Raw genomic sequence first — 56,956 nt, 5'->3', positions numbered from 1 at the left:
TGCCCGACGAGCCACCGGAGAAGCGGCCGTCGGTGATCAGGGCGCAGACCTTGCCCAGCCCGGCGCCCTTGAGGAACGCCGTCGGGTGCAGCATCTCCTGCATGCCCGGCCCGCCCGAGGGGCCCTCGTAGCGGATGACCAGCACGTCGCCGGGCTTGATCTCCTTCTTGAGGATCGCCGAGACGGCGTCCTCCTGGCTCTCCAGCACGACGGCCGGGCCCTCGAACTCCCAGATGTCCTCCGGGATGCCCGCGGTCTTGATCACGGCGCCGTCGATCGAGAGGTTGCCGCGCAGCACGGCCAGGCCGCCGTCGGAGGAGTAGGCGTGCTCCAGGTCGCGGATGCAGCCGCCTGCGGCGTCGGTGTCCAGGCTCGACCAGCGGTTCTCCGTCGAGAACGCCTGCGTGGTCCGGACCCCGCCCGGCGCGGCGTGGTAGAGCTCGACCGCGGTCTCCGACGGTGCCCCGGAGCGGATGTCCCACTCGGTGAGCCACTGCTCCAGCGACGGCGAGTGCACCGTGTGCACCCCGGTGTTGAGCAGCCCGGCCCGCCACAGCTCGCCCAGCAGAGCGGGGATGCCACCGGCCCGGTGGACGTCCTCCATGTGGTAGTCCGAGTTCGGCGCGACCTTGCTCAGGCACGGCACCCGCCGGGAGACCGCGTCGATCGCGGCGAGGTCGAAGTCGATCTCGCCCTCCTGGGCCGCGGCCAGGATGTGCAGCACCGTGTTGGTGGAACCGCCCATCGCGACGTCGAGCGCCATCGCGTTCTCGAACGCCTCGCGGGTGGCGATGTTGCGGGGCAGCGCGGACGCGTCGTCGTCGCGGTACCAGCGGGTGGCCAGGTCCATCACGGTGCGCCCGGCGTTCAGGAACAGCTCGCGGCGCGCGGCGTGCGTGGCCAGGGTGGAGCCGTTGCCCGGCAGGGACAGCCCGAGCGCCTCGGTGAGGCAGTTCATCGAGTTCGCGGTGAACATCCCGGAGCACGACCCGCAGGTCGGGCAGGCCGAACGCTCGACCTCGGCGAGCCCCGCGTCGTCCACCTCGGACGACGCCGACGCCGAGATCGCGGTGATCAGGTCGGTGGGTGCCTGCGCGACCCCGCCGACGACGACCGCCTTGCCGGCCTCCATCGGCCCGCCGGAGACGAACACGGTCGGGATGTTGAGCCGCATCGCGGCGTTCAGCATGCCCGGGGTGATCTTGTCGCAGTTGGAGATGCAGACCAGGGCGTCGGCCGCGTGGCCGTTGACCATGTACTCGACCGAGTCGGCGATAATCTCGCGGCTGGGCAGCGAGTAGAGCATCCCGCCGTGGCCCATCGCGATGCCGTCGTCGACGGCGATCGTGTTGAACTCCTTGGCGACCCCGCCCGCCTCCTTGATCGCGCCCGCGACGAGGTCACCCATGTCCTTGAGGTGCACGTGGCCGGGGACGAACTGGGTGTAGGAGTTGGCGATCGCGACGATCGGCTTGCCGAAGTCGTCGTCGCCCATGCCGGTAGCGCGCCAGAGCGAACGCGCTCCGGCGGCGTTGCGGCCGTGGGTGGTGACGCGGGAACGCAGGGCGGGCATCGGTCTTCTCCAGCCGGGTCTTCCGTGGTGGTTCCTGAGGGACCCCGGTGGGCGCGTCGCGAAGCGTGGGCACGAGCCGCCGGGGGGTGCGGCGCGACGGCGGCGGGGCGGGTCGCGTCCCGCCGGCCGGCGGGCCGATCGCCCGCAACCGTACGCCCCGCGACGGGCGTCAGTGACCCTCGGCCGGGTCCTCCGGGTCGGTCACCGCGGCCGGGTCGGCGAACCGGCCGCCGCTGGCGACCGAGAGCGCGGGCAGGTCGCGCGCGTGCACCGCGGGCAGGACGAGGTCGTCGTCCTCGCCCAGCACCGCGCTGACCCGCGAGCGCGAGCCGATCCGCAGACCGCGCACGTCGGCCCAGTCCACGGTGCGGGAGGAGAACGCGCTGCGGACGGTCAGCGTGTCCGGGTCCACGGTGGTGCGGACCCGCAGGATCCAGGCGATCGCCGCGACCGGGGCCACCAGCACGACCCAGAACCACGGCAGGCTGAACACCAGCGGCGTCGACCCGACGACCGCGACCAGGATGGCGAAGATGGTCAGCCGGCTCGGCGTGAACACCAGCGCGCGCGAGCCCACGCGGAGCTTGCGGCCCTCGTCGCGGACCCGGGGGGTCCACGCCAGCTCGCCGTCCACCTGCTGGGACGCCCCCGGGGCCGACTGCGGCTCGGCAGAGGTGGGGTCGGCGGGGACGGCGCGGTCGTCGGTGCTGCTCACGACCCCAGTGTGACAAATCCGGACCGTGACCCCACGGCCCGGACGGGTGGGTCGTTTGACTCCGTCCGTGGGACGCGTGCTAGCGTCGATGCATGTTCGCCGTTCGAATTCTCGTACTTCTTGGGCGCGTCGTCGCCTGAGTTCGACCTTCTCGAACGACGACGCGCTCACCCTCGCAGCGCCCGGAGCACCGGGCGGCGGGGGTTTTTTCATGTCCAGCTCCGAGCTCAGCCCATGTCCGGCATCTGATCGACACGATCTCCAGCGAGGCAGACCCAGATGACCACCGTCCCCGCCAAGCCCGGCTCGTCCGGCCCGAAGCCGGGCCCGCCGCCCGGCCGGTCCGCGGCCTCCGGCACGTCCCGCAGTGCGGCCCCGGCACCCGGTGAGACCACCGTGCCCGGTCCGCGCATCGTGGACGAGCCCATGACCGGCGCCCAGTCCCTGGTGCGTTCGCTCGAGGAGATCGGCTGCGAGGTCGTCTTCGGGCTGCCCGGCGGGACGATCCTGCCCGCCTACGACCCGCTCCTGGACTCGACGAAGGTGCGCCACATCCTCGTCCGCCACGAGCAGGGCGCCGGACACGCGGCGACCGGCTACGCGCAGGCCACCGGCAGGGTCGGGGTCTGCATGGCGACGTCCGGGCCGGGGGCCACGAACCTGGTCACCCCGATCGCGGACGCCCACATGGACTCGGTGCCGCTGGTGGCCATCACGGGTCAGCAGACCCGGCCGCTGATCGGCACCGACGCCTTCCAGGAGGCCGACATCACCGGCATCACCATGCCGGTGACCAAGCACAACATGCTGGTGACCGACGCGACGGAGATCCCGCGCGCGATCGCCGAGGCCTTCCACCTGGCGTCCACCGGCCGGCCCGGCCCGGTCCTGGTGGACATCCCGAAGGACGTGCTGCAGGAGCAGACCACGTTCTCCTGGCCCCCGGAGCTGCAGCTGCCCGGCTACCGGCCGACGACCCGGCCGCACGGCAAGCAGATCCGCGAGGCCGCCCGGCTCATCCGCGAGTCGGCCAAGCCGGTGCTCTACGTCGGCGGCGGTGTCCTCAAGGCCGAGGCCGCCGAGGAGCTCAGGGAGCTGGCCGAGCTGACCGGGGCGCCCGTCGTCACCACCCTGATGGCGCGCGGTGTGTTCCCCGACAGCCACCCGCTGCACCTGGGCATGCCCGGGATGCACGGCACCGTCGCCGCGGTCGCGGCGATGCAGCGGTCCGACCTGCTCGTCGCACTCGGCTCCCGGTTCGACGACCGGGTCACCGGCAAGCTGGCGAGCTTCGCCCCCGGGGCGAAGATCATCCACGCCGACATCGACCCGGCCGAGATCTCCAAGAACCGGCGCGCCGACGTGCCGATCGTCGGGGACTGCAAGGAGGTCCTGGCCGACCTGGTCGAGGCCATCCGTGCGGACCGCGCCGAGCACGGTGAGCCGGACCTGTCGTCCTGGTGGAAGCAGGTCGGCGGCCTGCGCGACCGCTACCCGCTCGGCTACGACGAGCCGACCGACGGGGCGCTCTCGCCGCAGTACGTGATCGAGCGGATCGGCGCGATCGCAGGGCCGGACGCGATCTACACCGCGGGCGTCGGCCAGCACCAGATGTGGGCCGCGCAGTTCGTCAAGTACGAGAAGCCGCGGACCTGGCTGAACTCCGGCGGGCTCGGGACCATGGGCTACGCGGTCCCGGCCGCGATGGGCGCCAAGGTCGGCGAGCCGGATGCCGTCGTCTGGTGCATCGACGGCGACGGCTGCTTCCAGATGACCAACCAGGAGCTCGCCACCTGCGCGATCGAGGGTATCCCGATCAAGGTCGCCGTCATCAACAACGGCAACCTCGGCATGGTCCGCCAGTGGCAGAACCTGTTCTACGGCGAGCGGTACTCCAACACCGACCTCAACACCCACAAGCTGCGCATCCCGGACTTCCCGATGCTCGCGCAGGCGATGGGCTGCGAGGGGCTGCGGGTCGAGTCCAAGGAGGACGTCGACCGGGTCATCCACCAGGCCATGGAGATCAACGACCGGCCGGTCGTCGTGGAGTTCGTCGTCGGTGCCGACGCCCAGGTGTGGCCCATGGTCGCCGCGGGCACGAGCAACGACGAGATCAACGTCCGGCGCGACATCCGGCCGGAGTTCGAGCACGACGAGCTGGCCGCGTCGGTCGATGCGGTCGCCGACGTCACCGAGCAGGCCCTGGAGGGCGAGAAGTGAGCGAGCTCCACACCCTCTCGGTCCTGGTCGAGGACAAGCCGGGTGTCCTGGCCCGGGTCTCCGGGTTGTTCTCGCGGCGCGGGTTCAACATCAACTCGCTCGCGGTCGGCCCGACCGAGCACCCCGACGTCTCCCGGATGACGATCGTCGTCGAGGTGGACGAGCTCCCGATGGAGCAGGTCACCAAGCAGCTCAACAAGCTGGTGCACGTCATCAAGATCGTCGAGCTGGAGCCGGACGCCTCGGTGCAGCGCGAGCTGTTGCTGGTCAAGGTCCGGGCCGACGCCACGGTGCGCAGCCAGGTCGTCGAGACCGTGCAGCTGTTCCGCGCCAAGGTCGTCGACGTCTCCCCGGAGGCGGTCACGGTCGAGGCCACCGGGTCGGCCGACAAGCTCAACGCGCTCCTGCGCATGCTGGAGCCCTACGGGATCCGCGAGATGGTGAAGTCCGGGATGGTGGCCGTCGGCCGCGGCCCCCGGTCCATCACCGCCGCGGCCGTCCGCTAGACAGTCGTCGCTACACAACCTCCGAGAGGAACCGTCCCAGAGCCATGAGTGTCAACATCTACTACGACGCCGACGCCGACCTGTCGATCATCCAGGGCCGCAAGGTCGCCGTGATCGGCTACGGCTCCCAGGGGCACGCGCACTCGCTGTCCCTGCGTGACTCCGGGGTCGAGGTGAAGATCGGTCTGCCCGAGGGCTCCAAGTCCCGGCAGAAGGCCGCCGACGAGGGCCTCGAGGTCGGCACGCCGGCCGAGGTCTCCGCCTGGGCCGACGTGATCATGGTCCTGGCGCCCGACACCAAGCAGCGCTTCATCTACACCCAGGACATCGAGCCGAACCTCAAGGACGGCGACGCGCTGTTCTTCGGCCACGGCTTCAACATCCGCTACGAGCTGATCAAGCCCCCGGCGAACGTCGACGTGGCCATGGTCGCGCCGAAGGGCCCGGGCCACCTGGTCCGCCGCCAGTTCGTCGACGGGAAGGGCGTCCCCGCCCTGATCGCCGTCGAGCAGGACGCCTCGGGCAACGCCAAGGCGCTCGCGCTCTCCTACGCGGCCGGGATCGGCGGCGCCCGCGCGGGCGTCATCGAGACCACCTTCAAGGAGGAGACCGAGACCGACCTGTTCGGTGAGCAGGCCGTCCTCTGCGGCGGTGCCGCCGCGCTGGTCCAGACCGGCTTCGAGGTGCTGACCGAGGCGGGCTACGCCCCGGAGATCGCCTACTTCGAGTGCCTGCACGAGCTCAAGCTGATCGTCGACCTCATGTACGAGGGCGGCATCGCCAACGAGCGCTTCTCCATCTCCGACACCGCCGAGTACGGCGACCTCACCCGCGGCCCGCGCGTCATCACGCCCGCGGTCAAGGCCGAGATGCAGAAGATCCTGGGCGAGATCCAGGACGGCACCTTCGCCCGCGAGTGGGTGGCCGAGGACGAGGCGGGCCGCGGCAACTACACCAAGCTGCAGCAGCAGGGCGCCGAGCACCCGATCGAGCAGGTCGGCGAGAAGCTCCGCGGCCTGATGAGCTGGGTCGGCGAGAAGGCCAAGTGAACGTCCCGGCGATCTGCGAGGCGCACACCGCGTGATCGACCGCCGGACCCGTCCGGCAGACTGAGAACCCACGGACCCAGTCGGTCCGTGCCCGCCTGGCTGCCGAGCGCACCCACCCGGAGCAGGCATCGTGGAGCCCCCGCCCGTCACCATCGGGCGGGGGTTTTGCGTGTGCGGGGCCGGTCGGTCGGTGCCGTACGGTCAGGGCCGGGTGCGCCGCGGCTCCGGGCCTTCGACGCGGTCCCGGCCACGCTGCTTGGCCCGGTAGAGCGCCGCGTCCGCCTCCGCGAACAGGGTCTGCGTCGTCGCGACGTCGGGCGGTCGACCCACGGCGACCCCGACACTGACCGTCACGGTGCCGAGCGGGCTGCCCGGATGTGGCAGGGTGGCGGAGCAGACCTCGGTCCGGATCGTGTCGCCGACCGCCCGGGCCGCCGTCCCGTTGCTGGAGCCGAGCAGGACGACGAACTCCTCGCCGCCGAAGCGCGCCACCATCCCGCCGTGGCCGCGCGCGACGCCGGCGATCAGCCCGGCCACCCGCACGAGGCACTCGTCGCCCGCCTGGTGGCCGAGCGTGTCGTTGTAGGCCTTGAAGTGGTCCACGTCGACCATCAGGACGGCCAGCAGACCTTCGCGGGCCGACCGTGCCCAGGCCGCACGGGTCTCGTGCTCGAGCCGGCGCCGGTTGGCCAGCCCGGTCAGCGGGTCGGTGGTGGCCTGGCCGAGCAGCGTGGCGTTGCTCTGTTCCAACGCCTCCTGCCGCCGCATGAACGCGGTGACGTCGCGGGAGACGAGCACGGTCAGCCCGTCGCGCGGATCCGCTACCGCGGAGGTGGACCGCGCCCGGGTCTCGAACCAGCGCACGCCGCCGCCGTCGTCGGTCCGGGCCCGCCAGGTGCAGCGGGCCTCGCCCGTCCCCGAGCGGAGCGCGGCCAGCGCCTCGGAGATCGCAGGGCGGTCGTCCGGGTGCACCTCCTCGGTGCCCCAGTAGCCGCGGGGCCCGCCGTGTGCGGAACCGGTGCGGGCGGCGGGGGACACATACACGATCTCGCCCGCGGGGCCGGTCACCACGATCAGCTCAGGAGAGTCGTCGGCCATCATCCGGTAGACCCCCTCCCAGGCGGCGCGCTGACCGCCGAGCCGGGTCCGGTCCGACTGCAGCGCGGCCACCAGCAGGACGGTGAGCATCGCGATCGTCAGGAACAGCTGCGCGGACAGCTGCGCGGCGGCGAGGTCGCCACCGGCCGGGGGCTCGTCGCGGGCCGTGGCGAGGAACGGGCCGACCCCGAGCCGGGTGAGGGTCAGGGCGAGCAGCGTCACGACGGTGACCCCGGCAACGGTCCCGGACACCCCGTGGCGGATGAGCAGGATCAGCAGCACTGCGGGCAGCAGGCCGAGCAGGAGGGGATCCGGCTGCACCAGGACGACCGTGCTCACGGCCGTGCCCAGGGCCAGGGCAGGCAGCATCGTCGCGGGGCGCACCGGGTTGCCCTGTGCCCCGCACCGCAGACCGGGACGCAGCCGCAGGACGGCTGGGGTGACCAGCCAGAGCGCCACCGCGTCGTTGACGTACCAGATGCGGGCGGTGTCCAGCAGTAGATCGGGGGCGATCGTGCCCGCGAAGGAGGCTTGCACGAGCGGGGCGCCCAGCATGGCGCCCAGCGCCGGCGCCGCCACCACGACCGCGACGAACCGCAGCCAGTCCCGCGGGTGCTCGCTGTGCCCGTCGATCCACGCCCGACGCGCACCGAGCAGCCACACGGCGAGCGCCACCTCGGCGGCGTTGACCAGCGGTGACCCGACCCCGAGCAGCAGGGACGTCCCGCTGAGCGCGCCGACCACCATCCCGCCCAGGAGGAAGCCGACGCCGTAGCGCAGCCGCAGGCCTGCCGGGACGACCAGCAGCAGACCGAGCTGCAGACCGTTGGCCATCCACACCACCGGGACGCGCGCTCCGGGCAGGTACTCGGCCGAGACGTTGGTCAGGGCGATCAGCGCGGCGTGCGCGGCGACCGCGAACAGCAACGGGAGGGGGGCGGCCCAGGGTGAGCCCGCCGTCCTCGTGAGGGTCCCGCCCTCGGTGGCGGGCGGGGCGCAGCCCCCGCCGGACGTCCCCGGGGCGTCACGCATCGGGCGATCCTCCCCGACCCCCCATAGGGGCGCCGGGGTCGGGTCGTGCCTCGCCCGTTCGACCCGGATGTCGCCGGCGCGGTCGGCCTTAGGATGGGCCCGAGCCCGACACCCAGTACGACCACCACCCGATCCCGGGAGTACGTGCACACCGTGAGCACCGCAGCCACCGACCACCGTCCCGTCGTCCTGCTCGGGGAGACGCTCGCGCCCTCCGCCGTCGAGCTGCTCGGCGACGGCGTCGAGATCCGCCACGTCGACGGCACCGACCGCCCCGCCCTGCTGGCGGCGCTCGCCGACGCCGACGCGCTGCTGGTCCGGTCCGCCACCCGGGTCGACGCCGAGGCGCTGGCCGCGGCAGGCCGCCTCAAGGTCGTCGCACGCGCCGGGGTCGGCCTGGACAACGTCGACGTCCCCGCCGCCACCGCGCGCGGGGTGATGGTCGTCAACGCCCCGACCTCGAACATCGTCTCCGCCGCCGAGCACGCCATCGCGCTGCTGCTCGCGACCGCGCGCCACATCCCGCCGGCGGACGCCGCGCTGCGCTCCGGGGCGTGGAAGCGCTCGTCCTACGGCGGCGTCGAGCTCAGCGGCAAGACCGTCGGCATCGTCGGGCTCGGCAAGATCGGGCAGCTCGTCGCGCAGCGCCTCGCCGCGTTCGGCATGACGCTGGTCGCCTACGACCCCTACATCGCGCCGTCGCGCGCCGCACAGCTCGGCATCGAGCTGATGGGCCTCGACGACCTGCTCCGCACCGCGGACATGATCACCGTGCACCTGCCGAAGACCCCGGAGACCCTCGGCCTGATCGGCAAGGACCAGCTCGCGCTGACCAAGCCGGGGGTGCTCGTCGTCAACGCCGCCCGCGGCGGCCTGATCGACGAGGACGCCCTGGCCGAGGCGGTCCGCTCCGGGCACGTCGGCGGCGCCGGGATCGACGTCTACGTCACCGAGCCGACCACGTCGAGCCCGCTGTTCGAGCTGGAGAACGTCGTCGTCACCCCGCACCTGGGCGCCTCCACCGCCGAGGCGCAGGACCGGGCCGGGACCGACGTGGCCCGCTCGGTGCAGCTGGCCCTGGCCGGGGAGTTCGTGCCGGACGCGGTCAACGTGCAGATCCACGGCGCCGTCGGCGAGGAGGTCCGGCCCTGGCTGCCGCTGGTGCAGAAGCTCGGCACCACCCTGCACGCCGTCGCCGGGCGCACCCCGACCTCGGTCACCGTCGACGTCGCGGGCGAGCTGGCCACCGAGGACGTCCAGGTCCTCGGCCTGGCTGCGCTGCGCGGGGTGTTCACCCACGTCGTCGAGGACCAGGTGACGTTCGTGAACGTGCCGCAGCTCGCCGAGGAGCGCGGCGTCGCCGTGGAGATCACCACCAGCCCGGAGAGCGCCAACCACCGCAGCGTGGTGCAGCTGCGCGGCGCCATGCCCGACGGGGAGAAGGTCACCGTGTCCGGCACCCTGACCGGCCGCGCCGAGGTCGAGAAGCTCGTCGAGATCAACGGACGGCACTTCGACCTGCGTGCCGAGGGCGACGTCGTCCTGCTGGAGTACGCCGACCGGCCCGGCGTGATGGGCCGGGTCGGGTCGCTGCTGGGGGAGGCCGCGGTCAACATCGAGGCCGCCCAGATCTCGCAGACCACCGACGGCACCGACGCCGTCATGCTGCTGCGGGTGGACCGCCAGATCGACCCGGCGGTGCTGGAGCCGATCGGTGCCTCGGTCGGCGCCCGGACGATCCGGCTCATCTCCTTCGACGACTGAGCGACCGGGCCCGGTCCCGCACTGCGGGAAACGGCTGCGCGGACCCGGTCGGTCGTGGGATCGTGTCTGCTCGCCACGAGCGGAGGGGGGATCCGGTGAGCTGGCTGCGGGCACTGGTGCTGGCGGGCACGACGGTCGGCGTGGGGTGCCTGGTGCTGCTCGGCGTCGGCTTCGTCACCGGGCTGTCGCTGACCGTGCCCTACGTCGTGTCGGTGATGGCGATCGTGACCGGGCCGCCGTCGGCGACGATGACGATCGGCCCCGGCATGCTCGTGGTCCTCGCCGCGCTCGTCGCGATGATCGAGGCCCCGGGCCGGGTGCGGGCCCGCCGGGCGCTGCCCCGCGCCGGGCACTGAGCCCGGGGCGGCCGTGCCACGGCGGCCGGGTCAGCCGCGCGGCGACCAGCCCAGCGCGGGTCCGAGCGCCCCGGCGATGTCGGTGACGATCTGGACGTAGTCGTCGTGCGGGAAGCCGAACGGCAACGCGAACACCGCCTCGTCGACCTCGCGGAACCCGGCGTCGGCCCACAGCCGTTCGGCGATCTCGTCGGAGCTGCCGACCAGGTCGCGGGCGAACAGCAGCCCGGCCGGGCCCTGCGGGACGCCGACCCGGGCGTCGCGCTCGCGGGCGTAGGCGGCGTAGCGCCGGCGTTGATCGGGCGTCGCCGAGTCGGTCGGCACGACGACCAGCCCCTGCGACACGCGCCCGGCGGGGTTCGCCTCGCGGTACGCCCGGATCTGCCGGGACTGGATCGCGGCGAAGTCGGTCTCCCCGCCGGAGCGCACCACGTTGCTCGTCAGCAGGTTCAGCCCCTGCCCCGCGGCCCAGACGGCGGAGGAGTCGCTGCCCGCGCCGTACCACATGCGCCCGGCCAGACCGGGGGAGTGCGGCTGCACCCGTTCGGAGAACGACTCGATCCCGACCGTCCCGGAGAAGGTGCTCGCCCGCTCCCCGCGCACCAGGCGCAGCAGCCGCGACACCCGCTCGCGGCCGAAGTCCTCGACGTCGGCGGTGTCCGGGTAGAGCGCGTCCCGCACGTGCTCCCACTGCATCGGCGGCCCGACCGAGACGCCCGGGTTCAGCCGCCCGCCGGAGAGCACGTCGACCGTCGCGAGGTCCTCGGCGAGGCGCAGCGGGTTCTCCCAGCCCAGCGGGACCACGGCCGTCCCGAGCTCGATCCGCGTGGTCCGCTGGGTCGCGGCGGCGAGCACCGCGACCGGCGAGGAGATGCCGAACTGCAGGTGACGGTGCCGGACGAAGGCCGAGTCGAAGCCCAGACGCTCGCCGAGGGCGATCATCTCCAGGGTCGTCTCGTGCCCGGGGCGGGGGTCGTCGCCGTCGAACGAACCGATGGTGAGGAAGCCGAGTCGACGCAGCGGGCGGTCGGGCGTGGGCACGCCCTGGGCAACGACGCCGTCGTCGCGCTTCTTCCCCACCCACCACCCGGACGGGTGGCGGCCGCGGCGGCCGTCCCACCCCTCGGAACGGGCCGGAGTCCCCGGAACGGCCGCGTGTCGCGGGTACTCCGACCGCGTGCGGCGCACGCGTCACCCGGACGGGACCACCCCACCGGGTGGCCGAACGATGACCCTGCGTCGGCAGGCGGTAGCGTGCGGCCAGCAGTACGACGAGAGGACGAGGTCATGCGCCTTGCGGTCATCCCCGGTGACGGCATCGGCCCGGAAGTGATCAACGAGGCACTCAAGGTCCTGGGCGAGGTCGCCCGCGACGTGGAGACGACCGAGTACGACCTCGGTGCCGCCCGCTGGCACTCCACGGGCGAGCTGCTCCCGGAGACGGTGCTGACCGAGATCAAGCAGCACGACGCGATCCTGCTGGGCGCGGTCGGCGACCCGTCGGTGCCCAGCGGCATCCTCGAGCGCGGCCTGCTCCTGCGTCTGCGCTTCGAGCTGGACCACCACGTGAACCTGCGCCCCGCGCGGCTCTACCCGGGGGTGCGCGGCCCGCTGGCAGGCAATCCGGAGATCGACCTGGTGGTCGTGCGCGAGGGGACCGAGGGTCCGTACGTCGGCACCGGCGGCCTGCTCCGCAAGGACACCCCGCACGAGATCGCGACCGAGGTCAGCCAGAACACCGCCTTCGGCATCGACCGCGTCGTGCGCGACGCGTTCGCCCGCGCCCAGCGGCGGCCGAAGAAGCACCTGACGCTGGTCCACAAGACCAACGTCCTGGCCTTCGCCGGTGCGCTGTGGTCGCGGATCGTCGAGGAGGTGTCGCTGGAGTACCCCGAGGTCTCGGTGGCCTACCAGCACGTCGACTCGACCACGATCCACCTGGTCACCGACCCGGGCCGGTACGACGTGATCGTCACCGACAACCTGTTCGGCGACATCCTCACCGACCTCGCGGCGGCGGTCACCGGCGGCATCGGCCTGGCGGCCAGCGGCAACATCGACGCCAGCCGTACCAACCCCTCGATGTTCGAGCCGGTGCACGGCTCCGCCCCGGACATCGCGGGCCAGGGCATCGCCGACCCGACCGCCGCCGTGTTGTCGGTCGCGTTGCTGCTCGACCACATGGGCCATCGCGACTCGGCCCGGCGCATCGAGGCAGCGGTCGCGTTCGACCTGGCCACCCGGGACCACGCGGCGACGGGCAACACCTCGTCGATCGGGGACCGGCTCGCCGCGCTCGTGTCGAGCCGCGAGGTCGCCACCAACTGACCCACGCACACGCCGACGGGGTGGCACCGGATCTCCGGGGCCACCCCGTCGTCGTGTGCGGGCGGGTCAGACCTGGTTCGACGGACCGGTCAGCAGGGTCACCCCGGCGCCGGCGAAGTTGTCGAGGTCGGCCACGGCGGCCTGTCCCTCGGTGCCGCCCATCCCGGACTGGAACGCCGCCGCGTCGGGGAACTCCAGCACCGCCACGAGGTGGTACGGCGGCTGCGCCCCGTCCGGTCCCGGCGCGGGCCGGGAGACGGTGAACCGCTGCACGCCGGGGATCTTCTTCGCCAGCGGGGCGTGCACGGTGTCGTAGTGCCGGTCGAACGCGGCGGCGTCCTCGGGGTGGTTGTACAGAGCGGTCAGCTGGAACACGGGGTTCCTCCTCGCCTCGTCCCGCGACGCTCCGGTGCGTCGCGACTGCCGTCCACCATGGTCCATCCGGCGCCCGCGTGCACCACCCCTCCGTACGGGGTCGATACGCTGGACCGACCATGAGTACTCCAGCCCAGGTCCGGGTGCGGTTCTCCCCGTCGCCCACCGGTACCCCGCACGTCGGCCTCATCCGCACCGCCCTGTTCAACTGGGCCCACGCCCGCCACCACGGCGGGGCCCTGGTGTTCCGGATCGAGGACACCGACGCCTCCCGCGACTCCGACGAGTCCTACCGGGCCCTGCTCGACGCGCTGGAGTGGCTCGGCCTCGACTGGGACGAGGGCGTCGAGAAGGGCGGCCCGCACGGGCCGTACCGGCAGAGCGAACGCGGCGAGGTCTACGCCGACGCCCTGCGCCGGCTGATCGACGCCGGCGAGGTCTACGAGTCGTTCTCCAGCGCCGAGGAGATCGAGGCCCGGCACCGCGCCGCGGGCCGCGACCCCAAGCTCGGCTACGACAACGCCGACCGCGAACTCACCGAGGACCAGCGCGCCGCGTTCCGGGCCGAGGGTCGTGCCCCGGTCTACCGGCTGCGCATGCCCGACCACGACATCACCTTCACCGACCTCGTCCGCGGCGAGATCACGTTCCGGGCCGGGCAGGTGCCCGACTTCGTGCTGGCCCGCGGCGACGGCACCCCGCTCTACCCGCTGACCAACCCGGTCGACGACGCGCTGATGGAGATCACGCACGTCCTGCGCGGGGAGGACCTGCTGGCGTCCACACCGCGGCAGATCGCGCTGCTGGAGGCGCTGGCCCGGGTCGGCATCGGCCACGGCCCCTTCACCTACGCCCACCTCCCGCTGGTCACCGGTGAGGGCAACCGCAAGCTGTCCAAGCGGGACCCGCAGTCGAACCTGTTCCACTACCGTGAACGCGGATTCGTGCCGGAGGGACTGCTCAACTACCTCGCGCTGCTCGGCTGGTCGATCGCCGAGGACCGCGACGTGTTCTCCCTCGACGAGATGGTCGCCACCTTCGACGTCTCCCGGGTGTCGAGCAACGCCGCCCGCTTCGACCTGAAGAAGGCCGAGGCGATCAACGCCGCACACCTGCGCCTGCTCGCCCCCGACGACTTCGCCGAGCGCGTCGTGCCCCATCTCGCCGCCGAGGGGATCACCGACCCCGACCGCTCGGTGCTCGCCGCCGCCGCGCCGCTGGTGCAGGAGCGCAGCCAGGTGTTGTCCGACGCGGCCCGGATGCTGGCCTTCCTCTTCCGCGACGAGGACACCTTCACCCCCGACGACGACGCCGCCGCGAAGAACCTGGGCGCCGACGCGGCCCCGGTGCTGGAGGCCGCCGTCGCCGGGCTCACGGACCTGCCGGAGTGGTCGGCCGCCGCGATCGAGGAGTCGCTCAAGACTTCGCTCGTGGACGGTCTGGAGCTCAAGCCGCGGAAGGCGTTCGCGCCCGTCCGCGTCGCCATCAGCGGCCGCACGGTGTCCCCGCCGCTCTACGAGAGCATGGAGCTACTGGGCCGCGAGCGGTCGCTCGCCCGCCTGGGGGCCGGTGTCAGACGCTCCCAGGGCATGGGTTAGAGTACCTACATCAACGGAGAGCGGGCCTCGCTCCGGAACGGGGCCCGCTTTTCGATGGGGTATGGTGTAATTGGCAGCACGACTGATTCTGGTTCAGTTAGTCTAGGTTCGAGTCCTGGTACCCCAGCGGAAATCACGAGTTCCTCGGAATGATGATTTCTGACAATCGGCACGGTCTCGTCCAAGGTCCCGTCGTCTAGCGGCCTAGGACGCCGCCCTCTCAAGGCGGTAGCGCGGGTTCAAATCCCGTCGGGACTACCACGGACTCCCGCGCAGGGGGTCCGCAATCGAGATCGAGCCGAATGTCCTGGTCCCGTCGTCTAGCGGCCTAGGACGCCGCCCTCTCAAGGCGGTAGCGCGGGTTCAAATCCCGTCGGGACTACTCCACGAAGGCCCCGCTCCACGGAGCGGGGCCTTCGTCGTGTCCGGGCCTGGTCGCCGAGCAGCCCGGGGAGCCGGTCGGTCGTGGTGACCAGGGCCCCCACCGACGCCGACCAACACGGCGCCGGCCGGGTAGAGCGGGCGTGGCCCCTACCGCTCGACCAGGCGCCCGGTGACGGGCCGGCCGACCGCCGTCGCGAGGTAGAGGCCGGACACCAGCGCGACCGCGGTCAGCGACGAGTTCACCAGGTTCGGCACGGCCCCGCCGATCATGGGTACGAGCTGCCGATTCTTGGTCACTGGGCCGGAGGGACCGGCGGGTTCTGGCCGCCCTCGCCTCCGCCGGGATCGGGTTCCGGCGGCTTCGAGGACGAGGAGGATGACGAGGACGTCGAGCTCTGCGGCGGCGGGGCGGTCGTCGTCGTGGTCACGACCGGCGGCGGCACGGGGGCCGGGGCGTCGGTCGTCGTCGGGGCGACCTCGGTCAGCCGGTCCCGGGTCCGTTCCGGCTCGCGCACCGGCTCCTGCTCGACGGTCGTCGGGGGCGGGGCCTGGGTCGTCGTCGGGATCGCCGGCAGCTCGGGGGTCGCATTGCTGATCGTGCGGTCCTGCGGCCAGAAGAACACCGTGCCCAGCACGGCCAGCGCCGCGACGACCCCGCCGGCGCCGATCAGCACGGCGGGGGAGCGGCGGACGGGTGCGGGCCCGGGGGCGACGGTGGTCTCCCCGTCGTCGTAGCCGCCGTACCCGCCGTAGCCGTGCACGGCGGTCTGGTCGTAGCCCATCGGCGGCACGACGGGGATGCGGTCGGTGGGCGGGTCGGCGCGGGCGCCCTCGAGGTAGGCGGTGCGGTCGCCGTCGAGCTGGGTCGTGCCGCCGGTCGGCATCCGATCGGTGACCGGGTCCGGGTTCTCCCAGGGCAGCGGGCCGGGGTCGGGGGCGAGCGCGGGACCGCCGCTCGCCGCCACCGCGCCGAACCCGCCCGAGCCGGTGCCGGGAACCGGGTCGGCCGGCCCAAGCGCGACGACGGCGCCCTTCGCGATGGTGTTCTTCGGGTCCGCGTCGACCTGCACGGGACGCCCGAGCCCGGTGGAGACGAGCTCGGCGACCAGCGGGACCCGCGAGGACCCGCCCACGAGCAGCACCACCGACGGCCCGGACGCGGCCAGCCCGGCCGAGGCGATCGCCCGCTGCAGCGCCTCGACCGACTCCTCCAGCCGGGGCCGGATGCGCTCCTCGAAGTCGCTGCGGTGCAGGCGCACCGTCGTGCGGACCTCGCCGAGCCACACCGGGATCGAAACCTCGGTGTCCGCTGACAGGCCCTCCTTGGCCTCGCGGCAGTCGCGGCGCAGCCGGGCCATCGCGGACAGGACGTTCGGGTCGGTGTCGTCGAGCCCCTCGAAGGCGGCCGGGACGGCGTCGCGCACGTGGTCGACGACGGCCTGGTCGAAGTCGGCGCCACCGAGCTGCTCGACGCCCTCGGGCCTGCCGAGCAGCGTGAACCCGCCGCCGGCGGCCTCCTTGCGCACGACGGCGGCGTCGAAGGTCCCGCCGCCCAGGTCGTAGACGGCGACGGTCGCGCCGGGCTCGACCCGCTCGCTCGTCGCGTAGTGCAGCGCGGCGGCCTGCGGCTCGGTGAGGAAGGTGACGGTCAGGCCGCGCTCGGCGAGGGCCGCGGCGAACAGGTCGCACTTGTGCGTGCCCCAGGACGCCGGGTGGGTCACCGCGATGCGCTCGGGCGCGCCGCCCTCGGTGCGCGCGACGACGTCGACGACGTGCTCGGCCAGCAGCGCGGACAGCTGCTCGGGGGCGAAGGACTGCTCGCCCAGCGGGATCGGCGTGGGGTCGCCGATGCGCCGCTTGAACTCGCGGGCGACGCGGTCCGGCTCGGTCAGCGCGCGGCGCTCGGCGGCCTCGCCGAACAGCAGACCGCCGTCGGGCGCCACGTAGACCACGGACGGGATGTCGACCGAGTGGTCACCGAGGGTGACCATCTCGACGGTGCCGGAGCCGATGACCGCAGCCGCGGTGCGGGTGGTGCCGACGTCGATGCCCAGCAGGTAACCCATCGTCTCCCCGGTGTGCCGACCATGTCCGAAGGGTCCGGCCCGGTGCCGGACCTCCACACGGTAGTGGAGCCCGGAACCGTCACCTCAGTCGCGTCGGTACGGCAGGCAGGAGCTGATCAGGCGAGCCGGTGCTGCAACGCGTCCGCCGCGGCGAGCAGGTCGGCCGCCCAGCGGACCCCCGGACGGCGCCCGATCCGGTCCACCGGCCCGGACACCGAGACGGCGGCGACGACCTGGCCCGCCGCGTCGCGCACCGGGGCCGACACCGACGCCACCCCGGCCTCACGTTCGGCGACGCTCTGTGCCCAGCCGCGGCGGCGGACGTCGACGAGCACGCGCTCGGAGAAGCTCGCGTCGGCGAGGACGAGCCGCTGCGTGGCCGGGTCGCACCAGGCGGCGAGCACCTTCGCCCCGGAGCCCGCGGTCATCGGCAGCCGGGACCCGACGGGCACGGTGTCCCGCAGGCCGGACGGCGGCTCGGCGTGCGCGATGCAGATCCGGTGGATCCCGTCGCGCCGGTAGAGCTGGACGCTCTCGCCGGTGATGTCACGCAGCCGGGGCAGGACGGCTGCCGCGGCGTCGAGCAGCGGGTCCGGCCGCCCGCCCGCGAGCTGGCCGAGGGTCGGGCCCGGGTGCCAGCGCCCGTCCGGTGTGCGCAGCAGCATCCCGTGCGCCTCGAGCCCGACGGCGAGCCGGTGGGCCGTGGCCCGGGGCAGGCCGGTGCGCTCACAGAGCTCCGCCAGGCCGCACGGCCCCTCCGCCGTCGCCCGGAGAACCCCCACGGCCTTGTCGAGCACGCCGATCCCGCTAGACTGTCCCACGTTCCGATACTAACTTCCCACGATCTGGGAAGTCCACCGCGATCAGATCACAGAGGAGGCGGGCGTGACCACCGCAGAGAAGCCGCGCACGCTGGCCGAGAAGGTCTGGGACCGGCACCTCGTCCGCAAGGGCGAGGGCGACGAGCCCGACCTGCTCTACATCGACCTGCACCTGGTGCACGAGGTCACGAGCCCGCAGGCGTTCGACGGGCTCCGGCTCGCAGGCCGTCCGGTGCGCCGTCCGGACCTCACCATCGCCACCGAGGACCACAACGTCCCGACCCTCGACGTCCTCGCCCCGATCGCGGACGAGGTCTCGCGGACCCAGGTGGAGACCCTACGTCGCAACTGCGAGGAGTTCGGCGTCCGCCTGCACCCGATGAACGACCCCGAGCAGGGGATCGTGCACGTGGTCGGACCGCAGCTGGGGCTGACCCAGCCGGGCACCACGGTGGTCTGCGGGGACTCCCACACCTCCACCCACGGCGCGTTCGGCGCGATGGCGTTCGGCATCGGCACCTCCGAGGTCGAGCACGTGCTCGCCACCCAGACGCTGCCGCTCAAGCCGTTCCGGACGATGGCGATCGAGGTGACCAGCGCCGACGGCACGCTGCGCCCGGGCGTCACCTCCAAGGACGTCATCCTCGCCGTGATCGCGCGGATCGGGACCGGCGGCGGGCAGGGCCACGTGCTGGAGTACCGGGGCAACGTCATCGAGAACCTCTCGATGGAGGCCCGGATGACGATCTGCAACATGTCGATCGAGGCCGGTGCCCGTGCGGGCATGATCGCCCCGGACGAGACGACCTTCGCCTACCTCAAGGGCCGCGACCACGCCCCGGCCGGCGACGACTGGGACGCCGCCGTCGCCGACTGGCGGTCCCTGCGCACCGACGACGGCGCCGAGTTCGACCGGGTCGTGCGGATCGACGCCGACGAGCTCACCCCGTTCGTCACCTGGGGCACCAACCCCGGTCAGGGGCTGCCGCTGGGCGAGTCCGTGCCCGACCCGGCCGCCATCTCCGACGACGGCGAGCGCGCCGCCGTGGAGAAGGCGCTGTCCTACATGGGCCTCACCGGTGGGACCCCGCTGCGGGAGGTGCCCGTCGACGCGGTGTTCGTCGGCTCCTGCACCAACGGTCGGATCGAGGACCTGCGCTCGGTCGCGGAGGTGCTCGACGGGCGCTCGGTCGCGAAGGGCGTGCGGATGCTCGTCGTCCCGGGGTCGATGCGGGTGCGCTTCCAGGCCGAGGACGAGGGCCTGGACAAGGTCTTCACCTCCGCGGGCGCCGAGTGGCGCTCCGCGGGCTGTTCGATGTGCCTGGGGATGAACCCCGACCAGCTCGCGCCCGGTGAGCGCTGCGCGTCCACCTCGAACCGCAACTTCGAGGGGCGGCAGGGCAAGGGCGGCCGTACCCACCTGGTGTCGCCGCTGGTCGCCGCCGCGACCGCCGTGCGCGGCACGCTGAGCAGCCCGGAGGACCTGGACTGATGGAGAAGTTCGACACCCACACCGGGATCGGCGTCCCGCTGCGCTGGTCCAACGTGGACACCGACCAGATCATCCCGGCCGTCTACCTCAAGCGGGTCACCCGCACCGGCTTCGAGGACGGCCTGTTCTCCGCCTGGCGCGACGACCCGTCCTTCGTGCTCAACAACGAGCCCTTCGACCGGGGGTCGGTGCTCGTCGCGGGTCCGGACTTCGGCACCGGCTCCTCGCGTGAGCACGCGGTCTGGGCGCTGATGGACTACGGCTTCCGGGTCGTCATCTCGTCGCGGTTCGCCGACATCTTCCGTGGCAACTCGGCGAAGGCGGGGCTGGTGGCCGCCGAGGTCGCACAGCCCGACGTCGAGCTGATCTGGAAGAAGCTCGAGACCGAGCCCGGCACGGAGATCACCGTGGACCTGGGGGAGAAGACCGTGCAGGCCGGCGACCTGACCGTGCCGTTCGAGATCGACGACTACGCCCGGTGGCGGCTGCGGGAGGGTCTCGACGACATCGGACTCACCCTGCGGCACGAGGCCGACATCACCGCGTTCGAGGGAACCCGGCCCGCCCGGATGCCACGCACTCTGGCCTGATCCGAACACGGGTGGTCACCATGCTCCGACAGATGTCGTGGTGACCACCCGTTCGGACCTGTACTGATGGATGGTATGCGACCTGGACTCGCGTCGGGATCTGGTGCGCGGCAGGGGCGCAGCCTTACCTTTCGTGACCATGAACAAGGCTCAGCTCGTCGATGCGCTGACCGCCCGGCTCGGAGACCGTCGTGCCGCCACGTCGGCCGTCGACGCGATGGTCGAGGTGATCGTGGACGCCGTCGGCCGCGGTGAGACCGTCACCCTGACCGGGTTCGGGGTGTTCGAGCCGCGACGACGCGCCCCGCGCACCGCCCGCAATCCGCGGAGCGGGGAGACGGTGCCGGTCGGGGAGACCGTGGTGCCCTCGTTCCGGCCCGGCGCCGCCTTCAAGGAGCGGGTGGCCGCCAGCGAGGCCGCCGCCGCGAACGCGACCAGCGCCCCCCGCCGTACCGAGCGAGCCGCGACGAGCACCGGTCGCAGCACCGCGACCCGCACGACGATCCCGCCGGACACCGCGGCCGCTCCGGCCGCCGCGGCCGCTCCGGCGAAGAAGGCGGCTGCCCCGAAGAAGGGGGCCGCCTCGGCGAAGAAGCCGGCCCGACGGAAGGCCGCTGCGGAGAAGTAGCCGCGCCACCGCGCCGCCGTGGTCTGCCCTGCCCCGCGGTGCCGCGCGGCCCCGCGCCCGTGCCGCCCCGCGCTCCCTCCCTGCTACGCCGTCCTGTGCTCGCCGTCCACGAATGCGTCGATCAGTACATGACTGCTGTTCGACTGGAGGTGGACAGCGCTCATGTACTGATCGACGGTCCTCTTCCCGGTGTGCACCCTGGCTCGGTGCGGCCCGCCGAGCGCGGCGGGCGTAGGGCCGCGCCTCGCTGGACTGCCCGCTCTGCGCTGCCTCCCCCGGGGCGCGCCGCGCCGTCCGAGCCCCTCGCACGTCGATCAGTACGTGACTGCTGTCCGACCGGAACGCAGCGACGCTCACGTACTGATCGACGGGGGCCGTGGACGAGAGCGGGGGGCGGCGTCGAGCGGGGCCGGGGACGCCGCGCCGGTGCGCGTCAGGGCGAGGTGAGGTGGGTCCGCTGGGCGAGCAGGGCGCGGACCGTCCCGACGGTGCGGCGGGCGTTGCGGGTGAGGCCGTCGGCGGTGATCCGGAGGGTCTGCCATCCCAGCGCCGCGGTGCGGGTGTCGCGGATGCGGTCGAGCGGGTCGTCGTGGTGGGCGCCGTCGTACTCGATGGCGAGCAGGGCGTCGGGGTAGGCGAGGTCGAAACGCGCCCAGGGGCGGCCGCGGGCGTCGTACAACGGGAACTGGACCTGCGGGACCGGGAGCCCGGAGAGCACGAGCAACAGCCGTAGCCGGGTCTCGGGTGGGGACTCCGCCCGGGGGTCGGCGAGTGCGACGACCCGGTCCAGCCGGGCCGAGCCCCGCACGGGCGGGTACAGCGACCGCAGGACCAGGAGGTCGGCGGGGTCGAAGCCGGGGCACGGCGCCGTCATCCTGGACAGTCTCCGCTGCTCGGGTGCCGGTGTGCCCTGTACCGGTACGAACACCGGCCGATCCCGTCTCCGGGCGGCGAGTGCGTCGAGGGCGACGACGGCGTCGACGAGCTCGAGCCGCCGGCACAGCTCCCACGCCGTGGCGCGGGGTGAGGTGACCCGGACGCCGTCGCAGAGACCGGGTTGGAGCGGGACGCCCTGGTGGGCGAGCAGGTCCGGGCGGGGCCGGATCCGCCGTGGCGCGACGAGCTCGGCGGGCGCCGTCCACGGCCCGCAGGACGCGCGCAGGATCTCGGCCGCCGAGTAGGCCGATGCCGCGCCCCGGGGTCCGGCGTAGACCGATGCCGCCCGGGCCCGGAGCACCGGCGTCACGGGGGCCGCTGCGGACACGTACACGTCGGGGAACAGACGCACGAACCGTGGCCCGCGCAGCCGCGCCGGCGTGACGATCCCGCGCGCGACGGCCTCCGACCCCCGGAACGGCTCCTCCACCCGCGCACCCTGCACCCCGGTCCCTGCCTGGCGGGCCCGAACCGGTGCGTCCGTTCGCAGTCGCACACGCCGCCGCAGAGGAGGGCACACCGCCACGGCTCCGGTCGATCAGTGCACCAGTGCTGCCGACCCGGGGCTGAACAGCTCTCAGGTACTGATCGACGATCGGACCGGGACCGGGACCGGGACCGGGACCGGGACCGGGACCGGGGCCGGGGCCGGGGCCGGGGACGTCGGGTGCGGGGCGCGGGGAGTGGCTGCGCGCGAGAGCGACGAGTACCCGGAACGACAGGCCCGCGGAGTGGTGTGCGGACGGCGTCCGAGGTGCGGCGCGGGCGGGTCGGTAGGCGCGGCAGGGAGCGGGGAAGGGAGGTGCTGAGCGGGGAGGCGGGTCAGGAGGGCGGGCGGCGGTAGTAGTCGGCCGACAGCAGGGCGCCGTCGTCGCCGAAGCCCAGGACCCAGGTGCTGGCCTTGTGCGAGGGCAGGTCGGGGTCGGGGGACCGGCCCGCGGCGGCGAGCAGGTGCCCGACGACGTCCGGAATGACCCCGCCCTGGCTGCAGAGCAGCGTCACGCCGGGCTGCGCCGCGAGGATGCGGAAGCGGGCCAGGCCGTCGGCGGGGGAGACCCAGTAGCCGTGCTCGCCGAGCAGCGGCTCCACGTCCGGTTCGCCCGCGCCGGACGCGTGGGCGTAGGGCTCGATCGTCTGGCCGCAGCGCAGCGGTGGGGCGGTGGCGAGCCGGTCCGGGCCGAAGCGGTCGAGGAAGTCCGCGAGCCGGTCGGCCTGGGTGAACCCGGTACCGGACAGGGGGCGCAGGTCGTCGTCGCCCTCCCAGGCGGTCCGGCTCCCCGCCTTAGCGTGCCGCACGAGCACCACCGTCGACGACGGCGGCCCCACCCGGTCGAGCCGGTCCAGCAGGTCGGCGTCGGTCGGGCGGGTGAGGAGCGCGGCGGCCTCGTCGCGGGGCAGCCAGCGCAGGTCGTCGGTCTCGTCGGTGACGGAGAAGCCGTGGTCGCGGACGGCCTCGGCGGCCCAGTAGTGCACGACCTTGTGGCCCTTGCCGGGCACGGCGTACGCGGTGTGGCCGAGCCGGGCGCCGAGGCGGCACCCCAGGTGTGCCTCCTCGGCGGTCTCGCGCAGCGCGGTCAGGGTCAGCGCCTCGCCCGGGTCCTGGTGTCCCTTGGGCCAGGACCAGTCGTCGTAGCGGGGGCGGTGGACCAGGGCCACCTCGACGGTGCCGTCGTCCGCGCGGCGCCACGGCACCGTCCCGGCCGCGACGACGTCGGCGATCCCCGCCGGGTCGACCTCGGCGCCGTCGGTCCGGAGCTGTGCGGACAGCATCAGTCCTCGCTGCTGCCGCGGCGGGAGTTCATCATCTCGACCTGGTGGTCGCGGACCCGGATGTTCTCCGAGCCCGGCGCGGGCGACGGCGACCAGGTCCCGTCCGGCCCGAGCGTCCAGCAGCGCGTCGCCGGGTCCAGACAGGAGTCGAACATCGCGCCGAGCTGGTCGGCCAGCTTCGGGTCGGCGACCCGCAGCATGACCTCGACCCGGCGGTCCAGGTTGCGGTGCATCATGTCCGCCGAGCCGATCCAGTACTCGTCGGCCGAGCCGAAGTGCAGCACCCGGGAGTGCTCCAGGAACGGCCCGAGGATCGACCGGACGGTGATGTTCTCGCTCAGACCGGGTCGGCCGGGGACGATCGCGCAGATGCCGCGCACCACGATGTCGACCGGCACGCCCGCCTGCGACGCCCGGTAGCAGGCGTCGATGATGGCCTCGTCGACCAGCGAGTTCGCCTTGATCTGCACCCGCGCGCCGGACTCGCCGGACAGGTGCGCCTCGATCTCGTCGTCGATGCGGCGGACGATGCCGCGGCGGATCCCGTACGGCGCGACGAGCAGGCTCCGGTAGGAGGTCTGCCGCGAGTAGCCGGTGAGGGAGTTGAACAGGTCGGTGAGGTCCGCGCCGATGGTCGGGTCGGCGGTGAGCACGCCGACGTCCTCGTAGAGCCGCGCGGTCTTCGGGTTGTAGTTGCCGGTGCCGATGTGGCAGTAGCGGCGGATCTCCGACCCCTCCTGGCGCACGACCAGGCAGGTCTTGCAGTGCGTCTTGAGCCCCACCAGGCCGTAGACGACGTGCACGCCGGCCTTCTCCAGCTCGCGTGCCCAGCGGATGTTGGCCTGCTCGTCGAACCGGGCCTTGATCTCGACCAGGGCGACGACCTGCTTGCCCGCCTCGGCGGCGTCGATCAGGGCGTTGACGATCGGGGAGTCGCCGGAGGTGCGGTAGAGGGTCTGCTTGATCGCGAGCACGTTCGGGTCGGCCGCGGCCTGCTCGATGAAGCGCTGCACCGACGTCGAGAACGAGTCGTAGGGGTGGTGCACCAGCACGTCGCCCTCGCGCAGGGTCGCGAACACGCTGCGCGGGGTCTCCCGCTCCGCGAACGCGGGGTGCGTGGCGGGGCGGAACGGCTCGTCCTTCAGGTCGGGGCGGTTGACCCCGTGCACCTGCCACAGGCCGGTGAGGTCGAGCAGCCCGGGGACGGTGACGACGTCGTTCGGGTCGACGTCGAGCTCGCGCAGCAGCAGCTCCAGCACGTGCTCGGACATCGTGTCGAGCACCTCGAGGCGGACCGGCGGACCGAACCGGCGCCGGGCCAGCTCGCGCTCCAGGGCCTGCAGGAGGTCCTCGTCGCGGTCCTCCTCGACCTCGAGGTCGGCGTTGCGGGTGACGCGGAACGGGTGGACCTCGGTGACCTCCATGCCGTTGAACAGGTCCCCGAGGTGTGCGGAGATCAGGTCCTCGATCGGCAGGAACGTGCACTGCCGGTTCCCGGCGCGGGTGTCGGTGTCCGGCGGGTCGACCGACACCAGCCGCGGCACGTTGTTCGGTACCTTGACCCGGGCGAACCGCTCGGTCCGGCCCTCGGGGTCGCGGACGGTCACCGCGAGGTTGAGCGACAGCCCGGAGATGTAGGGGAACGGGTGCGCCGGGTCCACCGCGAGCGGGGTGAGCACCGGGAACACCGTCTCGGTGAAGTAGTCCGACAGCCGCAGGCGCTCGGCGTCGGTCAGGTCCTCCCAGCTGCGCAGGTGGACGCCGGCCGCGTCGAGCTCGGGGAGCAGCTCGTCCATGAACACCTCGGCGTGCGCCCGCGACAGCGCGCGGCTCCGCTCGGTGATCCGGGCCAGCTGCTGGCGGGGGGTCAGGCCGTCGGCGCTGCGCACGGACAGGCCGGTCTCGTCGCGGCGCTTCAGACCCGCGACCCGGACCATGTAGAACTCGTCGAGGTTGGAGGCGAAGATCGCGAGGAACTTCGCGCGCTCCAGCAGCGGCTGGCTGGAGTCCTCGGCCAGGGCCAGCACCCGGGCGTTGAAGTCGAGCCAGGACAGCTCACGGTTGAGGTAACGGTCCTCGGGGAGCAGCTCGGCCATCGTCGACGCCGGGGTGGTCGCCCCCGCGGGTGGCGCGATCGGGGCGGCTCCCTGCACCTGCGACGGCGCGGCGGCCGGCGGCGCGGGCGGCGCCGCGGGGCCCGGCGGCACGTGCTGCTGGGCCGGGATCTCCGCGGCCGGTGCGTGGTCGGCGACGCTGCGGCTCGCGGTGTGCAGCCGCCGCGATGCCGGACGCGGGGCACGGCGCGCCGCCGACCGGGGACGGCCCCCCGGGTGCGCGGAGGTGCCGTTCCGTCCGTCCGGGGTCGCCGAGTCGTCACTCACGTCGCGATTGTTTCGTACCGCTCCGCAACCGTCCACGTGGACACGGCCCCGTCCGGCGATGTCACGTACGTGGTGTGCCACACCGTCGGGCGACGGCGTCACCGGGCGGGGGACATCCGGGTGGGTGAGGTGTGGCGGGCGGCCCGTGCCGGGCGTCGACCACGGCCCGGGTCCACACCCCCACCCCGAGGGCGACGGCGTCGTCGAGGTCGGCGGCGGTGTCGACGTCGCGGCGCAGACCGGGACGGTCACCGGGCAGCGGGCGTGCCCCGGAGGCGCTGTGCCGGGCGGCCGACCCGCGGCCGAAGTGCGGGTCGAGGTCGTGGCCCGGCGCGACGAGCAGCAGCGTGGTGCCCTCGCCGGGGGCGTCGGGCTGGAAGGCTCGGGTCGCGCCGGCGGCGAACAGCACGGCGGCCGCGGCGACGGCGTCGTCGAGCTCGGCCGGGCGCAGCGCGGGCAGGTCGGCCTGCAGCGCCCCCAGCGCGGCGTGCGGGTCGCGCGATCGCAGCAGCGCGGCACCGTGGCGCAGCGCGCCGTTGAGCCGGCGGCCGGGGTCGGTGACGACCTCCGCGCCGAGCGCGCCGACCTCCATCGCCACCGCCGGGTCCGAGGAGATCACCAGCACGTGCCGGACCGCCGTCGCGGCGACGGCGGCGGCCACCGTGTCGCGGGCCAGGGCCAGCGCGAGCCGCTGGTGCGCGTCGAGATCACCCACCCCGCCGTCGGCGGCACCGCGCAGCCGGGTCTTGGCGCGGGGCAGCGGTTTCACCGGTACGACCAGGTCCACCCGCAGGGTCACGGCCCCAGTCTGGCACCCCGCGTGACACCGTGGGGCCTCTGTGGGGAGACTCCACGGACGAGATCCGGATCATCCCGATCCGCGACGACCCCACGACCCGCCACCGAGGCGGGCAGGAGGAGGCCGCCGGTGGCACGCGAGAAGGGCGGATTCTGGGTCGGTTTCGCCGTCCCGTTCTTCTACTCGATCGGCTGGCTCACCGGCCGGCCGCGCTACCAGGGCCGTGAGCACCTCCCGGCCCGGGGCGGCGCGCTGCTGGTCGGCAACCACATCTCGCACCTGGACCCGATCCACACCGGGACCTACGTGCACAGCGCGGGGCGGGTGCCCCGGTTCCTGGCCAAGAGCAGCCTGTGGCAGGTGCCGGTGCTCGGGCAGGTGCTGCGCGGCTCGGGGCAGATCCCGGTCTACCGCGACTCCGCCGACGCCCAGCAGAGCCTGGCCGCCGGGACGCAGGCCCTGGCCGACGGCAAGATCGTCATCATCTATCCGGAGGGCACCATCACCCGCGACCCCGACGGGTGGCCGATGCGCTCGCGCACCGGCGTCGCGCGGATGGCGCTGGCCTCGGACGTGCCGGTCATCCCGATGGTGCACTGGGGGACCCGCGAGGTCCTGAACGGCTACGAGAAGAAGTTCCGCCCGCTGCCGCGCACCGATGTCGTGCTGCGCGCGGGGGACCCGGTGGACCTGAGCGCGTACCGCGGGCGCCCGCTGGACGCCCACATCCTGCGCGAGGTCACCGACCTGATCATGGGACGGGTGCGGGAGCTGCTCGCCGAGGTCCGCGACGAGGACGCGCCGGAGGAGTTCTACCGCCGCCGCCCGGAGAGCGAGGCGGGCCGATGAGCGTCCCCCCGGCCCCGTCGTTCGGGGAGCGTCCGGTCAACGAACCCGTGCACTCGATCCACCGCGTCGCCGTGCTCGGCGCGGGCAGCTGGGGCACCGCGTTCGCGAAGGTCCTCGGCGACGCCGGCCGCGACGTGCGGCTGTGGGCCCGCCGGGCGGAGGTGGCCGAGGCGATCAACGCCGACCGGCGCAACCCCGACTACCTGTCCGACGTCGCGCTGCCGGACACGCTGCGGGCCACCCACGACGCGGCCGAGGCCCTCGACGGGGCCGACGCGGTGATCCTCGCGGTGCCGTCGCAGTCGCTGCGCGACAACCTGGAGCGCTGGCGCGACCTGGTCCCGGCCGGGGTCATCCTCACCAGCCTGGCCAAGGGCGTCGAGCTGGGGACGCTCAAGCGGATGACCGAGGTCATCGACGACGTCACCGGCGTCGGGGTGGATCGGCTCGCCGTGGTGTCCGGGCCGAACCTGGCCGCGGAGATCGCCCACGAGCAGCCGACGGCCACCGTCATCGCGTGCGAGGACCACGACCGTGCGGTGGCGCTGCAGACCGCCTGTGCGACCGGTTACTTCCGCGCCTACACCAACACCGACGTCGTCGGGGCGGAGCTGGGCGGGGCGGGCAAGAACGTCATCGCGCTGGCCGTCGGCGTCGCGTCCGGGATGGGGCTGGGCGACAACTCGCGGGCGTCGCTGATCACCCGCGGGCTGGCCGAGATGTCCCGGCTCGGGATGGCGCTCGGTGCCTCGCCGCTGACCTTCGCCGGCCTGGCCGGCATGGGCGACCTGGTGGCGACGTGCAGCTCCCCGCTGTCGCGCAACCGCACCTTCGGCGAGCAGCTCGGCCGCGGCGCGAGTCTCGCCGAGGCGGAGAAGGCCAACCACGGCCAGGTCGCCGAGGGCGTGAAGTCCTGCCTGTCGATCTGCGAGCTCGGTGAGCGCGCCGGGGTGGAGCTGCCCATCGCCGACGCGGTGCGCCGGGTCTGCCACGAGGGCATGACCGCCCACCAGATGGCCAAGGAACTGATCTCCCGGGCCCCGAAGCCGGAGTGAACCCCATGCTCGGAGACGGCACCCGCTGCGTGCGCGGCGGGGAGCACGACGTCCACGCCGTCGGCGATCCGGTGCACCGAGGGCCGGTGCTGACCAGCACCTACCACCTCGGCCGCCCGGAGGAGGCCGACCAGGGCGCGGACTTCTACGCCCGCGCGGACAACCCGACGTGGCGGGAGTTCGAGGCCGCCGTCGGCGAGCTCGACGGCGGGCCGTGCACGGTGTTCCCGTCCGGGATGGCCGCGATCGCCGCGGTCCTGCGTGCGTTCACCGGCGCCGGGCGCGGCGTGCTGCTGCCCAGCGACGGCTACTACGTCGCACGCCTGCTCGCCGACGAGGAGCTCGCCCCGCTCGGGGTGCCGGTCGCCTACTGCGCGACCGCGGGCGACTGGGCCTCGGCGATCGCCCGGCACCGGCCCGCACTGGTGATGCTGGAGACGCCGTCGAACCCCGGCCTGGAGGTCTGCGACGTCGCCGCGGTCGCCGCCGCCGCGCACGCGGCCGGGGCGGTCGTCGCCGTCGACAACACCACGTGCACCCCGCTCGGGCAGCAGCCGCTCGCGCTCGGCGCGGACCTCGTCGTCGCCAGCGACACCAAGGCGCTGTCCGGGCACGGGGACCTGCTGCTCGGGCACGTGTCCGCGGCCGACCCGGTGCACCACGAGCGGGTCCGCGCCTTCCGCACCCGCGGCGGCGCGATCGCCGGGCCGATGGAGACGTGGCTGGCGCTGCGCGGGCTCGGCACCCTGGACCTGCGGCTGGCCCGGCAGGCCGAGAACGCCCGCGCGCTCGCCGTCGCGCTGCGGGAGACCCCGGGCGTGCACGACGTGCGCTGGCCAGGGCTGGCCGACGACCCGTCGCACGTGCTCGCCCGGACCCAGATGCGGCGCTGGAACGGGATCCTGCGGTTCACCCTGGCCGACACCCACGCCGTCTCGGAGTTCCTGGCCCGCACGACGCTGGTCGACTCGGCGACGAGCTTCGGCGGGCTGCGCACCGCTGCGGACCGGCGGGCGCGCTGGGGCGACGCGGTGCCGGACGGTCTGGTGCGGCTGTCCTGCGGTGTCGAGGACACCGGCGACCTCCTCGCGGACGTGATCGGCGCACTCGGGGGCTGATCCGCGCCGCGGAACCGACGGGACACCCCGCGTCGGTCGCGCTATCACACTCGCGTAACCCGGGTTCCGTATGGTCGACTACATCCGGACCTCGAGCGTTCGCGGAGGTGGTCGCGTGCCGTACCGACAACCCGTCCCCCATGGTGCCGAGATGATCGTCCCTGGCGAACTGAGAGCGGTCGATCCGCTCCCCGACGATCCCGTCCCGGCACCGGGGGCCGAGCTGCCGACCACGGCTCGGATCCCATCGGGGTCCCGGGTCCTGCTCCTCAACGCCAGCTTCGAACCGCTGGCCGTGGTCACGTCCAAGCGCGCCATCTGCCTGCTGCTCGCCGGTAAGGCCGAGTGTCTCCAGGAGGCGCTCGAGGGCGCGGAGTTCCGTTCCGAGAGTCTCGCTCTCCCGGCACCGTCCGTCCTGCGGCTCTCCCGCTACGTCCGGGTGCCCTACCGCCGATCGGTGCCCATGACCCGGGCCGGTGTGCTCCGTCGTGACGCCCGACGCTGCGCGTACTGCAGCAGACGCGCCGACACCATCGACCACGTGATCCCCCGCAGCCGCGGCGGGGCGCACAGCTGGGAGAACTGCGTCGCGGCATGCAAGGCCTGCAACTCGAAGAAGGCGGACCGTCTCATCGAGGAACTGGGCTGGACCCTGCGGACGGCGCCGGCGCCGCCCGCGAGGAACGGGGCGGGGGTGCTCGTCCTGGCGGTGGAACCACTGCCCGCCTGGGAGCCCTGGCTGGGCGCCGCGGCCTGACGACGGACACGCGAACGCCCCCGCCTCACGGGAGGAGGCGGGGGCGTTCGCGGAACGTCTCCCGGCGGACCGTCCGGGGACGGAGCGCAGGGGTCAGCGGCGCCGCAGCAGGGCCGAGGTGAGACGGGCGGCGCGACCGGCCGAGCGGCCGGCGGCGGTGCGGGCGTGGAAGACGCGGCAGGCGGTGCCGCAGACCCCGCAGTCGGTGCCGGCGCGGTAGTGGTCGTGGGCGTCGCGCTCATGCCCGCAGCGGCACAGGTCGACCGCGACCGGGGTGGCCGCGACGGGCGGCAGCGCGCCGTTCTCCGCGGCGCCGCGCGGCGCCGGGATGGCGACCGGAGCGGTGCCGGTGCCGACGGTGGCGGGGGTCTCGGGCGTGACGCTCATGGGTTCCTCCTCGGTCCGCGACGGCCGTGCGGCCGTTCTGCCCCTGCATTCGCCTGGTCCGTCCGGACCATTAGCGAGAGGGCCGTCGGTTCCCCACATCTGATGACACAGCACCCCTCCGTTACTGCGCTGTGTACGCGCCGAGCCGCTGACCTGCGACGACCGGTGACGTTGTGCGGCACCGGGAGTGGGACCGTGCGGTAGCACGTAACGCCGGACGCCCGGTGGCGACGAACCGGACGACCGTCCACGGACATCCAGGAGACCCGATGCGCAACGCCGTCCCCCCGCCCCGGCACGACGCCGTCGCGCCCGGCCTGCGCGACGGACGGCCCCGGCGTCGCGGGCGGCGGGTGCTCGCCGTCCTTCTGGCGCTCGTCCTCGTGCTGCTCCTCGCGATCGGGGGTGTGGTCGCCTACCTGACCTCGAGCATCGGCGGTGGCATCGCCCGCATCCCGGACGCGTTCCGCGGGATCGACGCCGGCAGCCGTCCGGCGACGTTCGGCGGCACCACGTTCCTGCTCGTCGGCACCGACTCCCGCGCCGAGGCCCCCACCACCGGCACCGACGCCGCCCCGGGCGTCGACGCGGGCTCCCGGCGCTCCGACGTGATCATGCTCGGCACCCTCGCCCCCGACGGCGAGCACGCGAGCGTCGTGTCGATCCCGCGCGACTCCTGGGTCGACATCCCCGGCCGCGGCATGAACAAGATCAACGCCGCCTACGCGTTCGGTGGCGCCCCGCTGCTCATCCGGACCGTGGAGAAGCTGACCGGGGTGCGGGTGGACCACTTCGGCGTCGTCGACTTCGCCGGGTTCACCTCGCTCGTCGACTCCGTCGGCGGCATCGACGTGCAGGTGGCGCAGGCGACGAGCAATGCCGGCGTCGACTTCCGGGCGGGGGAGAACCACCTGGACGGCGCCCAGGCGCTGGCCTACGTGCGCCAGCGCTACGGCCTCCCGAACGGCGACATCGACCGCGCCGCCCGCCAGCAGAACGCCATCAAGGCACTGCTCGCGACGGTCCAGGAGAAGGCCACGACCGACCCGACCGCGCTCTACGCGTTCGCGACCAGCGTCGGCGACGCGGTGAGCGTGGACGACTCGCTGTCCGACACCGGGCTGGTGCAGCTGGCCCTGGAGAACCGCAACCTGCGCGGCTCGGGTGTGGCGTTCGTGACCGCGCCGGTGGCCGGACTGGGGCGCGAGGGGGAGCAGTCGGTCGTCTACCTCGACGAGCGGCGCAGCGCGCAGCTGTGGGGGGCGGTGCGCAACGGGTCGGTGGCGCAGTACGCGGACCTGAATCCGACGGAGGCGCTGAGCGCGACGCCGTCCTGAGTTTATCGTTCTTCGGTGTACTGTTCTTCGATGTATCGAAGAACGATGCATCCGGGGGGATGTCATGACAGTGGATTCGTGGATGCTGAGCGCCGTCCGGCTGGTCGCGCGGCTCTACTTCGTGCTGCTGGCGGTCGCGCTGGCGTTCCTGGCCGCGGCCGCGGTCGGGAAGATCGGGCAGGCGCTGGCCGGGGAGCCGACGTCGTACGTGTTCGAGCTGGGATACGACCACCCGCCGCTGGCGGACTCCGCGCGGATGATCGAGGGATCGCCCCTGGTGATGGGACAGGACTCGCCGCGCCTCGGCTCGGTGCTCGCCGAGCTGCCGCAGCTCCTGCCCGCCCTCTACGGGGCGGTGGTCATCGGCCTCGCGCTGCGGGCGCTGGACCTGGCGCGGGAGCGGGGCCTGTTCTGCGACGGTCTGCCGCGCCGGGTGGGTCTGCTGGGCTGGGCGCTGGTCGGGCAGCCGGTGTGGGCCCTGGTTGAGGCGGTGTAGCGGTGCCCGCGGAACCGGAATCGGCGATCGAGATCCATCTCGACACGCTGCTGGCCGAGCGGGGGATGACGCTCACCGAGCTCGCCCGCCGGGTCGGGGTCACGCACGCGAACCTGTCGGTGCTCAAGAACGGCCGGGCCCGCGCGATCCGGTTCTCGACGCTGTCGGCGATCTGCGAGGCGCTGGGCTGCCAGCCGGGGGACCTGATGAGCCACCGGGCCGGGGAGCCGTCGCTCCCCGATCCCCGGTGACGGCCGGTCAGGCCCAGATCTTCCAGGGCGCCTGGTCGCGCGCCCACAGGCTGTTGAGGTACTCGAAGTCCTTGAAGGTGTCCATCGCCGACCAGAAGTCCTCGTGGCGGTGCACGTTGAGCTGCCCGTCGCGGGCCAGGCGCTGCAGCGGCTCGTGCTCGAGCCACACGCCGTCGTCGTCGGGCTCGCCGAGGTAGGAGTCGAGGAACTCGCGGCGGAAGGCGAAGTACCCGCCGGAGACGAAGCCGGTCACCTGGGTGGGCTTCTCGTTGAACTCCACGACCCGCTCGCCCTCGACGTTCATCTCGCCGAACTTCGACGTCGGGTGCACCCCGGTGACGGTGCCGATCTTCCCGGACTGCTCGTGCTCCTTGGCCAGGGCGGTGATGTCGACGGTGCCGACGCCGTCGCCATAGGTGAGGAAGAAGTTCTCGGTGTCGACGTACTGGGCGATCTTCCGGATGCGCGAGCCGGTGGCGGCCTCCAGGCCGGTCTCGGCGAAGGTGATCTCCCAGTCCTCGTCGACGCCGTTGTGGAAGTCGATCCGGTGCCGGTCGGACATGGACAGGGTGAAGTCCGCGGAGCGGGCCCGGTAGTCGAGGAAGTACTCCTTGATCGCCCAGCTCTTGTACCCCAGGCACAGGACGAAGCGTCGGAAGCCGTGCTCCCGGTAGGTCTTCATGATGTGCCAGACGATCGGCCGGTCACCGATCTCGACCATCGCCTTGGGCAGGCTCTCCGATGCCTCGCGGATGCGGGTGCCCTTGCCTCCGCAGAGGATGACGACGGGGGTCTGAGGGTCCATGGGGGCCTTCCGTTCCTTCGTGGGGAGCGTGGTGGGGCGACGGCGTCGTAGTGGTGCAACCGAACACCACTACCGCACTGTTATCGCCGTCGGGCTGTCTCCCGCCTCACATCGGGCGAAACCGGACAGCGCGGGTCGCCCCGCCACGACCTGTCCGCAGGTCATCCAGGGCTCCGGTGCGGACGGGATGATCGGCCGGTCGTTTCCGTTTCGGAAACGACGGCCGCCCCGCCGGAGGTCAGGTGCGGGTGTCGACGAGGTCGAAGACCCGGATCCGGCCCGCCGGGCGGGCCGCACACGTCAGCGGCCGGTCCACCTCCACGAACCGTTCCCGCACCTCGACCACGCGGTCCGGGTGGTGGAACGTGACCCGCCAGGACGTGTGCCCGGGGGGCCGGCCGTCGGAGTCGACGTCCGCGACGCCCAGGTCGTCCACCCCGGTCGCGCCGGTGACGGCACGCGCGTGGTGCTGGGCGGCCTGCACGGCGGGCGGCAGCGCGGAGCGCCCCCGCAGCAGACCGGGGACGACGAGCCCGCGGCCGTACTCCCGCACGACGGCGGGCCCGTCGGCCGGGGTCACGCCGCCGTAGGTCAGGCCGTGGGGGAGCAGCACCAGGGCGGGGGCGAACCGGCAGCCGCCGATGTGGCTGCACTCCCAGGTGCCCTCGGGGTCGTCGGCGACGAGCGCGGCGGCGAGCGGCCGACCGCGGACGGCGCAGCAGGCGTCGTGCCGGCCGTGCGCGCAGACCAGCACCAGCGGGTCGGGGTGCGGGTCGCCGTCGGCGTGGACGGCGGCGGCCAGCTCGGCGGGGGAGGACCAGATGCCGGTGCGGACGTCCTCGTGCCCGGGCCGGGCGTCGACGCGGAACCAGCGCCGCCCCGGTGCGACGGCGTCGCGGTCCCGGCGCCCGGGCCGGCGCACGAGCACGACCCGCGCGCCCTCCTCCCCGGCCCAGGCCCCGAGTGCCGACGCGGCGGCGGGATCGAGCCCGGCCAGGGCCTGACGCGGCCACGGCCCGGGGTGCTCGACGAGGAACCAGTGCCGCGCGGGCGGCGCGGTGCCCTCCGCCGGGTCACCGGCCGTCTCGGCGAGCTCCGCGCAGTGCTGGTACTCCCGGGCCGCGGTCACGCCGTGGCCGGGACGAGCACGCCCTCGCGCAGCAGCCGCCGGACGAGGACGACCTGGTCGTCGGCGTCCAGCCCGGGCAGGTCCCCGACGGTGTGGGTGCCGCCGCCGAGCAGGGCCGCCAGCGCGGGTGCGACGACGGCGGGCAGGGTCAGCGTCTTCTCCGCCAGTTCCAGCACGACCCGATCATCGCCCGGGACGAGGCGGTGGTGCACCCCGAGGCGCCGGCGCACGGTGTCCCCGGGCGCGAGATCGCGGGCGAACGCGGCGGCGGCGACCGGCCGGACCGGCTCCGGGCGCCCGCCGGACCACACCCGGCCCCGGACCCGGCGCGACACGTCCTCGGCGGGGGCGGCGGCGAGGGCACCGGTCAGCGCGGCGCGCACCGCGTCCAGGTGCGGGGCGAGCTGTTCCGGGTCGGCCAGGTCGACCCCCAGCGGCAGGCTCGCGCGCAGCCGCTCGTCGGAGGCGACCAGCGCCAGCAGCGACTCGACCAGCGCGTACCGGGTCACCACGTGGACGCCGACGGTCAGGTGCGCCGAGACGTCGCCGAGCGCGGTGGCGGAGTGCAGCCAGCCGCGGGGGAGGTAGAGCACGTCACCGGGTTCGAGGACCCGGTCGATCACGGGCTCGTCGTCGCGGGCGCGGGCGGCGACGGCGTCGCCGTGGTCGCTCCAGGGCTGGCTGCGCAGCGGGTCGGTGTGGACCGGTGCGTGGACGCGCCAGTGCTTCTGCCCGGCCAGCTGCAGCACGAACACGTCGTGCACGTCGTAGTGGGCGGAGAAGCCCTGGGACTGGGGCGGGGTGATGTAGGCGTTCGCCTGCACCGGGTGGCCGAGGTCCTCGGCGAGCGCGGTGCAGAAGTCGATGACGCCGGGCCAGACGCGGTGCAGCGCCTGCAGGACGACGGTGCTGCCGTCGCCGAACAACGCGGCGACCTTGTCGTCGCGGACCTGGTCGCCGATCTCGGCGCCCACCCCGCCCGGGCCGGTGAAGTCACCCGAGCCGACGACGGACCCGTTGCGGGCCAGCCGCAGGAACGGGGTGCGCAGCCCGCGGCGGGACAGCAGCTCGTCGACGCCGTCGAGGTCGAGCAGGTCGCGGAACGCGCCGGTGTCCGCGCCGGTGCGCAGCAGCGCGGTGGTGCCCCAGTGCCGGGCGCCGAACGTGTCGGTGTCCGAGCCGACCAGCCGCGCGAGGGCGCAGTTCCCGGACGCCGCACGCGCGCCGGCCGGCGCCGGGGTGCCCGCGGGGGGCGATCCGGCACCGGCCGTCGGCTCGCTCAGCTCAGTTCGCACCGCTGTCGGCGCCACCGTCGGCGCCGCCGTCGTGCTGGCCCGGGGTGCCCTCGCCGGCACCGGAGTCCGCGGGGCCCTCGGCGCCGGAGTCCGCGCCGCCGTCGGCGCCGCCGTCGTGCTGGCCGGGGGTGCCCTGGCCGGCGCCGGAGTCGGCCGGGCCCTCGGCGCCGGAGTCCGCGCCGCCGTCGGCGCCGCCGTCGTGCTGGCCGGGGGTGCCCTGGCCCGCACCGGAGTCGGCCGGGCCCTCGGCGCCGGAGCCGCTCGAGGTGGTGATGTCGTCGTCGTTCAGAGCCATGGTGGTCTCCTGGTGTCGTCGGGACTGTCGCGAGCGGCTACCCCGGTCCGGGCCCGGCCATGCACGTTCCCCTCCGGAACGACGACGGCGGGGGCGGGCACCGGGTGGGTGTCCGCCCCCGCCGTCGCGGAGGACCGGGGACCGGGATCAGTAGGCGCCCCCGCCACGGGTGACGGCGCCGGCGGTGCGGGCGAGGATGGACAGGTCGAGCATGGGGGACCAGCGCTCGAGGATGCAGCCGACGTGGGTCTGGCGGAAGAACACCCCTGACCGCGGGCCCGCCGTCTCGTCACATCTGATGAACCGCCGAACGGCCGATAACGGGCTGGTCCGTGCGGAGCGATCCAGCGGAGCAGAGGGCCGCGTCGACGGCCCGCCGGACCAGGGGAGACCGCACGATGACGTCGCACCGCCGCCCACGCCGTTCCGTTTCCCGCGCCCTGCTGGCCGGGCTGGTGCCGGCGACGACGGCGGCCGCGCTCTGCGTCGCGTCCGTCGCCTCCGCCGATCCGGTCGTCGCGGTCGTGGCCCCGGCTCCCACGGGTCCCGGTGTGGTGGCGCGGGAGTTCCCGGCGCCGCTCGTGCCGGGGATCGTGCCGGCCGCGCCGCTCTCGTCGTTCGTCGAGGAGGAGCCGGAGCCGGTGCTCTATACCTGCGAGCCGACGGCGGACCCGGAGTTCGAGGACCCGGCCCACCCGCACTACATCACCAACAAGAACTGCCCCGACCTGATCGCGGCGAAGGAGCAGGCGCAGCGGGAGTACCTGGAGCAGTTGCAGGCAGAGGAGCACGAGGTGAGTGGGGACGGACTGGAGTCCGCCTGCTCGGACCCCACCAGCAGCTACTACGGGACCGCGGCCTGCGGGTCCGACCTGGACGGCGACGGGATCATGGACGGATTCACCGGCTGACCGCTCGTCGCGGGGTAGCGCCCGGCCACCTCAGCGCCCCTTCGTCGAACATATGTTCGAGTAGTGGTGTACGTGGACGACGTCTGGCAGGCCGGTGACGAGGAGCTCCTCGCCGCGGTCGCGGCCGTCCAGGAACGGATCAACCGCGAGTCGGCGTCGCTGGTGGCGCTGGTCGCGGAGATCGCGACCCGTGGGCTGGCCGAGGACACGGGGTTCCGCGACACCGCGGACCTGCTGCGCACCGTGCAGAACGTGGCGCTGTCCACCGCCCGCGCCCGGGTCGATGCCGCTCGGAGGCTGTCCCCGCTGTTCCTCATCACCGGCGAGCAGGTGGACCCGGAGCTGCCCGAGCTGGCGGCGGCGTTCGCCGCGGGCGCGGTCGGCCCCGAGCACGTGCGGGTGATCCTGCGCGTGCTGGCGATGCTGCCGCCGCACCTGCGCGAGCACCGTCCGGTGCTGGAGGCCGACCTGGTCCACCACGCCCGCACGCTGGATCCCGACGCCGTCGAGAAGCTCGGCCGGCGGGCGATCGCCCTGCTGGACCCCGACGGGCCGCGCCCGCGGGAGCCGAAGCCGTCGCGCAACCGGTTCGTACTGCGCCCGCAGGGCACCGGGTACGAGGCGCGGGGCTGGTTCGACACCGAGTCCGCGGCGATGCTGCGCACCGCACTGTCCCCGCTGACCGCGCCCGTCCCGGCGGACGGACCCACCGGGGCGCGGGACGAACGATCCACCGCCGAGCGCTCCGGCGACGGGCTGGTGGAGCTCGCGCGGCGGATGCTCGCGACGGGAGACCTGGGCGTGGAGAACGGGCAGCCCGTCACGCTGACCGTCACCGTCCCGCTCGACACCCTCACCACCGGCACCGGGTCCGGGCTGCTCGGCTTCGGGGCCGGTGGGCTGTCCGCCGCCGTCGCCGCCGGGGACGCGCTGCGCCTGGCCTGTGACGCGCGGATCGTCCCGGTCGTGCTCGGCACGGCCGGGGAGCCGCTGTTCGTCGGACGGGAGGCCCGGCTCGCGACCCGCGGGCAGCGCCGCGCCCTCGCCCAGCGCGACGGCGGGTGCGCCCACCCCGGGTGCGAGGCGCCGCCACAGTGGTGCGTCGCCCACCACATCCGGCACTGGGCCGACGGCGGCGCCACCGACCTGGACAATCTGGTCCTGCTCTGCGGGCACCACCACCGGTTGGTCCACCACGGGGACTGGAGCATCACGATGGACGGCGGGTTCCCGGTCTTCCACCCACCGCCCTGGGTGCCGGGCGGGCCGCGATGCAACCCGCTGCACCGGCCCGACCTGATCGGCTGCGGACGGGGCGACCCACCCGTGCCGCTGGACGCGGTCGTCGACGCGTCCGCGGGCCGGGTGCTGGTCCCGTGACGCGCCACATCCGCGGGATGCGGGCGGGCGCCCGGTCGGCGCGCGGGCCACGGTGCCGCGTGCGGCTGGGGGGTGCCGCCGAACCGGAGCCGGATCGGCGGGCCAGACCGTGCGCCGGGCGCTCCGCAGCCCGGAGGAACACCTCCGCCACCGCGCTGGCCGTCCAGATCGGGCACACGGGCGGGTGTGGTGATCCCCCCGAAGATCTCGGCTCCGCCGGGCGACCGTCACCGGATCCGGCGCGGGCACGGGGGCGACCCGGGTCACACCGTCTCTCAACCCTGGGGATGTCCGCCGCCCGCGGCCGTTCGGCGGAAATGGACAGGGGCTCCCGTGCGACTGAACGGACGACGGACCGTCGGGGGAGGGCCCATGACATCGCTGGACGAGCGTGCCGAGGCACACGAAGTGGTGCCCATGCCACTCCGCGCGTCCCACACTGCGTCCATGGCTCGCCGGCCGCAGGCCCCCACGCAGCCCGGACCGGACGACCGGTTCCGGGTCCTCGTGGTGTGCACCGGCAACATCTGCCGCTCGCCGCGGTCGTGAACGGCCCGTCCGGCACCGCTCCACCGTGCTCGAGCGCTACCCGCACCTGCTCGACCGCACCTTCGCGCTGCGCGAGTTCGCCCGGCTGACCGCGGCCGTCGACGACACCATGCTGCCGCCCGACCTGGTCAAGCGCGGTCGTGTGCTCGTCGAGGCCGCACGGGCGCGGCGCGGAACGATCCCCCCGGCCGACGACACCGTCCCCGACCCGATGGGCGGACCGGAACAGGCGCACCGTGAGGCGGTCCGCCTGATCTGGCAGGCCGTGCACGGGATCGTCGACGCGCTCGCCCCGCGGGTGGGTGTCCGTCGTTAGCGGAAGGTCGGTGAGGTTCGGGGGCTAACGCCCGATCCTCGGGTTGCGAGTGTCGTCACGACGTCGCAATCGCCCGATTGCGGCGCCTGTGTCCACGCCCCGGGAGACCGGTGCGACGGAGGAGGCCGCAGGTGCGGATCTGCCAGCTGTCCAGCGTCGAGTCCGCCTTCGCCTTCCTAGTCCCGCTGTTCCACGCGCTGGACGCGGACGGCCACGAGGTGGTCGCGGCCAGCACCATGGACCGCGACGGCGACACCCTGCGGCACCACCTCGGCAGCTCCTACGCCCTGCACCGGATCCGGGTGAGCCGCCGCATCACGGGGCGGGCGTTCAGCACCGAGATCCTGGCGCTCGTCCGCTACCTGCGCCGGGAGCGGTTCGACGTCGTCCACCTGCACGGGCCGCTGGCCTCGATCCAGGGGCGCATCGCGGCCCGGATCGCCCGGGTCCCCTGCGTCGTCAACCACGTGCACGGCTTCTACTTCCACGACGGTATGGCGCGGCGGACGTGGTTGGTGCACACCACCGCGGAGCGCCTGCTGAACCGCTACTTCGCCGACTACGTCGTGACCGTCAACTCCGAGGACCTCGACTTCGCACGCCGGACCGGTTTCGCCCGGGACCCCGATCGGGTCGTCGGCACACCGGGCGTCGGGGTCGACACCGCCCGGTTCGCCCCCGACCCGGAGCGCCGGGCCGCCGTTCGTCGTGAGCTCGGTATCCCGGTCGACGAGTTCGTCGTCGTCTTCGTCGGCAGGCTGGTGACGGAGAAGGGCGTCCTGGAACTGCTGACCGCGTTCTCCGACCTGCTCGCCGATCGGCCGGCCTGGTTGCTGCTGGTCGGCGACGCCGCACCCAGCGAGCGCGACCAGTCGGTGCGCGCACGGCTCGAGCAGGAGCACCGGCGGGACCCGGCGGCGGCCGCGCGCACCCTGCGGCTCGGGCTCCGTACCGACGTGCCCGACCTTCTGACGGCCGCCGACCTCGCCGTCCAGCCCTCGTACCGGGAGGGGATGCCGGTCGCGGTGCTGGAGGCCATGTCGGCCGGCGTTCCACTGGTGGCGACCGACATCCGCGGGAGCCGCGAGGCCCTCGACGGGGGCCGCGCGGGAGTGCTCGTGCCCCCACGGGACGCACCGAAGCTCAGCGCCGCCGTCCGTGCGCTGGCCGCCGACGACCGGGAGCGGACCCGGCTCGCGGCGGCCGGTCGGGCGCGGGTCGAGGACCACTTCGCGATCCCGCACGCCCTCGCGCCGCTGATGTCGCTCTACCGTCGGATCGAGGCGTCGACCCCCCGGCACCGGTTCAGCCTGCGGGCCCGGCTGCGCCCTCTGGTACGACGCGTCGTGCCGACGGCGCTGCGGGGACCCGCGACCGGGACCCCGCGGTGGCGGCTCGCTGTCGAGCACACGGCGGACCCGTTGTCCCCGGTCGGCCCGGTCCGACGACCGGTGTTCTCCGACGACGAGCTCGCCCGCCTCGGCATCACGATGGTCGCCGACCCGTTCGCGATCCAGCGGGACGGCATCTGGCACCTGTTCTTCGAGCAGGTGCGCCACGGCCAGGGACGCGGCGAGATCGGGCTCGCCACCAGCGACGACCTCGTCGACTGGCGCTACCACGGTGTCGTGCTCAGGGAGGACTTCCACCTCTCCTACCCCCAGGTGCTCGCCGACGGCGACGAGATCCTGATGGTCCCGGAGAGCTGCGCGGACGGGAACGGGACGGTGCGGCTGTACCGGGCGGTGGACTTCCCCCACACCTGGGAGCTCGACCGTGTTCTGCTCCGGGGCCGTCCCTTCAAGGACAGCACCGTCCTTCGGCACGAGGGCCTGTACTACCTGTTCACCGAGATCAGCGAGCGCCACACGCACGACCGGCTCGACCTGTTCGTCGCGCCGTCGATCCGTGGGCCCTGGGAACCGCACCCCTCGAACCCCATCGTGCTGGACGACGCGTCGATCTCCCGACCGGCGGGCCGGGTCATCGAGGTGGGCGGACGCCTGGTCCGGCTGGCGCAGGCGTGCCACCGGTCCTACGGCGACGGGGTGTGGGGCCGGCCGATCCGCACGCTGACCTCCGAGGAGTACCGGGAGACGCCCGAGGAGGTCCGGCTGTACCCGTCGCAGGGGGTCGGCGGGACGGGCCATCACATCGACAGCCATCGGGTCCCCGGTGGCTGGGTGCGGTTCGTCGACACCCATGAGTGAACCCGGTCGGGCCGGTACCGGCGGCGAGGGAACGGCGCGCCGGGTGTGGACGCCCGAGCTGGTGCTGCTCGCCGCCTACCTGTTCACCATGCCGATCCAGATCGAGGTCGGCGACTACCGGCAGATCGCGCCGGCCGACGCGTTCATCGCCTGTTACCTCGCGGTGCGGTCGACCCGGCTGCGGCACATGTCCGGGGCGTGGACGGTCTGGCACACGGCGCTGGTCCCGCTGCTCGGTCTCGGCTGCCTCGTCGCCGTCGTGCGGACCGGCGAGCTGACCTCCTACGCCCTGCTGCAGAAGTACGTCGGGCTGATCGCCCTGCTGGCGACGGGTGCCTGCTTCATCGACTACATGCGCGACGTCGAGCGGCTCCGCCGGATCCTGCGGCTGTTCGTCGGCGCGGTCCTCCTGCACGCCACGCTCGCGCTCGGCGCGCGGCTGCTGAACCTCGCCGGTGGCCCGGTCCTGCCCCTGATGAACGATCCCTGGCCGACCGACCGGATCTCCGGCCTCGTGCTCGATGCCAATGCCTTCGGAGGTCTCGTCGCACTCGCCCTGGTGCTGCACCACGTGACCGCCGGCACCCCCTCGGCGCTGCTGCCCGGCCGGTGGGCGGTCGCCGGCTACGTCGTGCTGCCGGCGACGCTCCTGCTGACCTTCTCCCGGTCGTCCTGGATCGGGCTGACCTGCGGCTTGGCGGCGCTGCTCCTCGTCCGACCGGCTCTCGGCGGCCGGACCCTCGTCCGCGGCGCGCTGCCGGTCGTCGTCCTCGTCCCGCTGGTGCTGCTGCAGGTCCCCGACGCCGCCGCGCTCGTGACACGGCCCAGCGAGATCTCCTCCCGTCTGGTGATCGGGTTCGAGGCGTTGCACGACTACGTGGAGAGCCCGGTGTTCGGGATCGGACTCGGCGTGTACGTCGCCGAGTACCGGATCGTCGTGCACAACACGGCGCTGTGGTTCCTGTCCGATCTCGGGTTGATCGGCCTGGCGGTGTTCCTGGCGCTGGTCGTGTCGGTGGCGGTACGACTGTTCTCCGCGCTGCCCGTCGCGTCCGGTGAGCTGCGGCCGATGGTGCTCGCACTGCTGTGCGGGCACGTCGTGATGGCCGGTGTGTCCCTCGGGATCGAGGCGTTCTACCAGCGGCACTGGTGGCTGGTCTTCGCCGCTGCGGGTGTGGCGACGGTGCTCACCCTACGGTCGTCGGACACCCGTGCCGCTCCGCGGTCCGCGACGGAGGTGCTCGTCCGGTGACCGGTCCGACCAACCTCCGCCAGGCCCACTGGGGGTTCCTGTCGCAGATCGTCAACACGGGGACGAACTTCCTGCTCACCCTGCTCGTCGCCCGGGTCACCGCGCCCGACGCGTTCGGTGCCTTCGCGGTGGTCATGGTCCTCTACACGATCGGGATCGGGGTCGTGCGTGCGACGTCCAACGACGTGCTCGCCGTGCGCCGCCGCCGCGACCGGGCGGACCCGGCGCGCGAGGAGAGCGAGGCACTCGCGCACACCGTCGCGTTCGGGATCCTGCTCGGACTCGCATCCGCGGCCGTGGTCCTCGTCATCGGGCACGGGACCGGCCCGTTCCTGCTGATGGCGCTCGTGATGCCGATGCTCCTGCTTCAGGAGGGGCTGCGGGGGATCGCGATGGTCCGGGCCGTCCCGAAGGAGGCCGCGCTCTCCGACGTCCTGTGGGCGGTGGCGCAGTTCGGCACGATCGGTGTCGCCGCCGTCCTGGACGGCGGGGTGTCCGAGATCGCCGCCGTGCTCGGATGGTGCGTCGGCGGCAGCCTCGGCGCCGTGACGGCTCTGGTCAGGCTGCACATCCGGCCCCGGTTCCGCGCCGCGCTGCGGTGGTTCGTGTTGCACCGCGCCCTCGCGGCTCCGTTGCTGGCCACCCACATGCTCACCGGGATCCCGGTCGACGCCTCGTTCCTGCTGATGCCGTTGGTCACGGATCTGTCCGAGGTCGGTGCGCTCCGGGCCGCGTTCCTGTTCTTCGGTCCGCTCGGCATCCTGATCCTCGGTACGCGGTCGATGCTTCTGCCCGACGCGACCCGGCTCGGCTCCCCCCGCGAGGTCCGCCGGCTCGTCGGCCGGGTCACCGCGGTGCAGGCGGTACTCGCCGCGGCCTGGGGCGCCGGGGTCGTCCTGCTGCCCGACCGGGTCGGGCGGTGGCTGCTCGACACGAACTGGGACGGCACCCAGGGGCCGCGCACCTTCCTCGCCGTGATGCTGGTCGCCGAGGCGGTGCTGGTCGGGGCGATCGTCGTCGCCTCGGCACTCGGGCAGCTGCGCCGGGCACTGCTCGTCCAGGCGACGACCGTCCCGATCGTCCTCGTCCTGGTGCTCGTCGTGGCCTCCGGGCACGGGGCGACCGGTACCGCCGCCGTCCTCGCCGGCGGTTACGCGGTCAGCGCCGTGCTGGCCTGGCTGCTGTTCCTGGTCCGGAAGGACACGGATCAGAAGGACATGGACCGGCTGACCGGAGCCCCCACCGACCATCGCACAGAATCGGGGACCGCATGAACCAGACCGCATCGTCCGACGAGCTGGAGATCTCCTTCTGGCGCCGGGCCCTGCGCCGGCACCGGTTGCTCGTCCTCACCGTGGTCGTGCTGTTCGTCGCCGTCACGGTCGCGGCCGTGCTGTTGCGCCCCGCGTCCCACTCGGCGACCACCGAGGTCTTCGTGTCCGGCGCCGACGTCGCCCCGGAGGTCCAGTTCGTCCGGAGCCGTTTCGTCTCCGAGGCCGCCGCGGCCGAGCTGGGCTCCCGGCCCGAGGTCGACGTCGGGTCGGGCGACTCGACGTGGATCCTCACCGTCACCGCGTCGGCGGCGACTCCCGAGGAGGCCGCGAGGGTCGCGACGACCTACGCGACCACCTACGTGCGGTTGCGCGAGCAGGCCACCACGGACGCCCGCCGTGCGGGGGAGGCCGACCTCGAGCAGTCCATCGCCCGGGCCCGGGCCGAGCTGGACGCTCTGCCCCCGAACGCGCCACCGCAGGCCGGGGCACGGCTGGAGAACGAGATCACCGCGTTCCAGGACGCGCTGACCAGCACGACGTCGGCGACGATCCAGGCCGGGCCCCGGCCGGTCGTCCTGGACACCACGGTGGCCGACGGGCAGGCGAGCGGGACGGTGTGGCTCTACGCCGCGGCGGCCGCCGCGATCGGGTCCGTCGCGGGTGCCGGGCTGGCCGGGGCCGTCGGGGGGCTCGACCCGCACGTGCCGGGCCCTGCGTACGCCACCAGAGCCCTGCGGGTCCCGCTGTTCGGAACAGTCGCGCCGTCCGGCACCCGCGGTGGGTGGCGGTCGTCGCGGGCGCGGCGCCGGGCACGGGTGCGCACCGCGCCGGGCGAGGTGATCGCGATGATCCGTGCCCTGGTGCTGCCCGCGGACCGCGACAAGCTCAGCGGCAGCGTGCTGGTCTGCGGCGCCGGCCGGGGCGACGGCGCCGAGGCTGGCAGGATCGCGACCGAGCTCGCGACCGGCTTCGCCCGGGCCGGCGCGTCGACGGCGCTGGTCCGGGCCGATTTCACCGCCCCGGAGTCCGACCTCGGCGCTCCGGGGCTGTCCGCGGTCGTCGCCGGACGGGTGGCCCTGTCCGATGCGCTGACCGTCACCGACGACGCGCCGGGCCTGTCGGTCATCGCCGCGGGCGCCGCGCCCGACTCGACTGTCGACCTCCTCTCCGGCCGGGAGTTCGGCCGGATCGTGGAGGAGCTGGAGCGGACGGTCGACGTCGTCGTCGTCCACTGTGCCCCGCTCGGCGACGACCCGGGCGCCGCACTGGTCTCGCGGACGGCGGACGCCACGCTGCTCGTCGTGTCGGACCGGACCCGCCGTGACGAGCTGAGTCGCGTGGAGCAGACCCTGCACGCGACCGGCGGCCGCGTCGAGGGCATCGCCTACGTCGGCGAGCCGGGGGCATGACCGGACGGCACCGGGCACTCGCCACCGCGGTCGGCGTCATCGTCGTCGCGGCCGTCGTGCTGTTCGCCGGTCCGCTGAGACCGGGTCCCCCGGCCCCGTCCGGTCCTCCGACGGCGTGGGTGGAGGACGCACTCGTCCGGGTGTCGGCACACGACCCGCCCGGTCCCCGGACCACGGCGCAGATCACCGCGGCACGGGGTGAGACCGAGTCGTTCCAGATCGTCACGACCGGTGGTGGCCGGCCCTTGCGCGGCGTGGACCTGGAGGTGAGCAGACTCGGGGGGCCGGGCGGTGTCTTCCTCCCGGCGGGTGCGGTCTCGCTGTTCCGGGAACAGTTCGTGACGGTCCCGGCGACGCTGCCGGTCGCGGGCTCCGCCGGGCCGGGGGACTACGCCGACGGCCTGGTGCCCTTCACCGATCCTGCGACCGGTGCACCGCTGCACGGCGACATCCCCGCCCGCGGGGTATCCGTCGATCCGCACCGCGCCCAGCCGTACTGGGTGGACGTCGCGGTCCCCCGGGACGCGGTCCCCGGGGTGTACCGCGGCGGCTACACCCTGCGCACCGCCGGCGGCGACGTCAGCGGGCAGGTCGAGCTCACGGTCCTGGACCTGGTGCTGCCCGCCCGTCCGGCTCTGACCGGGGCCTTCCTGAACAGCGGCGGTCGACCCGCCGTCGACGCGGAGCTGCTCCGCAACGGCGCCATGCCCGGCAGCCCGGTGGGCGGACTGGACCCGGCGCTGCGCGCCTCGGGCCGGCTGAACGCGGTGAACACCGGCTTCTACAGCGGAGCCGACCGCGACACCTGCACGATGCGGCCACCGCCCACACCGGGGGAGGTCGACGCCGCCGTGCGGGAGGCCCCCGCGGGCACGTCGCGCTACAACTACACCGCCGACGAGATCGCCGACTGCGACGACCCCACGACCCTCTACCCGGCGCTGCGGGACTGGTCGCGAGCCCTGCACCGGGCCGGGGTGCGGCAGCTGGTGACGATGGCGCCGGACCCGGCCCTCTTCGACGACGGCACCGGGGCACCGGTGGTCGACGTGTGGGCGTCGTTGCCGATGGACCACGACCCCGCGCTGGTGGACGCGGCGGTCGGGCGCGGGATGGAGGTCTGGTCCTACACCGCCCTCGCCCAGGACGACTACTCGCCGAAATGGCTCATCGGCGCTGACCCCGCCGGGCTGAGGGCGATGCCCGGATTCTTGAACCAGAGCCTCGGCTACACCGGGCTGCTCTACTGGCGGGTCGACGGATGGGGGACGGTCGACCCCTGGTCGACGGCGGTTCTCTACGACGACCGGTACGCCGGCGACGGGATGCTCGTCTACCCGGGCGACCGGGTCGGCCTCCCGGGTGGCGCCGCGCCGTCGCTGCGCCTCAAGTGGATCCGGGACGGCATCGACGACTACGCCTACGCCGAGCTGGCCCGTCGGGCGGCCGGTGACGCCGCGGTCGACCGGGTCGTGCGCACGGTGGCACCGGACTGGCGCGGCTGGAGCCGCGACCCGGCGGCGCTGGCCACGGCGCGCGCAGCGCTCGCGGAGCTTGCGGCGGGCGGCCGATGACACCGCCGCCTGCCGCGAGCCCGTTCAGCAGAGGTGCGCGACGACGTGGTTGCCGTACCGTGGGTCGCCGGGACGGACGTCGGTGAAGATCCCCGCCCGGACGGCGGAGACCAGGTCCCCCACGTAGTCCTGCACGCAGTGCCGGGACCGGTATCCCAGCACCGTGGCGATCTTGTCGAACGCGACCCGGTAGTTCCGCGGGTCGGTGTCGCCCTCGCGGTAGACGACCCGTGCCCCGTCGACGTGCTTGAGGGCCTCGTCGACGAGCATGCGCTTGGTGAACTGCTGGTCGGCGTCACCGACGTTGAACACCTCGCCGCGCACCAGCTCCGAGGGTGCGTCGAGCACCGTCAGGACCGCCGACGAGAGGTCCTGCACGTGGCAGTAGGGGCGCCAGGTGTCGGCGTCGTACACCACGAGCTCCTCGCCCGCGGCGAGGTCACGGGTGAACTGGGAGACCGTGAGATCGAACCGCGCCCGTGGCGAGAGGCCGTAGGCGGTGGCGACACGCAGGACGGTGCCGACGGTCGTCGTCCGCGACGCGCCGGCGAGCACGTGTTCCTCGACCGCGATCTTCGTCTCCGCGTAGAGCGACTGCGGGTTCAGCTCACTGGTCTCGTCCGCGAAGGACGACGGGTCGTGGATCCCGTAGTTGCTGCAGGTGGAGGTGAACACGAACCTCCGCACACCGAGTCCGGCCAGCATGTCGTGCAGCTGTACCGCCGCCTCGTGGTTCACCTGTTCGGCGAGCTCGGGGTAGCGCCTGCAGACCGGGTCCCCGACGAGCGCCGCGAGCAGCACGACATCGGTCGTGCCGGTCGCCGCCGCGGTCACCGACGCCCGGTTCCGCAGGTCGCCACGGGAGAAGCCGAAGTGAGGGTGGTCCAGCAGGTGATGCAGGGCGAAACCGTTATCGTAGATCAGCTGGTCGAGCACGCGCACCCGAGCGCCGGCGTCGAGGAGCCGTGCGCTCAGGACCGAGCCGACGTAGCCGGCGCCGCCCACGACGAGGACGGTGCGCTCGCTCAGGTCCGGGGTCATCCCGCTGTCCTCTCCGTGATGGGCGCCGGAACCGTCGTGGTCGCGGTGTCGGGGGCCCCGGTCGTGGCCAGGGCGTCGGCGAGAGTCCTGACGACGCGGCCGACGTCGTCCGGGCCGAGCCGGGGATGGAGCGGAAGCGTCAGCTCCCGGTCGTGGAACTCCTCGGTACGGGCGAGCTCGACGTCGCCGAACCGCTCCCGGTAGTAGGTGAACCGATGGACGGGCGGGTAGTGCACGCTGGTCTGCACCCGGGCGGCCCGCATCTCCGTGGCCACGGCTGTCCGATCGGTGCCGACGGGCAACAGCACCGGCAGCAGGTGTGCGGCGGTGGGGTGCTCCGGCTGGAACGGGACCCGGCAGTGCGGCAGGACCTCGGCCAGGAGACTGCGGTAGCGCCCGCTCAGCGTTCGTCGCCTGGCGTTCCACCCGAGGAGCCGGGGGAGTTGGACCAGCCCCAGCGCCGCACGCAGCTCGTCCATCCGGAAGTTGTAACCGCGGTCGACCACGTCGTAGCCGACCCGCTGCCCCCGGTCTCGGTCCAGGGTGCTCGCGGTCATGGCGTGTGCGCGCAACAGGCGCGCCCGCTCCCGTGCGATCGGATCGGCGACGACCAGCATCCCGCCCTCCGCGGTGGTCATGTTCTTGTTGGAGAAGAAGCTGAACGCGGAAGCGTCGGCGACACCGGCGACGTGGCCCGGCAGCCCTGCGGCGTGCGCGGCGTCCTCGATCAGGGCCAGCCCGTGATCGTCGGCGAAGCGTCGCCAGGTCGCGCCGTCGATCGCGTACCCCGCGTAGGGCATGACGACCACGGCCGTCGTGCGCGGCGTGAGCCGTGCCCGCGCGTCCTCGACCGACAGGTGCGGCAGGTCCGGGGACTCGATGTCGACGAAGACCGGTGTGGCCCCGGCCTGCACCACGACGCTCGCCGTCGCCACGAACGTCAGCGACGGGACCAGCACCTCGTCACCGGGACCGACGCCGACCGCGTGCAGCGCGAGCTGGAGAGCCGACGTCGCGGAGTGGACGGCGATCGCGTCGGCGACACCGTGCAGCTCGGCGAAGGCCTGCTCGAAGCGGCGGACCCGGTCGCCCATGGTCAGCCAACCGTCGTCGATGACCTCGTGCAGCGCCTGCTTCTCGGCCTCGCCCAGCACCGGCGACCCGAGCTCGATCGTCGGGAGGTCGGCGAGGGGTGTCACGCGGGTGCTCGCATGGCCAGCTCGGCGTGCTCCTGGGCGCGGCGCAGGTCCTCGACCCTTCCGATGTCGATCCAGGAGCCGTGGTGCTCGTAGACGTTCACCGGGACACCCCGGGCCAGCATGGTCCGCATCAGCTCGTCGAAACCGAAGGGCCCCGACGGCGGGATGTGGTCGAAGATCGACGGATCCATCAGGTAGATCCCGGTACTGACGGAGAACTGCTGGCTCGGCTTCTCCCTGAAGTCGGTCACCACGCCGCTGTGGTGCTCGAGCACCCCGTAGGCGATGTTCACGACCTGTCGTGTCACGACCACGGTCAGTGGTGCACCGTGTTCCCGGTGCTCGCTCAGGACCGAATCGAGATCCACATCGGCGAAGACGTCGGAGTTGGTGACGAAGAACGGGTCTCGGACGGTGTGCCGCAACGCATTCAGCGGCCCGATGGTCCCGAGCGGTTCCTCCTCGAATATGTAGTCGATCTCCAGTCCCCATCGTTCACCGTCGCCGCAGTAGCTGCGGATCAAGGGGCCGAAGGCGCTGACGGTGATCGACACCGTCTTCACCCCCGCCGCGGAGAACCGCGCGAGCAGATTGTCGATGACGCAACCTTCGCCCACCGGCATCAGCGCTTTGGGTAGAACGGTTGAATACGGAGCGAGACGAGTGCCGCGGCCGCCGGCCTGAACCACGGCGTGAAGATTCGGCATCTTTCCTCCTTGGGGCGCTCGAGGTGAACAATCACTCGAAAGTGTCTCGACGGTCGTTACGGGCGACGTGTGATTACCGAGAGCAGTGCAGGCGTTCCTTCTGGGGGAACCCAGGCCTGGACGCCGTAACACGATCGTGTGAATATCGACCACTCACGCGTCGAGCAGATCGCAACGCCGCCGGTGAGGTGTCATGTCGAACGCACTCCTGAACCGATCGTTCGCCCACGTCCGTCCGGACCCGATCGGTCACCGTGGGTACATCGCGGCAGCGGTCGCCGGGGACGCATTCGGCTGGGTCGTGGCCCTCGTCGTAGCCGTCCTGCTCCGGTACGAGCTGGACCTGGCCGAGATCGACGTGTCGGGTCTGCTGTGGACGGCGGCGGCAGCCGCCGTCGCGCAGATGCTCGTCGGATGGCTCGGCCGCTCCTACACGAGCGGGAGGGCCGCCTCCACGACCGACCCGGGCGGGCTCACCCTGTCGGTGTTCCTGGTCGGGCTGACGACGTTCGTCCTGGTGACCCTCCAGGACCCGCCTCCGGTGCCCCGCTCGACGCCGCTGCTCGCCATTCCCATCGCGGCGTTGTTGCTGGTTGGGGTCAGAGCGGGTCTGCGTGCCCGGATCGAGCGGCCCGATCCCACCGACCCGCGGCGCACCCGTCGTGCGGTCATGGTCGGGACCGGCGAGGACGCCGACCACCTGGTCCGCTCGATGCTGCGCGACCCGAGCTGGGGCATCCTGCCGGTCGCGACGGTCGGTTCGGACGGTGCGCGGCGTCGCATCGCCGGACTCGGGACCGCCCGGTCCGGGGAGCGGCCCGCCGCGCTCGCCGAACGGTTCGGCGCCGACCTGCTGGTCATCGCGACCTCGGACGGGGCCGCGGCGGGGACGGTGTCGGCGGAGGCGGCCGCGGCGGGCATCCCGACGCTCGTGGTGCCGCCGCTGGCGGAACTGGTCCGGTCACTGGCTCCGGCCGACCTGCCCGGCCCGACGCCGGCGGCTCCGTCGCGGGGCGGGACCCGTGGCCGGGCCCGGACCGCGGGCAAAAGGGCGTTGGACGTCGTGCTGTGCCTCGCGGGGTTGCCACTGGTGCTGCCGGTCCTGCTGACGGTAGGACTGGTCCTGCTGCTCAGCGGCGGGGAGGTGCTCTATCGGGCGCCGAGGGTCGGGCTGCACGGGCGCCGGTTCACGATGTTCAAATTCGCCACGATGCGTCCCGGGGACTCCGGCCCGCGGGTGACCCGGGAGGGCGACCCCCGGATCACCCCCATCGGCCGGGTGCTGAGGTCGACCAAGCTCAACGAGCTGCCCCAGATCGTCAACGTGCTGCGCGGTGACATGAGTGTCGTCGGCCCGCGTCCGGAGGACCCGCGCTACGCGCGTGCCTACACCCCGGAGCAGCGGGCGGTCTGGTCCGTCCGGCCCGGGATGACGAGCGTGGCCTACCTCGACTTCGGCGACGAGCAGGTCTACATCGAGCGGGCCCGACCGGACGACGTCGAGTCGTTCTACCTGGGCGAGCTGTTGCCGGCCAAACTCGAGATCGAGCTCGGCTACGTCCGGAGCTGGACGGTCGGCAGTGACATGGTGATCATCGCGAGGACACTGGGCCGTCTCCTGGCGCGACGCTAGGTCCGACCCGACCGGGTGGTTCTCGCGCCTCGCGCGGCGTGATCGGGCAGACCGGGGAACGGTCTCCCCCATGAACCGTCACCGCACACCACTCCTGATCGGACTGCTGTCGGCCGGACTGCTCGTCGCCGGGTGCGGCGGAGGGGCCGCCCCGTCCGAGGCCCCGGCCGCACTGTCGACCCCGCCCACCACGGCCGCGCAGCAGCCGACGGAGCAGACGTCGTCGTCGGAGGCGGGCGAGGTAGCCCGCTGCACCAGCAGCACCGTGCAGGCGTCGGTCGGCACCACCCTCGGCGACAACCAGAAGGACACCACCATCGTCTGGCGCAACACCTCCGACGCGCCCTGCACCATGACCGGGTTCGGCGGCGTCGACCTGCGCGGCCCGGACGACCCGCAGTTCGGGCCGTCCTACTCGCTGCCCCGGGCGGGGGAGGAACCCACCGCGGTCGTCGTCAAGCCGGGCGGGACCGCGCACACCGTGATCACCTGGCTGCCCGGGGACAGCTGGACGCCGACCGACATCGTCGTGACCGCGCCGGACGAGACGACGTCGACGACGCTGAAGTGGGACCAGGGCCCGGTCTCCCGTCAGGACGGCGCGACCCGCCCCGGCACCTACATCCACCCGGTGGCGCCCGGCTCCGTCTGACCCCGTCGCGGTCACCCCGTGCCGCGGGTGGCACACACCCCGTCACGGCCGGAGTCGTGTGCGCCACCCCCACGGGGGTACCCGATAACGGTCGATCAGCTCTGGCCGATGATGCCGGGCGTGGAGATTCACCAGACCCCGCTCCCCGGATCGGCTCTCATCGACCTGAAGCGACTCGAGGACGACCGCGGCTTCTTCGCCCGTGCCTTCTGCGAGCAGGAGTTCCGCGACGCCGGGCTGGACCCGACGATCACCCAGTGCAACCTCTCGTACAACCACGAGGCGGGCACCCTGCGCGGCTTCCACTACCAGCTGGAGCCCAACGCCGAGGTCAAGGTCATCCGCTGCGTCCGCGGCGCGATCTTCGACGTGATCGTCGACCTGCGCCCGGACTCCGACACCTACCTGCAGTGGTTCGGTGCCGAGCTGTCCCAGGACAACTACCGGGCGATGTACGTGCCGCGGAACTTCGCGCACGCCTACCTCACCCTCACCCCGGACGCGACGACGATCTACCAGGTCTCGACGCCCTACACCCCGGGCGCCGAGCGCGGCCTGCGCTGGAACGACCCGGCCCTGCACGTCGAGTGGCCGCACGCGGTCGACCACGTCTCGGACAAGGACGCGAACTGGCCGCTGCTCGCCGACAACGCCGACTTCCCGTCGGTCACCGGAGCCCGCTGATGCTGATCCTCGACACCGCCCTCGCGAAGCGCGCCGCCGAGAACCGCCCGATCCGGGTCGGCCTGGTCGGCGCCGGGTTCATGGGCCGCGGCCTGGTCAACCAGATCGTGAACTCCACCCCCGGGATGGACGTCGTCGCGATCGCGAACCGCACCGTCGCCACCGCCGTGCGCGCCTACACCGAGGCCGGGCTGGAGCCGGTCGAGGTGTCGACGACCGCGCAGGTCGAGGCGATGGTCGCGAAGGGCGTCCCGGCCGTGCTCGGCGACGCGTTCGCGCTGCTCGCCGCCGAGAACATCGACGTGCTCGTCGACGTCACCGGGGCCGTCGAGTTCGGCGCCCGGGTCACCGTCGCCGCGATCGAGCGCGGGCTGCCCGTCGTCACGATGAACGCCGAGCTCGACGGCACCGTCGGCCCGCTGCTCGCGCACCGCGCCCGCGCCGCCGGGGTCGTCCTGACCGGTGCCGACGGCGACCAGCCCGGCGTCCAGGCCAACCTGCTGCGCTTCGTGCGCGGCATCGGGGTCACCCCGCTCGTCGCCGGCAACATCAAGGGCCTGCAGGACGAGTACCGCACCCCCACCACCCAGCAGGCGTTCGCGGAGAAGTGGGGGCAGGACCCCTACATGGTCACCAGCTTCGCCGACGGCACCAAGGTGTCGTTCGAGCAGGCGATCGTGGCCAACGCGTTCGGCTTCACCGTCGGCCGGCGCGGCATGTACGGCCGCGACCACGCCGGGCACGTCGACGAGCTGACCGCGGCCTACGACGTCGACGAGCTGCGCGAGCTGGGCGGCGTCGTCGACTACGTGGTCGGCGCCAAGCCGGGTCCGGGCATCTACGTGCTCGGCACCCACGACGACCCGAAGCAGCGCCACTACCTGAACCTGTACAAGCTCGGCGAGGGCCCGCTGTACAGCTTCTACACCCCGTACCACCTGTGCCATTTCGAGGTCCCGAACACCATCGTGCGGGCCGTCGACTTCGCCGACGCCGCACTGAGCCCGCCCGCGGGACAGCGGGTCGACGTCGTCGCCACCGCCAAGCAGGACCTGAGCGCCGGGCACACCGTCGACGGGCTGGGCGGCTACGACACCTACGGTGTCGCCGAGTCGAGCCCGGTGACCCGCGCCGAGCGGCTGCTGCCGATGGGCGTCGCCGAGGGGTGCACACTGGTGCGCGACGTCGCGAAGGACGCCGTGCTCACCTACGACGACGTCACCCTGCCCCCGGGCCGGCTCGTCGACGCGCTCCGCGAGGAGCAGGAGAAGCTGTTCGCCTGAGCGGCCCGCAGGCCGCGGCGCCGGGTCAGTGGCGCCGCGGCTGGGGAGCACCGCGCCGGCGGTCTTCCACATGATCATCGACCGGAACTTCAGCATCCCGAAGGTGCGCCCGTGCGTGCCGACGCGCTCCTGGCGGAAGAACACCGGGCCGCCGTCGCCGGGCTTCACCGCGGCCGCCAGGACCAGGAACAACGGCCCCACGAGAAGCATCAGCAGCGCGGCGACCGCGCTCCGTGGACCCTGTCCCCAGCACCCGGCCGTCCCAGGGTGCTCACAGGACTGCGTGCTCCTCGGGGCGGGAAGAAAAGGGCCACGGACCGCTGGGGTCGGCGTCGTCGCCCGCTCGGTGCCCGGAGTGCACCGTTCGCTGCTCCTGCTTTCGACAGGCGGACGCCTACCGTTAGCGACCGCTCCCTCACCCGCGCGCACGTTGCGCCGTTCGTCGTAATCCATGCGAGGGGTTGTCATCAGGAGTGACGATCGCGGCGTCTCATCAGAATTGAGTAACGCCGACGCTGCCGGATGCGACAGGTGATCGAACGATCATCCTGCGTGAGGAGGCAACGGGTGCCGTTGCGCCGCTTCGACCGGACGTCCTGGCCCGAGCACGGCCCGCACCGGGACCTGCTCGACCTGCTCGACGACGTCCACGTGCACCACGGCTGCCCGTCGGAGCGTGTGCTCGCGCGACGGCTGCGGACCTCGACCGCGCGGGTCCGCGACGTCGTCCGCGGCCGAGCCCTGCCCGGCGACGCCGTCGGGATCCGGGACCTGGTCGCCGCGCTCACCGCGCAGGGCCGCGCCGATCCGGCGACGGCGGACCGGGCCGAGGCCCTCACGGTCGCGGCCCGCCGCGAGCGCGACGGCGCCGGACCCTGGCCCGCAGGGCGCCGGACGGGCCGACCGCTCTGGTCACCTCCGGGCGTCGCTCCGGCGGCAGGTCCCGCGACGACGGGCGCCCGCCGGACCGCGGTCGCCGCGCTCCTGCTCGTGCTCACCGCGGCGGTCGCGACGGCCGTCGTGCTCTCGGGGCACCTGCCGTTCTGACGCCCCGGCCGGTCCCTCCCGTCATCAGAACTGGGGACCTCGGCGGAGTTCGCGATGGATCATCAGAATCGATGATACGACACATCGCGTAGCGATCAACTAGACAGTTCGGCCCAGGGCCGTGTGACCGAAAAGATCACTCACAGCGGGACTCTCCCTGCTCACCGCACTTCTCGATCACGACACGGTCACGGCGGGTCCCGGGCGGCCGGCGCGGACGGCCCAGTCCGGCCGCCACGCGTCGTAACGGGGTGTCGGGACGCGTCGATGGACGCTCCACACGGGAACGATCACGCCCCAGGGGGCCGGCCGGGACACGCGCCGAGCCCTCCCTCCGGCGTGCCCACCGCACGTTCCCGACCGAGATCTGGGAGGTACGCCGGTGACCGCGAGCGTCGCGTCCGGCACCCCGCAGAACCGGGCGCCCGCTGTGGGGGCCCGGTCGCTGCACGACTTCAGCCGCATCTCCGGCGAGGTCACCGAGCCGCCGCCGGCAGGCGAAACGTACCGGGTGCGGTACCGCAACCTGCACGACGGTCAGGGCCGCCGCTGGGCGGGCACCCTGGCCATCATCGGCGCGAACGTCGCGTTCGAGGTGCTGTTCGTGGTCTGGCTGCTGCAGCCCTCCCACCACCCCGACGTCGACGAGCGCTGGTGGATCCAGGCCGCGAACGTCTTCGTCATCGGCTCCATCGCGCTGGTCGAGACGATGCGCCTGGTCAACGTGTTCTCGCTGTCGCTGGCCTCGGTGCTCGCCCGCGACCCGGTCCCGGTCCGGCCGGACCCGGAGCTGCGGGTCGCGTTCCTGACCACGATCGTCCCCGGCTCGGAGCCGATCGAGATGGTCCGCGCGACGCTGGAGGCCGCGCGGCGGATCCGGCACGAGGGCACCTTCGACGTCTGGCTGCTCGACGAGGGCGACGACCGCGAGGTCCGGCGGATGTGCGCCGAGATCGGTGTCCGGCACTTCTCCCGCAAGGGCGTCGCCGCCTACAACGAGCCGTCGGGCTTCTTCACGGCGCGCACCAAGCACGGCAACTACAACGCCTGGGTGCACGCGGAGGGCCACCGCTACGACGTGTTCCTGTCCGTCGACCCCGACCACGTGCCGCTGGCGAACTACGCCGAGCGGATGCTCGGCTACTTCCGCGACCCCGACGTCGCGTTCGTCGTCGGACCGCAGTGCTACGCCAACTGCGACAACTTCGTCACCACCGCCGCGGAGTCCCAGCAGTTCCCGTTCCACTCGCTGATCCAGCGGGCCGCGAACGCCTACGGCATCCCGATGCTCGTCGGCACCAACAACGCCGTGCGGATCGACGCGCTGCTCGCCGTCGGCGGGCTGCACGACTCGATCACCGAGGACATGGCGACCGGGCTGGCGCTGCACGCCCGGCGCAACCCGTGGACCGGGCGGCGCTGGCGCTCGGTGTACACACCGGACGTCGTCGCGGTGGGGGAGGGGCCGTCGTCCTGGACGGACTTCTTCTCCCAGCAGCTGCGCTGGTCCCGCGGCACCTTCGTGATCCTGCAGGGCATCTTCCTGAAGCGGCTGCGCCGGCTGTCCCCGCCACGGG

At 73.3% G+C, this 56,956-nt stretch carries 51 protein-coding genes, 3 tRNA genes and 1 pseudogene (2 of these 55 running past the window's edge); 34 read left to right on the top strand and 21 right to left on the bottom strand.

All coding sequences use genetic code 11. The annotated features are described in order from the left end of the window. Together ilvD and ATL51_RS10740 are read right to left on the bottom strand one after the other, a co-directional pair. Window positions 1-1,573 carry the 5' portion of a dihydroxy-acid dehydratase gene (gene ilvD / locus ATL51_RS10745; protein ID WP_100878539.1) on the bottom strand. Its footprint begins 269 nt before the window's first position, so only the first 1,573 of its 1,842 coding nucleotides appear in the window; it begins with the start codon at window positions 1,571-1,573; its stop codon lies beyond the left edge, outside the window. A gap of 169 nt (window positions 1,574-1,742) precedes the next feature. After that, a complete protein-coding gene (locus tag ATL51_RS10740; RefSeq protein WP_157818314.1) occupies window positions 1,743-2,288 on the bottom strand; it encodes a PH domain-containing protein in 546 nt (181 codons plus the stop codon). Window positions 2,289-2,714: 426 nt separating this feature from the next. Here ATL51_RS10740 and ATL51_RS10735 point away from each other — a divergent pair, with 426 nt between their 5' ends. Genes ATL51_RS10735 through ilvC form a run of 3 tightly spaced genes read left to right on the top strand, consistent with a single transcriptional unit; the run spans window position 2,715 to window position 6,066 of the window. Then, window positions 2,715-4,511, top strand: a complete 1,797-nt coding sequence (locus ATL51_RS10735) for an acetolactate synthase large subunit (RefSeq protein ID WP_455342415.1) — start codon at window positions 2,715-2,717, stop codon at window positions 4,509-4,511. Further along, window positions 4,508-5,017 carry an acetolactate synthase small subunit gene (ilvN, locus tag ATL51_RS10730; protein WP_062397155.1) on the top strand — a complete coding sequence of 170 codons (510 nt, stop codon included), beginning with the start codon at window positions 4,508-4,510 and terminating at the stop codon, window positions 5,015-5,017. Before ATL51_RS10735 ends, ilvN begins: the two co-directional genes overlap by 4 nt. Window positions 5,018-5,061: 44 nt before the next feature. Continuing rightward, window positions 5,062-6,066, top strand: coding sequence for a ketol-acid reductoisomerase (gene ilvC, locus ATL51_RS10725; RefSeq protein WP_062397153.1), 1,005 nt, complete (start codon window positions 5,062-5,064; stop codon window positions 6,064-6,066). Window positions 6,067-6,267: 201 nt separating this feature from the next. On the opposite strand, the gene ATL51_RS10720 is transcribed toward ilvC, so the two are convergent. Beyond that, window positions 6,268-8,196 carry a sensor domain-containing diguanylate cyclase gene (locus ATL51_RS10720; RefSeq protein WP_100878536.1) on the bottom strand — a complete coding sequence of 643 codons (1,929 nt, stop codon included), beginning with the start codon at window positions 8,194-8,196 and terminating at the stop codon, window positions 6,268-6,270. 153 nt (window positions 8,197-8,349) lie between these two features. On the opposite strand from ATL51_RS10720, the gene serA reads away from it, so the two are divergent. Then, window positions 8,350-9,960 (top strand): phosphoglycerate dehydrogenase, encoded by a 1,611-nt coding sequence (serA, locus tag ATL51_RS10715; protein ID WP_100880637.1) that lies wholly within the window; start codon window positions 8,350-8,352, stop codon window positions 9,958-9,960. Between the two features lie 95 nt (window positions 9,961-10,055). Next, entirely contained in the window at window positions 10,056-10,316 is a 261-nt protein-coding gene (locus ATL51_RS10710; protein ID WP_062397151.1) for a hypothetical protein, read from the top strand. Between the two features lie 30 nt (window positions 10,317-10,346). Here ATL51_RS10710 and ATL51_RS10705 read toward each other — a convergent pair whose 3' ends face one another. After that, window positions 10,347-11,357 (bottom strand): LLM class flavin-dependent oxidoreductase, encoded by a 1,011-nt coding sequence (locus tag ATL51_RS10705; RefSeq protein WP_100880636.1) that lies wholly within the window; start codon window positions 11,355-11,357, stop codon window positions 10,347-10,349. 246 nt (window positions 11,358-11,603) lie between these two features. On the opposite strand from ATL51_RS10705, the gene ATL51_RS10700 reads away from it, so the two are divergent. Next, window positions 11,604-12,644, top strand: coding sequence for a 3-isopropylmalate dehydrogenase (locus tag ATL51_RS10700; protein WP_073578427.1), 1,041 nt, complete (start codon window positions 11,604-11,606; stop codon window positions 12,642-12,644). 66 nt (window positions 12,645-12,710) lie between these two features. Here the strand turns inward: ATL51_RS10700 and ATL51_RS10695 are convergent, their stop codons facing one another. Further along, window positions 12,711-13,019, bottom strand: a complete 309-nt coding sequence (locus ATL51_RS10695) for an EthD family reductase (RefSeq protein ID WP_073578426.1) — start codon at window positions 13,017-13,019, stop codon at window positions 12,711-12,713. 119 nt (window positions 13,020-13,138) lie between these two features. On the opposite strand from ATL51_RS10695, the gene gltX reads away from it, so the two are divergent. The 4 genes from gltX (at window position 13,139) to ATL51_RS10675 (ending at window position 14,999) form a co-directional block, all read left to right on the top strand. Beyond that, window positions 13,139-14,617 carry a glutamate--tRNA ligase gene (gene gltX / locus ATL51_RS10690; RefSeq protein ID WP_100878535.1) on the top strand — a complete coding sequence of 493 codons (1,479 nt, stop codon included), beginning with the start codon at window positions 13,139-13,141 and terminating at the stop codon, window positions 14,615-14,617. Window positions 14,618-14,672: 55 nt separating this feature from the next. Continuing rightward, window positions 14,673-14,744, top strand: a tRNA-Gln gene (locus ATL51_RS10685). A 58-nt stretch (window positions 14,745-14,802) separates the two neighbouring features. Next, window positions 14,803-14,878: transfer RNA gene (locus ATL51_RS10680), tRNA-Glu, on the top strand. 48 nt (window positions 14,879-14,926) lie between these two features. Beyond that, window positions 14,927-14,999, top strand: a tRNA-Glu gene (locus ATL51_RS10675). A 149-nt stretch (window positions 15,000-15,148) separates the two neighbouring features. Here ATL51_RS10675 and ATL51_RS28660 read toward each other — a convergent pair. From ATL51_RS28660 to ATL51_RS10665, 3 genes are all read right to left on the bottom strand, one after another. Continuing rightward, window positions 15,149-15,298, bottom strand: a complete 150-nt coding sequence (locus tag ATL51_RS28660; RefSeq protein ID WP_167409988.1) for a hypothetical protein — start codon at window positions 15,296-15,298, stop codon at window positions 15,149-15,151. Further along, on the bottom strand, window positions 15,295-17,067 hold the full coding sequence (locus ATL51_RS10670; protein ID WP_100880635.1) for an Hsp70 family protein: 1,773 nt from the start codon (window positions 17,065-17,067) through the stop codon (window positions 15,295-15,297). Before ATL51_RS10670 ends, ATL51_RS28660 begins: the two co-directional genes overlap by 4 nt. A gap of 116 nt (window positions 17,068-17,183) precedes the next feature. After that, complete coding sequence (locus ATL51_RS10665) at window positions 17,184-17,888, bottom strand: IclR family transcriptional regulator (RefSeq protein WP_100878534.1); 705 nt, start codon at window positions 17,886-17,888, stop codon at window positions 17,184-17,186. A gap of 64 nt (window positions 17,889-17,952) precedes the next feature. Here ATL51_RS10665 and leuC point away from each other — a divergent pair, with 64 nt between their 5' ends. From leuC to ATL51_RS10650, 3 genes are all read left to right on the top strand, one after another. Beyond that, window positions 17,953-19,380 carry a 3-isopropylmalate dehydratase large subunit gene (gene leuC, locus ATL51_RS10660; protein ID WP_073578424.1) on the top strand — a complete coding sequence of 476 codons (1,428 nt, stop codon included), beginning with the start codon at window positions 17,953-17,955 and terminating at the stop codon, window positions 19,378-19,380. Then, complete coding sequence (leuD, locus tag ATL51_RS10655) at window positions 19,380-19,970, top strand: 3-isopropylmalate dehydratase small subunit (protein ID WP_100878533.1); 591 nt, start codon at window positions 19,380-19,382, stop codon at window positions 19,968-19,970. The genes leuC and leuD overlap by 1 nt, the downstream gene beginning before the upstream one ends. Window positions 19,971-20,109: 139 nt before the next feature. Then, on the top strand, window positions 20,110-20,598 hold the full coding sequence (locus tag ATL51_RS10650) for an HU family DNA-binding protein (protein ID WP_100880634.1): 489 nt from the start codon (window positions 20,110-20,112) through the stop codon (window positions 20,596-20,598). Window positions 20,599-21,031: 433 nt separating this feature from the next. Here ATL51_RS10650 and ATL51_RS28135 read toward each other — a convergent pair whose 3' ends face one another. From ATL51_RS28135 to cofC, 4 genes are all read right to left on the bottom strand, one after another. Continuing rightward, window positions 21,032-21,964, bottom strand: coding sequence for a hypothetical protein (locus ATL51_RS28135; protein WP_157818313.1), 933 nt, complete (start codon window positions 21,962-21,964; stop codon window positions 21,032-21,034). Between the two features lie 392 nt (window positions 21,965-22,356). Next, complete coding sequence (locus tag ATL51_RS10640) at window positions 22,357-23,304, bottom strand: NUDIX hydrolase (protein WP_100878532.1); 948 nt, start codon at window positions 23,302-23,304, stop codon at window positions 22,357-22,359. Beyond that, entirely contained in the window at window positions 23,304-25,685 is a 2,382-nt protein-coding gene (locus tag ATL51_RS10635) for an RNA degradosome polyphosphate kinase (protein WP_301548988.1), read from the bottom strand. Before ATL51_RS10635 ends, ATL51_RS10640 begins: the two co-directional genes overlap by 1 nt. A gap of 61 nt (window positions 25,686-25,746) precedes the next feature. Beyond that, window positions 25,747-26,478 (bottom strand): 2-phospho-L-lactate guanylyltransferase, encoded by a 732-nt coding sequence (cofC, locus tag ATL51_RS10630; RefSeq protein WP_083659180.1) that lies wholly within the window; start codon window positions 26,476-26,478, stop codon window positions 25,747-25,749. A gap of 135 nt (window positions 26,479-26,613) precedes the next feature. On the opposite strand from cofC, the gene ATL51_RS10625 reads away from it, so the two are divergent. From ATL51_RS10625 to ATL51_RS10610, 4 genes are all read left to right on the top strand, one after another. Continuing rightward, window positions 26,614-27,333: a lysophospholipid acyltransferase family protein gene (locus ATL51_RS10625; protein WP_073578418.1), complete on the top strand. Its 720-nt coding sequence runs from the start codon at window positions 26,614-26,616 to the stop codon at window positions 27,331-27,333. Then, window positions 27,330-28,388: an NAD(P)H-dependent glycerol-3-phosphate dehydrogenase gene (locus tag ATL51_RS10620; RefSeq protein ID WP_100878531.1), complete on the top strand. Its 1,059-nt coding sequence runs from the start codon at window positions 27,330-27,332 to the stop codon at window positions 28,386-28,388. Before ATL51_RS10625 ends, ATL51_RS10620 begins: the two co-directional genes overlap by 4 nt. A gap of 5 nt (window positions 28,389-28,393) precedes the next feature. Then, entirely contained in the window at window positions 28,394-29,506 is a 1,113-nt protein-coding gene (locus tag ATL51_RS10615; protein WP_100880632.1) for a cystathionine gamma-lyase, read from the top strand. Between the two features lie 151 nt (window positions 29,507-29,657). Continuing rightward, window positions 29,658-30,263 carry an HNH endonuclease gene (locus ATL51_RS10610; protein ID WP_100878530.1) on the top strand — a complete coding sequence of 202 codons (606 nt, stop codon included), beginning with the start codon at window positions 29,658-29,660 and terminating at the stop codon, window positions 30,261-30,263. Window positions 30,264-30,356: 93 nt separating this feature from the next. On the opposite strand, the gene ATL51_RS10605 is transcribed toward ATL51_RS10610, so the two are convergent. After that, window positions 30,357-30,650, bottom strand: coding sequence for a hypothetical protein (locus ATL51_RS10605; RefSeq protein ID WP_100878529.1), 294 nt, complete (start codon window positions 30,648-30,650; stop codon window positions 30,357-30,359). A gap of 269 nt (window positions 30,651-30,919) precedes the next feature. On the opposite strand from ATL51_RS10605, the gene ATL51_RS10600 reads away from it, so the two are divergent. From ATL51_RS10600 to ATL51_RS10590, 3 genes are all read left to right on the top strand, one after another. After that, entirely contained in the window at window positions 30,920-31,987 is a 1,068-nt protein-coding gene (locus tag ATL51_RS10600; RefSeq protein ID WP_100878528.1) for an LCP family protein, read from the top strand. A gap of 82 nt (window positions 31,988-32,069) precedes the next feature. Further along, complete coding sequence (locus ATL51_RS10595; RefSeq protein WP_100878527.1) at window positions 32,070-32,483, top strand: hypothetical protein; 414 nt, start codon at window positions 32,070-32,072, stop codon at window positions 32,481-32,483. A 65-nt stretch (window positions 32,484-32,548) separates the two neighbouring features. Next, window positions 32,549-32,734 carry a helix-turn-helix domain-containing protein gene (locus ATL51_RS10590; RefSeq protein WP_208623139.1) on the top strand — a complete coding sequence of 62 codons (186 nt, stop codon included), beginning with the start codon at window positions 32,549-32,551 and terminating at the stop codon, window positions 32,732-32,734. 7 nt (window positions 32,735-32,741) lie between these two features. Here ATL51_RS10590 and ATL51_RS10585 read toward each other — a convergent pair whose 3' ends face one another. From ATL51_RS10585 to ATL51_RS10570, 4 genes are all read right to left on the bottom strand, one after another. After that, a complete protein-coding gene (locus ATL51_RS10585) occupies window positions 32,742-33,539 on the bottom strand; it encodes a glucose-1-phosphate cytidylyltransferase (protein ID WP_100878525.1) in 798 nt (265 codons plus the stop codon). Window positions 33,540-33,777: 238 nt separating this feature from the next. Next, window positions 33,778-34,668: a sucrase ferredoxin gene (locus ATL51_RS10580; protein ID WP_100878524.1), complete on the bottom strand. Its 891-nt coding sequence runs from the start codon at window positions 34,666-34,668 to the stop codon at window positions 33,778-33,780. Beyond that, entirely contained in the window at window positions 34,665-35,963 is a 1,299-nt protein-coding gene (locus ATL51_RS10575) for a cupin domain-containing protein (protein WP_301548987.1), read from the bottom strand. The genes ATL51_RS10580 and ATL51_RS10575 overlap by 4 nt, the downstream gene beginning before the upstream one ends. Continuing rightward, on the bottom strand, window positions 35,953-36,258 hold the full coding sequence (locus ATL51_RS10570) for a hypothetical protein (RefSeq protein ID WP_100878523.1): 306 nt from the start codon (window positions 36,256-36,258) through the stop codon (window positions 35,953-35,955). The genes ATL51_RS10575 and ATL51_RS10570 overlap by 11 nt, the downstream gene beginning before the upstream one ends. 398 nt (window positions 36,259-36,656) lie before the next feature. On the opposite strand from ATL51_RS10570, the gene ATL51_RS10565 reads away from it, so the two are divergent. From ATL51_RS10565 to ATL51_RS10530, 8 genes are all read left to right on the top strand, one after another. Continuing rightward, window positions 36,657-37,169 carry a hypothetical protein gene (locus tag ATL51_RS10565; RefSeq protein ID WP_100878522.1) on the top strand — a complete coding sequence of 171 codons (513 nt, stop codon included), beginning with the start codon at window positions 36,657-36,659 and terminating at the stop codon, window positions 37,167-37,169. A gap of 63 nt (window positions 37,170-37,232) precedes the next feature. Further along, on the top strand, window positions 37,233-38,549 hold the full coding sequence (locus ATL51_RS10560; RefSeq protein WP_100878521.1) for an HNH endonuclease signature motif containing protein: 1,317 nt from the start codon (window positions 37,233-37,235) through the stop codon (window positions 38,547-38,549). A gap of 574 nt (window positions 38,550-39,123) precedes the next feature. Then, the gene (locus ATL51_RS10555; protein ID WP_100878520.1) at window positions 39,124-39,414 is read left to right on the top strand and encodes a hypothetical protein; all 291 of its coding nucleotides are present in this window, start codon (window positions 39,124-39,126) and stop codon (window positions 39,412-39,414) included. A 131-nt stretch (window positions 39,415-39,545) separates the two neighbouring features. Then, complete coding sequence (locus tag ATL51_RS10550) at window positions 39,546-41,624, top strand: glycosyltransferase family 4 protein (protein WP_157818312.1); 2,079 nt, start codon at window positions 39,546-39,548, stop codon at window positions 41,622-41,624. Beyond that, entirely contained in the window at window positions 41,617-42,876 is a 1,260-nt protein-coding gene (locus tag ATL51_RS10545; RefSeq protein ID WP_157818311.1) for an O-antigen ligase family protein, read from the top strand. Before ATL51_RS10550 ends, ATL51_RS10545 begins: the two co-directional genes overlap by 8 nt. Then, window positions 42,873-44,150, top strand: coding sequence for an MATE family efflux transporter (locus tag ATL51_RS28130; protein ID WP_157818310.1), 1,278 nt, complete (start codon window positions 42,873-42,875; stop codon window positions 44,148-44,150). The genes ATL51_RS10545 and ATL51_RS28130 overlap by 4 nt, the downstream gene beginning before the upstream one ends. Beyond that, entirely contained in the window at window positions 44,147-45,559 is a 1,413-nt protein-coding gene (locus tag ATL51_RS10535; protein ID WP_100878517.1) for a P-loop NTPase family protein, read from the top strand. Before ATL51_RS28130 ends, ATL51_RS10535 begins: the two co-directional genes overlap by 4 nt. Then, entirely contained in the window at window positions 45,556-47,133 is a 1,578-nt protein-coding gene (locus tag ATL51_RS10530) for a DUF4091 domain-containing protein (protein WP_100878516.1), read from the top strand. The genes ATL51_RS10535 and ATL51_RS10530 overlap by 4 nt, the downstream gene beginning before the upstream one ends. Before the next feature lie 24 nt (window positions 47,134-47,157). Here ATL51_RS10530 and ATL51_RS10525 read toward each other — a convergent pair whose 3' ends face one another. The 3 genes from ATL51_RS10525 to ATL51_RS10515 are packed head-to-tail and all read right to left on the bottom strand — an operon-like array spanning window position 47,158 to window position 50,080. Further along, window positions 47,158-48,174 carry an NAD-dependent epimerase/dehydratase family protein gene (locus ATL51_RS10525; protein WP_100878515.1) on the bottom strand — a complete coding sequence of 339 codons (1,017 nt, stop codon included), beginning with the start codon at window positions 48,172-48,174 and terminating at the stop codon, window positions 47,158-47,160. Continuing rightward, the gene (locus ATL51_RS10520) at window positions 48,171-49,373 is read right to left on the bottom strand and encodes a DegT/DnrJ/EryC1/StrS family aminotransferase (RefSeq protein ID WP_100878514.1); all 1,203 of its coding nucleotides are present in this window, start codon (window positions 49,371-49,373) and stop codon (window positions 48,171-48,173) included. Before ATL51_RS10520 ends, ATL51_RS10525 begins: the two co-directional genes overlap by 4 nt. Further along, complete coding sequence (locus ATL51_RS10515; protein ID WP_100878513.1) at window positions 49,370-50,080, bottom strand: sugar phosphate nucleotidyltransferase; 711 nt, start codon at window positions 50,078-50,080, stop codon at window positions 49,370-49,372. Before ATL51_RS10515 ends, ATL51_RS10520 begins: the two co-directional genes overlap by 4 nt. A gap of 193 nt (window positions 50,081-50,273) precedes the next feature. Between ATL51_RS10515 and ATL51_RS29390 the strand changes: the two genes are divergently transcribed. The 4 genes from ATL51_RS29390 to ATL51_RS10495 all read left to right on the top strand — a co-directional run bounded on the left by ATL51_RS29390 (window position 50,274) and on the right by ATL51_RS10495 (window position 54,332). Further along, window positions 50,274-51,713 (top strand): sugar transferase, encoded by a 1,440-nt coding sequence (locus ATL51_RS29390; RefSeq protein ID WP_301548986.1) that lies wholly within the window; start codon window positions 50,274-50,276, stop codon window positions 51,711-51,713. 70 nt (window positions 51,714-51,783) lie between these two features. Continuing rightward, entirely contained in the window at window positions 51,784-52,365 is a 582-nt protein-coding gene (locus ATL51_RS10505) for a DUF4232 domain-containing protein (protein ID WP_100878512.1), read from the top strand. A 120-nt stretch (window positions 52,366-52,485) separates the two neighbouring features. After that, window positions 52,486-53,049 carry a dTDP-4-dehydrorhamnose 3,5-epimerase gene (gene rfbC, locus ATL51_RS10500; RefSeq protein ID WP_100880629.1) on the top strand — a complete coding sequence of 188 codons (564 nt, stop codon included), beginning with the start codon at window positions 52,486-52,488 and terminating at the stop codon, window positions 53,047-53,049. Further along, a complete protein-coding gene (locus ATL51_RS10495; protein WP_100878511.1) occupies window positions 53,049-54,332 on the top strand; it encodes an NAD(P)H-dependent oxidoreductase in 1,284 nt (427 codons plus the stop codon). Before rfbC ends, ATL51_RS10495 begins: the two co-directional genes overlap by 1 nt. Before the next feature lie 75 nt (window positions 54,333-54,407). Here ATL51_RS10495 and ATL51_RS29870 read toward each other — a convergent pair. After that, window positions 54,408-54,785 (bottom strand): annotated as a pseudogene (locus ATL51_RS29870) (sugar transferase); the annotation flags it as partial. Window positions 54,786-54,884: 99 nt separating this feature from the next. Between ATL51_RS29870 and ATL51_RS10485 the strand changes: the two are divergent. Together ATL51_RS10485 and ATL51_RS10480 are read left to right on the top strand one after the other, a co-directional pair. Then, window positions 54,885-55,379 carry a hypothetical protein gene (locus ATL51_RS10485; RefSeq protein WP_157818309.1) on the top strand — a complete coding sequence of 165 codons (495 nt, stop codon included), beginning with the start codon at window positions 54,885-54,887 and terminating at the stop codon, window positions 55,377-55,379. Window positions 55,380-55,761: 382 nt separating this feature from the next. Further along, a protein-coding gene (locus ATL51_RS10480) for a glycosyltransferase family 2 protein (protein WP_208622968.1) crosses the window boundary here: on the top strand, window positions 55,762-56,956 show its 5' portion. The gene runs 611 nt beyond the window's last position; 1,195 of the gene's 1,806 nt are visible here — the first part of the coding sequence; its start codon is at window positions 55,762-55,764; its stop codon lies beyond the right edge, outside the window.

The sequence above is a fragment of the Pseudonocardia alni genome, from assembly GCF_002813375.1.
Taxonomy (GTDB): domain Bacteria; phylum Actinomycetota; class Actinomycetes; order Mycobacteriales; family Pseudonocardiaceae; genus Pseudonocardia; species Pseudonocardia alni.
Note: the sequence above shows the minus strand (reverse complement) of the source record. Positions and strands in the feature narration are given on the sequence as shown.

Bases quoted from the DNA above. Each gene is read 5' to 3' on its own strand.
- ATL51_RS10735 (WP_455342415.1), top strand. From the start codon at position 2,715: ATGACCGGCGCCCAGTCCCTGGTGCGTTCGCTCGAGGAGATCGGCTGC.
- ilvC (WP_062397153.1), top strand. From the start codon at position 5,062: ATGAGTGTCAACATCTACTACGACGCCGACGCCGACCTGTCGATCATC.
- ATL51_RS10720 (WP_100878536.1), bottom strand. From the start codon at position 8,196: ATGCGTGACGCCCCGGGGACGTCCGGCGGGGGCTGCGCCCCGCCCGCC.
- ATL51_RS10700 (WP_073578427.1), top strand. From the start codon at position 11,604: ATGCGCCTTGCGGTCATCCCCGGTGACGGCATCGGCCCGGAAGTGATC.
- gltX (WP_100878535.1), top strand. From the start codon at position 13,139: ATGAGTACTCCAGCCCAGGTCCGGGTGCGGTTCTCCCCGTCGCCCACC.
- ATL51_RS10670 (WP_100880635.1), bottom strand. From the start codon at position 17,067: ATGGGTTACCTGCTGGGCATCGACGTCGGCACCACCCGCACCGCGGCT.
- leuD (WP_100878533.1), top strand. From the start codon at position 19,380: ATGGAGAAGTTCGACACCCACACCGGGATCGGCGTCCCGCTGCGCTGG.
- ATL51_RS10650 (WP_100880634.1), top strand. From the start codon at position 20,110: ATGAACAAGGCTCAGCTCGTCGATGCGCTGACCGCCCGGCTCGGAGAC.
- ATL51_RS10640 (WP_100878532.1), bottom strand. From the start codon at position 23,304: ATGCTGTCCGCACAGCTCCGGACCGACGGCGCCGAGGTCGACCCGGCG.
- ATL51_RS10620 (WP_100878531.1), top strand. From the start codon at position 27,330: ATGAGCGTCCCCCCGGCCCCGTCGTTCGGGGAGCGTCCGGTCAACGAA.
- ATL51_RS10615 (WP_100880632.1), top strand. From the start codon at position 28,394: ATGCTCGGAGACGGCACCCGCTGCGTGCGCGGCGGGGAGCACGACGTC.
- ATL51_RS10610 (WP_100878530.1), top strand. From the start codon at position 29,658: ATGATCGTCCCTGGCGAACTGAGAGCGGTCGATCCGCTCCCCGACGAT.
- ATL51_RS10605 (WP_100878529.1), bottom strand. From the start codon at position 30,650: ATGAGCGTCACGCCCGAGACCCCCGCCACCGTCGGCACCGGCACCGCT.
- ATL51_RS10600 (WP_100878528.1), top strand. From the start codon at position 30,920: ATGCGCAACGCCGTCCCCCCGCCCCGGCACGACGCCGTCGCGCCCGGC.
- ATL51_RS10595 (WP_100878527.1), top strand. From the start codon at position 32,070: ATGCTGAGCGCCGTCCGGCTGGTCGCGCGGCTCTACTTCGTGCTGCTG.
- ATL51_RS10590 (WP_208623139.1), top strand. From the start codon at position 32,549: ATGACGCTCACCGAGCTCGCCCGCCGGGTCGGGGTCACGCACGCGAAC.
- ATL51_RS10585 (WP_100878525.1), bottom strand. From the start codon at position 33,539: ATGGACCCTCAGACCCCCGTCGTCATCCTCTGCGGAGGCAAGGGCACC.
- ATL51_RS10570 (WP_100878523.1), bottom strand. From the start codon at position 36,258: ATGGCTCTGAACGACGACGACATCACCACCTCGAGCGGCTCCGGCGCC.
- ATL51_RS10565 (WP_100878522.1), top strand. From the start codon at position 36,657: ATGACGTCGCACCGCCGCCCACGCCGTTCCGTTTCCCGCGCCCTGCTG.
- ATL51_RS10545 (WP_157818311.1), top strand. From the start codon at position 41,617: ATGAGTGAACCCGGTCGGGCCGGTACCGGCGGCGAGGGAACGGCGCGC.
- ATL51_RS10535 (WP_100878517.1), top strand. From the start codon at position 44,147: ATGAACCAGACCGCATCGTCCGACGAGCTGGAGATCTCCTTCTGGCGC.
- ATL51_RS10530 (WP_100878516.1), top strand. From the start codon at position 45,556: ATGACCGGACGGCACCGGGCACTCGCCACCGCGGTCGGCGTCATCGTC.
- ATL51_RS10525 (WP_100878515.1), bottom strand. From the start codon at position 48,174: ATGACCCCGGACCTGAGCGAGCGCACCGTCCTCGTCGTGGGCGGCGCC.
- ATL51_RS10515 (WP_100878513.1), bottom strand. From the start codon at position 50,080: ATGCCGAATCTTCACGCCGTGGTTCAGGCCGGCGGCCGCGGCACTCGT.
- ATL51_RS29390 (WP_301548986.1), top strand. From the start codon at position 50,274: ATGTCGAACGCACTCCTGAACCGATCGTTCGCCCACGTCCGTCCGGAC.
- ATL51_RS10505 (WP_100878512.1), top strand. From the start codon at position 51,784: ATGAACCGTCACCGCACACCACTCCTGATCGGACTGCTGTCGGCCGGA.
- ATL51_RS10495 (WP_100878511.1), top strand. From the start codon at position 53,049: ATGCTGATCCTCGACACCGCCCTCGCGAAGCGCGCCGCCGAGAACCGC.